The 56,746-nt window shown below is 69.7% G+C and carries 49 protein-coding genes (1 of these 49 running past the window's edge); 28 read left to right on the top strand and 21 right to left on the bottom strand.

From position 1 onward, the window contains the following. Positions 1-682: 682 nt before the first annotated feature. Positions 683-1,003, bottom strand: coding sequence for an NIPSNAP family protein (locus AB0I32_RS00480; protein ID WP_357501728.1), 321 nt, complete (start codon positions 1,001-1,003; stop codon positions 683-685). A gap of 10 nt (positions 1,004-1,013) precedes the next feature. Next, positions 1,014-1,979: an NADP-dependent oxidoreductase gene (locus AB0I32_RS00475; RefSeq protein WP_357501726.1), complete on the bottom strand. Its 966-nt coding sequence runs from the start codon at positions 1,977-1,979 to the stop codon at positions 1,014-1,016. A gap of 70 nt (positions 1,980-2,049) precedes the next feature. On the opposite strand from AB0I32_RS00475, the gene AB0I32_RS00470 reads away from it, so the two are divergent. Continuing rightward, the gene (locus AB0I32_RS00470; RefSeq protein ID WP_357501724.1) at positions 2,050-3,021 is read left to right on the top strand and encodes a helix-turn-helix domain-containing protein; all 972 of its coding nucleotides are present in this window, start codon (positions 2,050-2,052) and stop codon (positions 3,019-3,021) included. Here AB0I32_RS00470 and AB0I32_RS00465 read toward each other — a convergent pair. The 3 genes from AB0I32_RS00465 to AB0I32_RS00455 form a co-directional block, all read right to left on the bottom strand. Further along, complete coding sequence (locus AB0I32_RS00465) at positions 2,985-4,169, bottom strand: acyl-CoA dehydrogenase family protein (RefSeq protein WP_357501722.1); 1,185 nt, start codon at positions 4,167-4,169, stop codon at positions 2,985-2,987. The two genes, AB0I32_RS00470 and AB0I32_RS00465, sit on opposite strands and share 37 nt — an antisense overlap. A 174-nt stretch (positions 4,170-4,343) precedes the next feature. Next, complete coding sequence (locus tag AB0I32_RS00460) at positions 4,344-5,411, bottom strand: aldo/keto reductase (protein WP_357501720.1); 1,068 nt, start codon at positions 5,409-5,411, stop codon at positions 4,344-4,346. A gap of 64 nt (positions 5,412-5,475) precedes the next feature. Further along, on the bottom strand, positions 5,476-6,201 hold the full coding sequence (locus AB0I32_RS00455) for an SDR family oxidoreductase (protein ID WP_357501718.1): 726 nt from the start codon (positions 6,199-6,201) through the stop codon (positions 5,476-5,478). Between the two features lie 132 nt (positions 6,202-6,333). On the opposite strand from AB0I32_RS00455, the gene AB0I32_RS00450 reads away from it, so the two are divergent. Beyond that, positions 6,334-6,897: a helix-turn-helix domain-containing protein gene (locus tag AB0I32_RS00450; protein ID WP_357501716.1), complete on the top strand. Its 564-nt coding sequence runs from the start codon at positions 6,334-6,336 to the stop codon at positions 6,895-6,897. A gap of 105 nt (positions 6,898-7,002) precedes the next feature. Here AB0I32_RS00450 and AB0I32_RS00445 read toward each other — a convergent pair whose 3' ends face one another. The 4 genes from AB0I32_RS00445 to AB0I32_RS00430 all read right to left on the bottom strand — a co-directional run bounded on the left by AB0I32_RS00445 (position 7,003) and on the right by AB0I32_RS00430 (position 10,997). Next, positions 7,003-7,653: a maleylpyruvate isomerase family mycothiol-dependent enzyme gene (locus AB0I32_RS00445; RefSeq protein ID WP_357502157.1), complete on the bottom strand. Its 651-nt coding sequence runs from the start codon at positions 7,651-7,653 to the stop codon at positions 7,003-7,005. Between the two features lie 80 nt (positions 7,654-7,733). Next, positions 7,734-8,585 (bottom strand): fumarylacetoacetate hydrolase family protein, encoded by an 852-nt coding sequence (locus tag AB0I32_RS00440; RefSeq protein WP_357501713.1) that lies wholly within the window; start codon positions 8,583-8,585, stop codon positions 7,734-7,736. Then, a complete protein-coding gene (locus AB0I32_RS00435; RefSeq protein ID WP_357502155.1) occupies positions 8,582-9,649 on the bottom strand; it encodes a cupin domain-containing protein in 1,068 nt (355 codons plus the stop codon). The genes AB0I32_RS00440 and AB0I32_RS00435 overlap by 4 nt, the downstream gene beginning before the upstream one ends. A 76-nt stretch (positions 9,650-9,725) precedes the next feature. Beyond that, a complete protein-coding gene (locus tag AB0I32_RS00430; RefSeq protein WP_357501711.1) occupies positions 9,726-10,997 on the bottom strand; it encodes an FAD-dependent monooxygenase in 1,272 nt (423 codons plus the stop codon). Between the two features lie 109 nt (positions 10,998-11,106). On the opposite strand from AB0I32_RS00430, the gene AB0I32_RS00425 reads away from it, so the two are divergent. Then, positions 11,107-11,862 carry an IclR family transcriptional regulator gene (locus AB0I32_RS00425; RefSeq protein ID WP_357501709.1) on the top strand — a complete coding sequence of 252 codons (756 nt, stop codon included), beginning with the start codon at positions 11,107-11,109 and terminating at the stop codon, positions 11,860-11,862. A 36-nt stretch (positions 11,863-11,898) separates the two neighbouring features. Here AB0I32_RS00425 and AB0I32_RS00420 read toward each other — a convergent pair whose 3' ends face one another. Both AB0I32_RS00420 and AB0I32_RS00415 read right to left on the bottom strand, forming a co-directional pair. After that, positions 11,899-12,702, bottom strand: coding sequence for an IclR family transcriptional regulator (locus tag AB0I32_RS00420; protein WP_357501706.1), 804 nt, complete (start codon positions 12,700-12,702; stop codon positions 11,899-11,901). A gap of 113 nt (positions 12,703-12,815) precedes the next feature. Further along, entirely contained in the window at positions 12,816-14,138 is a 1,323-nt protein-coding gene (locus tag AB0I32_RS00415; RefSeq protein WP_357501704.1) for an MFS transporter, read from the bottom strand. A gap of 266 nt (positions 14,139-14,404) precedes the next feature. Here AB0I32_RS00415 and AB0I32_RS00410 point away from each other — a divergent pair, with 266 nt between their 5' ends. From AB0I32_RS00410 to AB0I32_RS00400, 3 genes are all read left to right on the top strand, one after another. Then, positions 14,405-15,757, top strand: coding sequence for an FAD-dependent oxidoreductase (locus tag AB0I32_RS00410; protein WP_357501702.1), 1,353 nt, complete (start codon positions 14,405-14,407; stop codon positions 15,755-15,757). Positions 15,758-15,765: 8 nt separating this feature from the next. Further along, positions 15,766-16,347 carry an EthD domain-containing protein gene (locus AB0I32_RS00405; protein WP_357501700.1) on the top strand — a complete coding sequence of 194 codons (582 nt, stop codon included), beginning with the start codon at positions 15,766-15,768 and terminating at the stop codon, positions 16,345-16,347. A 1,611-nt stretch (positions 16,348-17,958) separates the two neighbouring features. Continuing rightward, the gene (locus tag AB0I32_RS00400; RefSeq protein ID WP_357501698.1) at positions 17,959-18,519 is read left to right on the top strand and encodes a hypothetical protein; all 561 of its coding nucleotides are present in this window, start codon (positions 17,959-17,961) and stop codon (positions 18,517-18,519) included. 414 nt (positions 18,520-18,933) lie between these two features. Here the strand turns inward: AB0I32_RS00400 and AB0I32_RS00395 are convergent, their stop codons facing one another. Then, positions 18,934-20,814, bottom strand: a complete 1,881-nt coding sequence (locus AB0I32_RS00395; RefSeq protein WP_357501696.1) for a DUF4365 domain-containing protein — start codon at positions 20,812-20,814, stop codon at positions 18,934-18,936. 292 nt (positions 20,815-21,106) lie between these two features. Here AB0I32_RS00395 and AB0I32_RS00390 point away from each other — a divergent pair, with 292 nt between their 5' ends. The 3 genes from AB0I32_RS00390 (at position 21,107) to AB0I32_RS00380 (ending at position 25,895) form a co-directional block, all read left to right on the top strand. After that, the gene (locus tag AB0I32_RS00390) at positions 21,107-21,904 is read left to right on the top strand and encodes a hypothetical protein (RefSeq protein ID WP_357501694.1); all 798 of its coding nucleotides are present in this window, start codon (positions 21,107-21,109) and stop codon (positions 21,902-21,904) included. Between the two features lie 98 nt (positions 21,905-22,002). Continuing rightward, the gene (locus tag AB0I32_RS00385; protein WP_357501692.1) at positions 22,003-23,988 is read left to right on the top strand and encodes an AAA family ATPase; all 1,986 of its coding nucleotides are present in this window, start codon (positions 22,003-22,005) and stop codon (positions 23,986-23,988) included. Beyond that, a complete protein-coding gene (locus AB0I32_RS00380) occupies positions 23,985-25,895 on the top strand; it encodes an ATP-dependent helicase (protein WP_357501690.1) in 1,911 nt (636 codons plus the stop codon). Before AB0I32_RS00385 ends, AB0I32_RS00380 begins: the two co-directional genes overlap by 4 nt. Before the next feature lie 41 nt (positions 25,896-25,936). Here the strand turns inward: AB0I32_RS00380 and AB0I32_RS00375 are convergent, their stop codons facing one another. Then, positions 25,937-27,928, bottom strand: coding sequence for a hypothetical protein (locus tag AB0I32_RS00375; RefSeq protein WP_357501688.1), 1,992 nt, complete (start codon positions 27,926-27,928; stop codon positions 25,937-25,939). Positions 27,929-28,987: 1,059 nt separating this feature from the next. Between AB0I32_RS00375 and AB0I32_RS00370 the strand changes: the two genes are divergently transcribed. The 4 genes from AB0I32_RS00370 to AB0I32_RS00355 all read left to right on the top strand — a co-directional run bounded on the left by AB0I32_RS00370 (position 28,988) and on the right by AB0I32_RS00355 (position 31,334). Continuing rightward, the gene (locus AB0I32_RS00370) at positions 28,988-29,605 is read left to right on the top strand and encodes a stage II sporulation protein M (protein WP_357501686.1); all 618 of its coding nucleotides are present in this window, start codon (positions 28,988-28,990) and stop codon (positions 29,603-29,605) included. Between the two features lie 136 nt (positions 29,606-29,741). Continuing rightward, the gene (locus AB0I32_RS00365; RefSeq protein ID WP_357501684.1) at positions 29,742-29,936 is read left to right on the top strand and encodes a DUF4177 domain-containing protein; all 195 of its coding nucleotides are present in this window, start codon (positions 29,742-29,744) and stop codon (positions 29,934-29,936) included. 5 nt (positions 29,937-29,941) lie between these two features. Further along, positions 29,942-30,592 (top strand): hypothetical protein, encoded by a 651-nt coding sequence (locus tag AB0I32_RS00360; protein WP_357501681.1) that lies wholly within the window; start codon positions 29,942-29,944, stop codon positions 30,590-30,592. Between the two features lie 265 nt (positions 30,593-30,857). Continuing rightward, positions 30,858-31,334 carry a DUF1801 domain-containing protein gene (locus AB0I32_RS00355; RefSeq protein ID WP_357501679.1) on the top strand — a complete coding sequence of 159 codons (477 nt, stop codon included), beginning with the start codon at positions 30,858-30,860 and terminating at the stop codon, positions 31,332-31,334. A gap of 25 nt (positions 31,335-31,359) precedes the next feature. Here AB0I32_RS00355 and AB0I32_RS00350 read toward each other — a convergent pair whose 3' ends face one another. Next, the gene (locus tag AB0I32_RS00350; protein ID WP_357501677.1) at positions 31,360-31,767 is read right to left on the bottom strand and encodes a VOC family protein; all 408 of its coding nucleotides are present in this window, start codon (positions 31,765-31,767) and stop codon (positions 31,360-31,362) included. 73 nt (positions 31,768-31,840) lie between these two features. On the opposite strand from AB0I32_RS00350, the gene AB0I32_RS00345 reads away from it, so the two are divergent. The 3 genes from AB0I32_RS00345 to AB0I32_RS00335 all read left to right on the top strand — a co-directional run bounded on the left by AB0I32_RS00345 (position 31,841) and on the right by AB0I32_RS00335 (position 34,523). Continuing rightward, the gene (locus tag AB0I32_RS00345) at positions 31,841-32,419 is read left to right on the top strand and encodes a TetR family transcriptional regulator (protein ID WP_357501675.1); all 579 of its coding nucleotides are present in this window, start codon (positions 31,841-31,843) and stop codon (positions 32,417-32,419) included. A 149-nt stretch (positions 32,420-32,568) separates the two neighbouring features. Continuing rightward, positions 32,569-34,020, top strand: coding sequence for a gluconate:H+ symporter (locus tag AB0I32_RS00340; RefSeq protein WP_357501673.1), 1,452 nt, complete (start codon positions 32,569-32,571; stop codon positions 34,018-34,020). Then, positions 34,017-34,523 carry a gluconokinase gene (locus tag AB0I32_RS00335; RefSeq protein WP_357501671.1) on the top strand — a complete coding sequence of 169 codons (507 nt, stop codon included), beginning with the start codon at positions 34,017-34,019 and terminating at the stop codon, positions 34,521-34,523. The genes AB0I32_RS00340 and AB0I32_RS00335 overlap by 4 nt, the downstream gene beginning before the upstream one ends. A gap of 21 nt (positions 34,524-34,544) precedes the next feature. Here the strand turns inward: AB0I32_RS00335 and AB0I32_RS00330 are convergent, their stop codons facing one another. Beyond that, on the bottom strand, positions 34,545-35,834 hold the full coding sequence (locus AB0I32_RS00330) for a cytochrome P450 (protein ID WP_357501669.1): 1,290 nt from the start codon (positions 35,832-35,834) through the stop codon (positions 34,545-34,547). Between the two features lie 171 nt (positions 35,835-36,005). On the opposite strand from AB0I32_RS00330, the gene AB0I32_RS00325 reads away from it, so the two are divergent. Then, positions 36,006-37,205, top strand: a complete 1,200-nt coding sequence (locus tag AB0I32_RS00325) for a sulfotransferase (RefSeq protein WP_357501667.1) — start codon at positions 36,006-36,008, stop codon at positions 37,203-37,205. A gap of 93 nt (positions 37,206-37,298) precedes the next feature. Here the strand turns inward: AB0I32_RS00325 and serA are convergent, their stop codons facing one another. Beyond that, on the bottom strand, positions 37,299-38,537 hold the full coding sequence (gene serA / locus AB0I32_RS00320; RefSeq protein WP_357501665.1) for a phosphoglycerate dehydrogenase: 1,239 nt from the start codon (positions 38,535-38,537) through the stop codon (positions 37,299-37,301). 155 nt (positions 38,538-38,692) lie between these two features. Next, entirely contained in the window at positions 38,693-40,948 is a 2,256-nt protein-coding gene (locus AB0I32_RS00315; RefSeq protein ID WP_357501663.1) for an AAA family ATPase, read from the bottom strand. 121 nt (positions 40,949-41,069) lie between these two features. Here AB0I32_RS00315 and AB0I32_RS00310 point away from each other — a divergent pair, with 121 nt between their 5' ends. From AB0I32_RS00310 to AB0I32_RS00290, 5 genes are all read left to right on the top strand, one after another. Then, positions 41,070-42,452: a fused response regulator/phosphatase gene (locus tag AB0I32_RS00310; RefSeq protein ID WP_357501661.1), complete on the top strand. Its 1,383-nt coding sequence runs from the start codon at positions 41,070-41,072 to the stop codon at positions 42,450-42,452. Then, positions 42,449-44,098 (top strand): ATP-binding protein, encoded by a 1,650-nt coding sequence (locus tag AB0I32_RS00305; RefSeq protein ID WP_357501659.1) that lies wholly within the window; start codon positions 42,449-42,451, stop codon positions 44,096-44,098. The genes AB0I32_RS00310 and AB0I32_RS00305 overlap by 4 nt, the downstream gene beginning before the upstream one ends. Before the next feature lie 94 nt (positions 44,099-44,192). Beyond that, on the top strand, positions 44,193-44,612 hold the full coding sequence (locus AB0I32_RS00300; RefSeq protein ID WP_129783750.1) for a response regulator: 420 nt from the start codon (positions 44,193-44,195) through the stop codon (positions 44,610-44,612). A gap of 125 nt (positions 44,613-44,737) precedes the next feature. After that, entirely contained in the window at positions 44,738-45,667 is a 930-nt protein-coding gene (locus AB0I32_RS00295) for a PAC2 family protein (RefSeq protein ID WP_357501657.1), read from the top strand. Positions 45,668-46,000: 333 nt separating this feature from the next. Next, positions 46,001-46,204 (top strand): cold-shock protein, encoded by a 204-nt coding sequence (locus AB0I32_RS00290; RefSeq protein ID WP_116674592.1) that lies wholly within the window; start codon positions 46,001-46,003, stop codon positions 46,202-46,204. Positions 46,205-46,303: 99 nt separating this feature from the next. On the opposite strand, the gene AB0I32_RS00285 is transcribed toward AB0I32_RS00290, so the two are convergent. Further along, entirely contained in the window at positions 46,304-47,311 is a 1,008-nt protein-coding gene (locus tag AB0I32_RS00285; RefSeq protein ID WP_357501655.1) for a fused MFS/spermidine synthase, read from the bottom strand. A gap of 100 nt (positions 47,312-47,411) precedes the next feature. On the opposite strand from AB0I32_RS00285, the gene AB0I32_RS00280 reads away from it, so the two are divergent. The 3 genes from AB0I32_RS00280 (at position 47,412) to AB0I32_RS00270 (ending at position 49,753) form a co-directional block, all read left to right on the top strand. Beyond that, complete coding sequence (locus AB0I32_RS00280) at positions 47,412-47,873, top strand: SAV_6107 family HEPN domain-containing protein (RefSeq protein WP_357501653.1); 462 nt, start codon at positions 47,412-47,414, stop codon at positions 47,871-47,873. 106 nt (positions 47,874-47,979) lie between these two features. Beyond that, positions 47,980-49,221 carry a DNA polymerase IV gene (locus AB0I32_RS00275; RefSeq protein WP_357501651.1) on the top strand — a complete coding sequence of 414 codons (1,242 nt, stop codon included), beginning with the start codon at positions 47,980-47,982 and terminating at the stop codon, positions 49,219-49,221. A gap of 106 nt (positions 49,222-49,327) precedes the next feature. Then, a complete protein-coding gene (locus AB0I32_RS00270) occupies positions 49,328-49,753 on the top strand; it encodes a DUF3040 domain-containing protein (RefSeq protein WP_357501649.1) in 426 nt (141 codons plus the stop codon). Between the two features lie 141 nt (positions 49,754-49,894). On the opposite strand, the gene AB0I32_RS00265 is transcribed toward AB0I32_RS00270, so the two are convergent. From AB0I32_RS00265 to AB0I32_RS00255, 3 genes are read right to left on the bottom strand one after another with little or no spacing between them, the layout of a single operon-like run. Continuing rightward, positions 49,895-52,186 (bottom strand): transglutaminase domain-containing protein, encoded by a 2,292-nt coding sequence (locus AB0I32_RS00265; RefSeq protein WP_357501647.1) that lies wholly within the window; start codon positions 52,184-52,186, stop codon positions 49,895-49,897. Continuing rightward, entirely contained in the window at positions 52,183-53,496 is a 1,314-nt protein-coding gene (locus tag AB0I32_RS00260) for a DUF58 domain-containing protein (protein WP_357501645.1), read from the bottom strand. Before AB0I32_RS00260 ends, AB0I32_RS00265 begins: the two co-directional genes overlap by 4 nt. 20 nt (positions 53,497-53,516) lie before the next feature. After that, positions 53,517-54,566: a MoxR family ATPase gene (locus AB0I32_RS00255; protein WP_357501643.1), complete on the bottom strand. Its 1,050-nt coding sequence runs from the start codon at positions 54,564-54,566 to the stop codon at positions 53,517-53,519. Positions 54,567-54,968: 402 nt separating this feature from the next. On the opposite strand from AB0I32_RS00255, the gene mraZ reads away from it, so the two are divergent. The 3 genes from mraZ to AB0I32_RS00240 form a co-directional block, all read left to right on the top strand. Next, complete coding sequence (gene mraZ / locus AB0I32_RS00250; protein ID WP_116674600.1) at positions 54,969-55,439, top strand: division/cell wall cluster transcriptional repressor MraZ; 471 nt, start codon at positions 54,969-54,971, stop codon at positions 55,437-55,439. Positions 55,440-55,606: 167 nt separating this feature from the next. Next, positions 55,607-56,650, top strand: a complete 1,044-nt coding sequence (rsmH, locus tag AB0I32_RS00245) for a 16S rRNA (cytosine(1402)-N(4))-methyltransferase RsmH (protein ID WP_357501641.1) — start codon at positions 55,607-55,609, stop codon at positions 56,648-56,650. Beyond that, on the top strand, positions 56,647-56,746 hold the start of the coding sequence (locus AB0I32_RS00240) for a hypothetical protein (RefSeq protein ID WP_357501639.1). Its footprint extends 332 nt past the window's final position; 100 of the gene's 432 nt are visible here — the first part of the coding sequence; it begins with the start codon at positions 56,647-56,649; its stop codon lies beyond the right edge, outside the window. Before rsmH ends, AB0I32_RS00240 begins: the two co-directional genes overlap by 4 nt.

The raw sequence follows: 56,746 nt of genomic DNA, 5'->3' as shown, positions 1-56,746 counted from the left end.
CACTGAACCTGGCGGCCGCGCCGTACACCCGCAGACATCTGAAGATGCTGTAGCCGTACATCAGGCGCTCGACGATGCCGACGTTCGGCGCGAACGTCTCGGCCACGGCCTCGTCCATCACGATCAACGGGGCGCCCGGTGCCAGCGACCGGCGTCGTGCACCTCGACCGGCCGCGGCATGTCGTGGACGCACTCGAAGGCGAAGGCCGCGTTGTACCGGCTCTCCGGGAGGTCGGCTGGGTTCGCTGTGGAAGTAACGGACCCGGCCGGCGACGGTGGCTGTACGTGCGTTTTCGGCGGCCATCGCCACCGACAGCACGAGTCGGTGTCGAAGCCGTCGCGCGCCGGGGTACGGCCGGCCGGGCGCGCGGGAGCTCTTGCCCCGTCCCACCGGGCGCAGCTCGGCCCGCACGTAGTCCGGCGTGAAGACCGGGGAGCGTACGAGTACTCCCACACCAGTAGCGGCGCCGCGGCGTCGGCCACCGCCACACCCTCGCTGCAGGCGCGGATCTGGGTCTGGCCGCGCTGGACCGTTCCCTGCTGGATCACGAACGGGTCCTGCACGATCTCGGGCGCTGCGTCACCGCTCGCCGTCGGCTGTGCCGGCCGGCACGCGAGGCGTACCGGCCGACACATCTCCCAGCCACCAACCCGAGGGTGGTTGTTCCGCCTGCGCCGACGCCTACTGCAGACCTGATGCGGCCGTCGGCCGCACCCGGGTCACGACCGAGTGGTCGGCGAGCAGCAGCTCGTCCACGGCCGGGCCGATGCGGTCGCGCCATTCGGGGTCCTCGTACACGGCGGCGTAGCGGGTCACGCGGTCCTTCTCGTCGTCGAACCGGCGCACCCAGACGTAGCCGTCCTCGTCCTCCTCGTCGACGAACGAGCCGATCACGGTCATCCCCTTGGCCTGCTGGAACGGGAGGACGACATCCTCCATGTAGCGGACCCAGTCGTCCCGGCGTCCGGGCCGGGTCTGGTACCGGCGGATCTCGTAGAACACGGCGGTCTCCTCAGGCATCAAGGGTCAGGACGATCTTCCCGCGGGTGCGGTTCGTCTCGCCGAGATCGTGCGCACGGCCGGCCTCCTCGAGGGGGAAGGTCCGCGCCACCTCGACTCGCACCTCGCCGGAATCGATCAGCTCGGCGATGCGCGCGAGAGCGGCGGCGTCCGGCTCGACGAGGAACGCGGCCGCGTGACCGTCGGCGTCCGCGACCGCTGCGGCGAGCTCCTCGGACACCCCGCCGGGCACGGCGGCGATGGTGCCGCCCGGGCGGAGGGCACTGACGAGCCGCGGGCTCTCGCTGCCGCCGACCAGCTCGACGATCGCGTCGAGGTCCTTGATCCGGGTCTCGTACCCGGCGTCGTGGTAGTCCACGACCTCGTGCGCGCCGAGCGCACGCAACCACTCGTGGTTCGACTCGCTCGCGGTCGCCACCACGTGTGCGCCGAGGTGGCGGGCGAACTGGACCGCGAAGTGGCCCACCCCGCCGGCGCCGGCCGTGATCAGGACCCGCTGTCCTGGCTGCACGTGCAGGGTGTCGACGAGCACCTGCCAGGCCGTCAGGGCCGCCAGGGGCACGGCCGCGGCCTGCGTGTGGCTCAGCGAGGTAGGCGCGAGGGCGAACTGCCGTGCCGGTGCGGTGACGTACTCGGCGTACGCGCCCGCAGCGCGCGGGAACCACGGCATGCCGTAGACCCGGTCGCCGACGGCCAGGGTCGTGACCCCGAACCCGACCTCCTCGACGACCCCGGCCACATCCCAGCCGATCACGAAGGGCGGCTCGCCGAGGACGCCGGCCATGCCGTGGCCCTCCCGGGTCTTCCAGTCGACGGGGTTCACCCCTGCCGCGTGGACGCGGACGAGAACCTCGGTGGGCAGCGGCACGGGTCGCGGGACCGTCTCGACCGCGAGGACCTCGCTGCCACCGAGACGATGCTGGACGACTGCTTGCATGGTGCTGATCTGTGTAGGCATGGGTCCAGCATCGTGCGGCTCGGGAACGCGGAGTAGTAGCCAGAAGGACATCGGGCGTAACATTCGGGCCATGACTCACCAGGTGGTCGTTCTCGCCCTCGACGGGGTGATCCCGTTCGACCTGGGGATCCCGGCCCGGGTGTTCCGAGAGGCTCGCGACGCGGACGGCAAGAACCTCTACCGTGTTTCCACGTGCTCGCTCGGCGGGCGCCCGGTGCGCACCAGCCAGGACTTCGCCATCACCGTGGAGCACGACGAGCAGCTGCTCGCGCAGGCGGACACGGTGGTGATCGCGACGCAGGAGCCGACGCCGGAGCTCCTGGCCACTGGCACCCTGCCCGACGAAGTCCTCGCCGCGCTCCGGCTCGTCCGGCCCTCCGCACGGATCGTCAGCCTGTGCACGTCGGCGTTCGTGCTCGCGGCGGCCGGCCTGCTCGACGGCCGGACCGCCACGACCCACTGGAAGCTCAGCCGGGCGTTCACCGAGCTCTTCCCGCACGTGTCGGTCGATCCCGACGTGCTGTTCGTCGACAACGGCCAGGTACTGACCTCGGCCGGCGGTGCCGCCGGGATCGATCTCTGCCTGCACCTGGTCCGGCGCGACCACGGCGCCGAGGTCGCCAACGGCGTGGCGCGGCGCTGCGTCGTCGCCCCCTGGCGGGACGGCGGCCAGGCCCAGTTCATCGAGCACCCGCTGCCGGCCGACCCCGACTCGTCGACCGCGGGGGCCCGCGCCTGGGCGCTGGCCCACCTCGACGAACCGATCGGCCTGCTCGAGCTGGCCCGGCACGCGAACATGAGCGTGCGGACCTTCTCGCGCCGGTTCCGCGCCGAGGTGGGCGAGAGCCCGGCGCAGTGGCTGATCCAGCGCCGGGTGGACCAGGCGCGACGCCTGCTCGAGACGTCGGACCTGACCGTCGACCACGTCGCCACCGCCGCCGGGTTCGGCAGCGGCACGCTGCTCCGCAAGCACTTCCACGCCACGCTCGGCGTGGCGCCCGGCTCCTACCGCCGCACCTTCGCCGCGCCGGTCGGAGCCTGAGCCGGCATCGCCAGCTGGTCGCCATGGCGCTCCACCGCGAGGTACGCGGTGAACTGGGCGTGCCGGCTGCCGACGTGCAGGTCGCGCCAGAAGCGCTGCAGCGCGTTGTCGAGCGCGAAGCCCGAGGTCCCGTTGAGGTCCAACAGCAGGTTCACGCCCTCCTGGCACCGCCGGACCACCGAGGTCAGGCGCATGCGCAGGTCGGTCGTGGTCCGGTCGGCGAGCGTGGGCTCGGCGACGAGCTGCTCGATCTCCGCGGCGAGCAGCACCAGGTCGCGCTGCGCGCCCTCGATCAGATGGGTGGCCTCGGCAAACCACTGGCGGGCGCCGGGTGAGGCCGCCAGGCTGCTGTGCTGCGACATCGGCGGCCTGCGCTCGTGGAACACCGCGCCGACGGCGTCCAGCGCCCCGCGCGCGGCTCCGACCAGCGACGCGAGCAGCGTGACGCCTCCGCCGAGGGGTCGCGCGGACCGCCCGGCGAACAGGTCCGGCGCGCCGCTCGGGCCGGTGGGCACGGAGAGCACGCGTACCTGGGGAACGAACACCTCGTCGGCCACCAGGGTGTGGCTGGCGGTGCCGCGCATGCCGGCCGTCCGCCAGGTACGGTCCACCTCCAGGTCCGACGTCGGCACGAGGACCATGGCGAGCTCGGGGCGCCCGTCCCCGTCGCCCACCAGCACCGGGGTGATGGCCCACTGCGCGTCCTCGCTGCCAGAGGCGTAGGGCCACCGGCCGGAGACGCGTACGCCTTCGGCGACGCGCCGTCCGCGGCCGGGTGGGTTCCCCGCACCGCACAACCGGACGTCGAGGTCCGCGTAGAACTCGGTCAGCAGCTCCTCGGACATCAGCGGGGTGAACGCCGCCTGCGCCTCGGCGTTCACCGCGGCCAGCCACGCCGACGACGGGCAGCCGCGGGCCAGCTCGGAGAGCACACGCACGGTGGTCGGCAGGTCGGCCTCCGGGCCGCCGAACCGGGCCGGCGTGGCCAGTGCGAACGCGCCCGCGTCCCGCAGCGCTGAGGTGCTCTCGGCGGGTAGCCGCCCGTCGTGGTCGGCCCGCGCCGCATGGGCGGCGAGCACCGGTACCGCGGACCGGGCTGCGGCCAGCAGCTCCTCGACGTCTGCCGAACGGGTGTCTGTCGTGGTCATCAGGGCATCTCCTTACGGGTGATCGGCACGTGCCGGAATCCCTGGTGGTAGACGAACGGGTACGTCTACCACCAAGGATTATCTTGGCACGGAATCACGCTGCCGGTGCACGCCGCCGGCGCGCGGCGGCGGCAGTGGAGTGCGTACCGCACCTCGGCGGGCGCGGCGCGGTGGTCAGCGGCGGGCCTGGATCTTCAGGTCGCCACGGGTCTGCGCCCGGATGTGGTCGCTCGCGAGCATGGCGTGGGGGAACCCGGGCTCGATCGCGCTGACCTCGTCCAGGCGTGCCAGATGGGACGCATCGAGGTCGACTTCCAGGGCGCCGAGGTTCTCCTGCAGCTGCCCGGACGTCCGGGCCCCGATGATCGGCGCCGTCACGACCGGCTGCCGCAGCGCCCAGGCGAGCCCGATCTGGGCGGGTGTGCGGCCCAGCTCGCTCGCGATCTCCTTGACCGTGTCGACGATCGTGAGGCTGCGCTCGGTGACCCCGCCGAGCGCGACGTTGAAGTCCTTGCGCACGCTCTCGCCGGTGCCGGACGGCGCGCCGGCGGTCAGGTCCTGGCGGCTGTACTTGCCGGTGAGAATGCCTCCGGCGAGCGGCGACCACAGGACCGTGCCCAGCCCCAGCTCCTGAGCCATGGGGATGAGGTCGCGCTCCCCGGTGCGCTCCACGAGGTTGTACTCCAGCTGCAGCGCGACCAGCGGCGACCAGCCGCGCAGGTCGGCGACCGTCTGCATGCGGGCGATCTGCCAGGCAGGGGCGTTGGAGATGGCCACATAGAGGACCTTGCCCTGCTGCACCAGGTCGTCGAGGCCGCGCAGGATCTCCTCGACGGGGGTGGTCGGGTCCCACACGTGCAGGTAGAGCAGGTCGATGTAGTCGGTGCCGAGCTGCCGCAGGCTGGTCTCGACCGCGCCGAAGAGGCTCTTGCGGCTGGCGCCGCCGGAGTTCGGGTCGTGCGGGGTGCGCAGCGTGCTGTACTTCGTGGCCAGGACCAGGCTGTCTCGCCGGCCCCGCGCGAACTCTCCGAGCATGCGCTCGGACGTGCCGTCGGTGTAGGTGACCGCGGTGTCGATGAAGTTGCCGCCGCGCTCGACGTAGAGGTCGAACAGCCTCCGCGCCTCGTCCTGTTCCGCGCCCCAGCCCCAGTCGTTCCCGAAGGTGGCCGTACCGAGCGCAAGCGGCGAGACGCGCAGGCCGGAGCGGCCCAGCTGCCGGTAGGTGTCGAGCGTGAGTGTCATCGTGTTCTCCTGCGATGGTGGTGCTGATGGTGGATGTGGCCCTGCGGCCGGTGTGCGCCCGGCCTCAGGCGCGGAGCCCGTAGCCGCCCGCCACGGCGAGGTCCTGGCCGGTGATGTAGCTCGCGGCGTCCGAGGCGAGGAAGGCGACGGCCTCTGCGACTTCCTGGCTGGATCCGAAGCGCTCGAACGGGATGCTCGCGCGCATGGCGTCCTTCCCGGCCTGGGGGACCCCCAGCTTGTCGAACAGCGGGGTGTCGGTTGCTCCGGGGCTCACGGCGTTGACGCGGATCCTGCGCGGAGCGAGCTCGAGTGCGAGCGAGGGCAGCATCGTGAGCAGCGCACCGCGCGTCGCCGCTCCCAGGGTGGCGCCGAGGCCGCCACGACGGGATCCGACCCCCACGGTGAGGATTATCGACCCACCGTCGTTCATGAGTGGAAGGGCCTTCTTGAGGGTGAAGTACTGGCCCTTGAAGTTGACGTCGACGTGCGCGTCGAATGATTCCTCGGTCACGTCGGCGACGGGTGCGAGCTGAAAGATCCCGGCGTTGAGGAACAGCACGTCGATGGCTCCGAACCGCTCGGCCACCGTGGCCACGAGCGCGTCGGTGTCAGCAAGGGCGCGTGCGTCGGACCTGACGACGAGTACGTCGTCGGGAAGCTCGCGGCTCGCTTGCGCGAGCGTGTCAGGGTTCTGCCCGGTGACTGCCACCTGGTAGCCGCGGGCGTGGAGCAGCTCGGCGGTCGCTCGGCCGATTCCGGTGGTGCCGCCGGTGATGAGTGCAACGGGCATGGTGAGCCTTTCGTCGAACGATTCGGGGTGCGGTCGCAAACGGGGAACTCCCCGCTTACTGCACTGTACACTCAAGTGGGGAGGTCCCCGTTTCGTTCCTTGCTCGATCCGACACCCCAGAACGTGAGGGTCATGACATCCCAAGGAACCGCTCTGCGGGCCGACGCCCAGCGCAACCGCGAGCGGCTGATCGCCACGGCCGCCGAGGCCTTCGCCTCAGGACAGGCGGTCTCGCTGGACGCGATCGCCCGGCGTGCGGGTGTGGGGAGCGGCACCCTCTACCGACACTTCCCGACGCGGGAGGACCTGGTCGAGGAGGTCTACCGCGACCAGGTCCGCACCCTGCGCGACGACGCGCTGGTCCTTCTGGCCGAGGAGCGGCCCGTGCGGGCACTCCATGCGTGGATGCTCCGCTTCGCCGAGTGGGCGGGTGAGCGGCGCGGGATCTGCGAGGCGCTGGTCGCCATGAGCGCTACCGGCCGCTTCGGCACCGGCCCGGTCTGCGACGAGGTCCAGGCAGTCCTGGGCATGATCCTCGAGGCCGGCACCGTGGCGGGGGAGCTTCGCGCCGACGTCGACCCCGTCGACGTCGGCGGCATCCTCGCCGGAGTTCTCTCGGTGGCCGGTGCGCCCGAGCAGAGCGCCCAGCTCGACCGCATGCTCGGTGTCGTCGTCGACGGGCTGAGGGCGCGCTGACGGGCAAGGCCTGACCCCGCTGAGCACCCTGCCCCGCTCCCCGGCGGCCGGCCTGTCGGGGAGCGGGACTCCTCCGGGAGGCCTGAGCCGTGCAGGGAGGGCGGGTCAGAGCCAGCGCGGCAGGTCGGGCAGGGGACCGCCGTCTGCCGCCGTCAGCCGGGAGGGGCCGCGGCCGGTCAGCCAGCGCACCAGGTCGGGCAGCGCGCCGCGGACGCCCGAGACGTCGACCGGTTCGCCCCGCTCGGCCCACGTGCCGAGGATGTCGTCCCGCAGGCGCTCGAGCACCCCTGTCGGTACGTCCGCGAACGACGGGGCGACGCCGCGGGAGACATCGGCGAGGTCGACCGCGTGCACCCAGACCTCGCGGGTACGCATCCAGGCCGTCTCGGACACCGGGACGGTGCGGCCCTGGGCCGTCACCACCGGGGCGGCCCACGCCGCGGCGGGCAGGTCGCGCCACTCCACGTCCAGGTGGACCGCCGCGTGCGTCGCGAGGTGCCGCAGCGCCTGCGCGGGCAGCGTGGAGCCCCGCTCGATCTCGGCGTCGCGCTGCGTGGCGGACGCGTACATGGGCGTCACCGCGCCGGTACGCGCCCACTCGACGAGGCGCACCAGCGCCCGCGCGTTGTAGCCGACGTGCGCCACCACGTGCGCCCGGGTCCAGCCGGGCAGCGCCGAGGCCTCGTACAGCGCGGCGTCGGGCAGGTCGTTCAGCACGCGGGCGAGGTACGCGGTGCCGAGCCGTGCCCAGGCCAGCGTCTCGGCGGGGGCACCGGACGCGTCGTACCGCGCGCCGGCACCCTGCCGGAGCCGGAGCGCCTCCCGGGCGGCGCTGGTCACGACACCCGCTCCGCGACGGTCCGGTTGGTCAGCTCGCCGATCCCGTCGATGCGGACCGTCACGGTCTGGCCGGGTCGCAGGTACTCCTGCGGCGAGCGCGCGTGCCCGACGCCGCCCGGCGTGCCCGTGATGATGACGTCGCCGGGATTCAGTGGCAGGATCGTGGAGACGTACCGGACCAGGTGCACCGGGTCGTGCACCAGGTCGTGGATGTCGCCCCGCTGCTTCTCCACGCCGTCCACCAGGGTCGTGACCTGCGCGTCGGCAGGGATCTCGTCGGGGGTGGCCAGCACAGGGCCCAGCGGTGTGGAGTCCGCCCAGATCTTGCCCTGGAGCCACTCCTTCGTGCGGAACTGCCAGTCGCGCATCGACACGTCGTTGCAGACGGAGTAGCCGGCGACGGCCGCCCGCGCCTCGTCCGTCGACGCCCGACGTACCCGCGAGCCCACGACGACCGCCAGCTCGCCCTCCCAGTCGACCGTGCCGGACTCCGGCGGCAGCAGGATGTCGTCGCCCGCACCGAGCAGGCAGTCCGCGAACTTGGCGAACAAGGTCGGGTGCTCCGGCAGGTCGCGCCCCATCTCCTGGATGTGCGCCGTGTAGTTCAGGCCGACGCACACGATCTTGCCCGGGCTGGTCACCACGGGCGCCATGTCCGCCGAGGCCAGCGGCAACCGCTCGGCGTCGTGCGGCCCGGCCTGCCCGACGACGCCGAGCGCACCGGCCCGCAGCACGGCCCCCACGTCGGCGTACCTAGGCAGCGTGACGAGCGAGTCGCCCTCGACGCGGGCCGCGACCGTCGTCGCCGTTCCGTCTGCGGCGGTGGTGCGGAGGGTGGCGAGCTTCATCGGTGGGTCTCCTCGACATGGGTGCGGGCGAGATGGAGACGCTCCATGATCGGAGCGTCGGAGAAACGGAACAGGTCGAACTGCGAGTCGGCGGTCAGCGACCACTGGACCCAGGACGGGACGACGAACAGGTCCCCCTTGACGAGCCGCTGCTCGGTACCACCAAGCGTGACGACTCCCTCGCCGTCGAACACCTGGAAGACGCTCGAGCCGACCTCGCGACGGCCCGGCGTGACCGTGCCCGCGCGCAGGCGGTGGAACTCGCAGCGGATCGTGGGCATGACGTCGCCCCCCGTGGTCGGGTTCGAGTACCGGACCGCCGCGTGACCCTGCTCCACCGTGGCCGGCTGGCCCTCCTCCTCGAGCAGGAGCTGCTCGGTCAGGGCGGCGTCCGTGTGCTCCCAGCGGTAGGCCATCAGCGGCGACGACACCGCCTCCCGCAGCCCGCTGAGCGGCCGCAGGCCCGGGTGCGCCCAGAGGCGCTCGCCACGCGAGTAGTTCGGCGTCGCGTAGTCGGTGACACGCTCCGAGCCGAACTCGAAGAACCCGACGTCGTTGTGGTGCGAGAACGGGATGTCGAGCCCGTCGATCCACGCCATCGGGCCGTCCGTGTCGTTGTGGTGGCCGTGGAAGTGCCAGCCCGGGGTGAGCAGCAGGTCACCGCGGCTCATCCGTACCGGGTCGCCGTTCACCACCGTCCACACGCCCTCGCCCTCGACCACGAACCGGAAGGCGTTCTGGGCGTGCCGGTGCTCCGGCGCCGTCTCGCGCGGGCCGAGGTACTGGATCGCCGCCCACAACGTCGGGGAGACGTACGCGCGGCCGCCCAGACCCGGGTTTGCCAGGCCGAGCGCGCGGCGCTCGCCGCCGCGGCCGACGGGCACCAGGTCGCCCGACCGTCTGGCCAGGTCGTAGAGCCGGTCCCACTTCCACACGTGCGGCACGGCCTGCGGCTTGGGGTGGGTCGGCATGAGGTCGCCGAGCTGGGTCCACAGCGGGACGATGTGCTCCTGCTCGAAGCCCTGGTAGAGCGCGCGCAGCTCCGGGGTCTGCTCCGGCTGCATCGCGTTCTCCACGTCGTCGTGACCGGGAGCGTCGTCGGGGTAGACGTCGTCATGGGTGATCGCGTCGGTCATAGGTTCACTTCCTCGTGCGGTAGGTGTCGGCAGGGCGCGGGCCGTCCCCGACGGCGTCCGCGTGGTCGCCCGGGTCGAGGACCGGTCCGTAGAGCCAGTCGACGAGGTGGTAGTCGTAGGTGTCCCTGCGGCGGAACGCCTCGTCGCGCAGCAGGACCTGGACCGGCTCGTCCACGTGCCAGATGTCGCCCCAGATCCGGCCCGTGGACTGGACGGTCGCCGCGGCGGCGACGCGGTCGGCCTCGTAGCGGTGCAGGGCGGCCTTCACGTCGCCCGCGGACCAGCGGCCTCCGTCGGACCCGTCCGCGAGCGGCGCGAGGGCGTCCGCGAGCGCCGCGCCGTCGAGGAGGGACTGCCCGGCGCCCTGGGCGAGGTACTGGAGCATGGCGTGGGCCGCGTCGCCGAGCAGGGTGACGTTGCCGTTGGTCCAGGTGGAGATGGGCTCGCGGTCGTACATGGGCCACCGGTTCTCGCGCTGGATCGAGGCCAGCCCGGCGACGACGGGGGTGGCCAGGTCCGCGTAGGCGGCGTCGAGCTCCGCGGGGGAGCCCCAGTCCTCCTTGCCGTCCAGGTACTCCTGCGACCGGAAGACCGCCACCTGGTTGTAGAGCTTGCCGCCGCGCACGGGGTACTGGACGAAGTGGCAGCCGGGGCCCATCCAGACGACGACGTCGTCGGTGTCGGAGAGGCGGTCGACCGTCTCGATGGGGACGACGCCGCGGTAGGCGACGTAGCCGGAGCAGACCGGCTCGTCGTCGACCACGTGCCTGCGCACCACCGAACGGAGGCCGTCCGCGCCGATCAGGATGCGGCCGGTGATCTCCTGACCGCCCGCGCAGGTGACGGTGACGCCGTCGCCGTGGTCGGTGATGCGTTCGACGTGGTGGTCGGTGAGGAGCGTGACCGCCGGCTCGGCTCGCGCGGCGCGGAGCAGGGTGTCCAGGAGGTCGCTGCGGTGCAGCACGAGGTACGGGCCGCCGTAGCGGGTGGCGGCGTCCTCGAGGTCGAGGCGGCTGAGTTCCTCGCCGGTCGCCGCGTTCGCGAGGACGAGGCGCCGGGGGCGCACGGCGTGGGGCAGGAGGTCGGCCAGGACGCCGACCTCGTCGAGCATCCGCGTGATGTTCGGCGCGAGTTGTAGGCCGGCGCCGACCTCCTTGAACTCGGCGGCCCGTTCGAGAACCGTCACGGGGACGCCCCGCCGGGCGAGCATCAGTGCCGCCCCCAGTCCGCCGATACCGCCGCCCGCGATGATCACGCGGTCTCTTCCCTGGGCCATGGCTTCCTCCTCGAAGTCGCGCCGAGCCGTTGCTCGTCCGGCGTCTCTGCCTGACGTCGACGGTACGGCTGGAGTTCTGTTGCTCGCAAACATCGGCTACGATTTTTCTGTGGAGCAGAATTCGTACCGTATCGAGGCGGTCGACCGAGCGATGGTCCTGCTGATGCTTCTGTCCGAGCGGGGGGCGCTGAGCGTCACCGAGGCGGCGACGTCGCTGGGGGTGGCTCCGTCGACGGCGCACCGCCTCCTGACGACCATGGCGGGCCGTGGGTTCGTGGAGCAGGGGGAGCGCAAGCTCTATCGCCCGGGTCCACAGCTGCGCGGCCTGCGAGCGCAGCAGCGGAGCATCCCCGCGCTCGTGGCCCGCATGCGTCCGGTGCTCCAGACGCTGCACGACGAGGTGCGCGAGACCGTCCACCTCGTCGTCCTGGCGGGGCCCGACGTGCAGTTCGTGTACGGGATCGAGGGACAGCAGGCGTTGCGGATCGGCCTGCGCATCGGCTCCCGGATTCCTGCCTACTGCACGTCCGGCGGCAAGGCGATCTTCGCGGCGCTGTCGGACGACGCCGTCGACGAGCTGCACCCTGACGGCCTGCAGCCCTGGCCGGGCGGGAACGCCGGGTCCCTGGCAGACCTGCACGCGGAGCTCGACAGGGTGCGGCGGCGTGGATACGGCGTGAACACCGAGGAGAGCGAGCGCGGCGTGGCGGCGCTGGGCGTCGCCGTCGGCGCGGACGCCGCCCAGCCGGTGGGAGCCATCAGCATCTCGTTGCCCACGGCCCGGTATGCCCCGGACGACGAGCCGCGACTGCTCGTACCGCTCCGGGCGGCCCAGGCCGAGGCGGTCCGGGTGCTCGCCGGCTGAGGGCCTGCCCCCGGCTCACCCGAGCCGGACCACGTCCTAGGCCTTGAGGCCGAAGTTGGCGGCTCGGATCTCGTCGTCCATGTCGTCTCGGGCCGCCCGCATGAGTGCGAGCGTGCGCTCCTCCTCGAGCACGGGACCGCGCGCGGCGGGTACGAGCACGGAGAACCCGGCCAGAACTGTTCCTGCCGCGCTGTGGAGCGGCATCCCGAGCGCGTGGAGGCCGAGCTCGGTCTCGTCGCGATTGACCGCATACCCGCGGCGACGGACCTCATCGAGCGCCGTCAGGAGCTTCTCGAACTCGCTCTCGGTCATGAAGTTCCCGGCGAGCTGGGCGGACTGGCTCCGATAGAGCCTCTCGAGGAGCGAACGGTCGTGCTCGGCAATGATCACCTTGCCGCCGGACGTGCGCCGGGCATCCTGCACGAGACCTATGCGGTCGCCCACGCGCAGCGGCTGGGTACCTTCGACCGACATGATGACGCGCGTGCGCGTGCCGGTTCTGAACATGAGGCTGACGGTCTCGTCGAGCCGCTCTGCGAGCAGCTCGATGTGAGGAGCCACGAGCGACTTGAGCGTCTTGGTCCAGGGAGAGCTCGACGGTCCGATCCCCATCGAGGGGCCGGGGACGTAGGCACGAGTCTCGTCCTGGGCGGCGAAATCGCGGTAGACGAGCATCGCCAGCAGCCGATGGGCCGCAGACGGCGATATCTGCAGCTCACGGGCTACGTCGGAGAGGCGCGCGCCACCCGTGTCCCGTAACAGCTGGATGATGCGCAGCACGTGATCGACGGAGCTCAGCGCGTAGCGGGGGCGCTGAAACGCGGCCTTGTGATCAGTCATCGGGCAGCATCCGGTTCGTTGTGCGGGTGGCTTACGACCATAACGTGATCTGCGCCGGCTACCGGCTTGCCGGTGCGTCGTCACGCACCGGGGCACTGGGGCAGGCGTGATCCTCAGCGGATGTCGTTGAGCTCCGCGCGGTGGTTGTCCTTGAGCCAGCGCACGAACAGCAGCGACATCAGCAGGATCGCCACGTTGACCACGGCGATCACCCAGAAGTCGCCATGTGCCGCGAGGGACGCCGCGACGATCGGGGCGGGCGCCGAGAACAGCACCTGCGAGAACGAGAGTGACAGTGCCGATCCCGAGAACCGCATGTTCGTGGGGAACTGCTCGGCGTAGAGCGCAGGCTGTGATCCGAACTCGAACTGCACCCCGCTGATCGCGCCGGCGACCGTGAGGACGACGAGGAACATGTCGCCGGTACCGGCCGCCGGGAAGAATGCTGCCACGGCGACGATCTGCACGGCGATGGCGATGACGAGCACCTTCCTGCGGCCGATCCGGTCGCTGAGCCAGCCGCCGAAGAGGCCCGCGCACGCGGAGATGCCGTTGGCGACGAGGACGATCACGAACGCGTCACCCTGGGTGAAACCCGCGCTCGTCGTGAGGTAGTTGAGCCCGTAGACGGCCATCGTGTAGAAGGTCACGTTCGAGCCCGCGCGCACGAAGATGAGCTTGAGGATCGTCCAGGGATGCGCTTTCAGGACCTGGAGGCTGTTGACCGACGTGCTCGCCGCGGTCTTGTACTCGACGAAGACGGGAGTCTCCTCGAGCTTGAAGCGGATGTAGAGGCCCACGACGACGAGCAGGGCACTGAGCATGAACGGGATACGCCAGCCCCAGTCCTGGAAGGCCGCCTCGCTCAAGGTGGCCGTGAGGATCACGAGGGTCACATTGGCGAGCACCTGGCTGAGGGGCGAGCCGATGTTGATGAACGCACCGAAGATGCCGCGCTGGTCCGCCTTCGCGTGCTCGAGTGTCATGAGCTGTGCGCCGGTCGCCTCACCGCCGAGCGAGAAGCCCTGCAGGAACCTGAGCCCGACGAGGACCAAGGCGATGCCGAGGCCCTGGTTCGCCGGCAGCAGCCCGATAGCGACCGAGCTGAGGCCCATGAGGATAAAGGTCCCGAGCAGCACGGGCCGCCTTCCGTACCGGTCGCCGTAGTAGCCACAGATGATGGCACCGAGCGGGCGGGCAAGAAACCCGACACCGAACGTCGCGAACGAAGCGATGAGCGAGCCGGCCTCACCCAGGTCCGAGAAGAACAGGGCCGGGAAGATCGTCGCCGAGAGAGCCCCGTACAGCGCGAAGTCGAACCACTCGAGCGCCGAGCCGAGGGTTCCGCTGGCGAGTGCTCTCCTGCGCTGTACCGGGTTGCCCGCCGGGGCGGCGCCTGCCGCCGGCGGCGTCGAGCCCAAGACTTCGCTGGTCATAGTGCGGCCTTTCGTCCGTGGGCAACGCTGCCCGTCTCCGCCTCGTCCGTTGAGGTGCAGGCTCTCAAAGTAGCCGCGCGTGGTCGCAGCAACCAAGCAACTTTCTGCTATGGAGAAAGTGACACACGGAAGTCGCAAGAATGGCCGATATCTCACGGCGCACCGGTCGCAGGCTTTCTGCTATCTGGAAAGAATCTGGAGCGTCCGCACGCTCTGTGGCTATCGTCGCCGTGATTCTGGTGACGAGACCGAACAGGGGCGCAACGATGCATACCGAGTCAGGGTCGACCGACGTCGTCGTGCTGGGCGGTGGCCTCGCGGGGCTTCGTGCAGCATCGGTCGCGGCGGACGCGGGGGCCCGCGTGACCCTCCTGGAGAAGCAGCGGTCACTGGGCGGGTCGGCGGCGCTCTCGGCAGGCATGTTTTGGACCGCACCCACCATGGAGTCGTACGAGACACGGGTTCCCGCGGGCGATCGTGCCCTCGCCGAGCGCATCATCGACGACTACGAGCGCGATCTGGAGTCGATCCGAGCGAGCGGCGTCTTCGTGGCGGATGCGGCGACGGACGACGTCATGGGTTTCGGCCGAGGGTTCAGCTTCGACGTCAAGGCCTATCTCGGGCATCTCGAGGCACGGCTCCTCGAGGCCGGTGGCGAGATCCGCACCGGGGTCAGGGTGCGCACGGCCGATCGGTCGTCGACCCACCGATTCCGGCTCCTGCTGGACGCGGAAGCGGGCGAGGCCGAGCTGCACGCCGACGCGATAGTTCTCGCGACCGGGGGATTCCAGGCCTCGCCTGCCGACAGGGCTGCGTGGATGCCCGACGTCGGCGAAGAGATCCTTCTCAGATCGAACCCCGGCAGCGCAGGGGACGGGCTGCGCCTGGCGACGAGCCTCGGGACCGCCACGGCAGGCGACCTCGGCACCTTCTACGGACACCTGATCTCGCATCCGGTGACCGGATTCACGCCGGAACGCTTCATGCTGTTCTCGCAGTACTACTCCGATCACGGCATTCTCGTGGCTGCCGACGGTCGCAGGTTCGCCGACGAGTCGCGGGGCGACGAGCTGCTCAATCAGGACCTCGCACAGCTCGACGGCATGCGGGCGTTCCTGATCTTCGACCAGCAGACGCGGTCGACCCACGGCGTCTCCGAGCCGTTCGCGAGCTTCGGGCTGATCGATCGTCTCGAGCTCGCGGTCGAGCACGGCGCCAGGCACGCCGTCGCCGACACGCTCGACGGGCTCGTCGCGGCCCTCGGACGCCTCGGCGTGGAGGAGGCGCAGCTGCGTCGTACGCTGGCCGGCGACGTCGGGATCTCTGGTCTGGCGACCCGGCTCTCCCGCTCCGCGCCGCCGACCTCGGCCCAGCTCGCGCTGCTGAGGACCGCACCCTTCTATGCGCTCGAGGTGCAGCCCGCGATCACCTTCACGCTCGGCGGCATCGCGATCGACCCCAGGAGCCGGGTGATCGACGTCGCGGGATCGCCTGTCGTCGGGCTGTTCGCAGCGGGCGCCGACATCGGGGGGCTCTCCAGCTACGGATATGTCGGCGGGCTGGCCCCCGCGCACATCCTGGGCTCGATCGCGGGCCGAGAGGCGGCAGCAGCGTGCTGAGGAAGCGGGTGGCCCTTCTCGAGGGGCGTCGCGACATGTCGTTCGAGGAGTTCGACGGTCACTGGGCGACGGGTCACGCCGCGATCATCGCCGAGCTCCCGGGCCTTCACGAGTACGTGCAGAACTCGGTGCTCGACCGGTGGGCGTCGGGTGCCGTGACACGGGTCGACGGGATCGTCGAGGTGTGGTTCGACGACGACGCCGTGTCCTCGCCCGAGCAGCACACCTCGACAGCGCAGCAGGACGACGAGGTCGCGTTCATCCGCACCCTGACGGCCGTCACCGTGACCGATCGCCGTTCCTACGCTTCGGAGCACAAGGTGTGGGTGCTCTCGCCGACCCCGCTCGACGGGATCCCTGGCCTGTCGTCGCCTGACGGGGCTATCAGCTGCGGTCCTGATCAGGATGCCGTGCTCATGGATCGCCCGCGCCTGAGGCGGGAGAGCGCGCCCCCTCGGACGCTGATCATCCTCCCGACGACGCCCGCCGGATCCCGCGGGCTGTACGACGCCGTCGTGTCGGCCTTCGCCGAGCACGGCGCCCCGGAGGGGCTGCGGGTGCTGCGCACGCGCACACGTCGCATTCGCTGAGCGCGGTCTGCAAGAGCCTGTCGACGCAGGCCGGGAACGTTGTTCCCCGAGCGTTTCGGGTTAGCGGCAAGAATGTGTGCACGTTGACGGGGTCTTGAGGCTGGTCAGATGCCGTAAATCGGGGTTCGTTATGCCCTTGGGGGCATCGCTGCACAGGGTGCTAAGCCTCGACGCGGTTGTCGGGTACCCATCACCCAGCGGGACGCCATCCGAAGTTTCAGCATGGTGCCGCCGACACATCAAGTGTCGCCGGCAGTTCCGATAAGAGTGTCTACCGACAGCTTCTGTCCTTCATTGAGCGTGTGGCGCCACGCCAGACCTTGCGTTCGTACGCGTTCGTGGCTGGCAGCGAGCGTCTCTTTCTTCACCGTCGCCCAGATCCCCATGCTGATGGTGCGTGCTGCTTCGCGGTTCGCGAACTCGCGTACAGACGCGATGACGCCGAGCTCGGTGGGGCCTCCGTGGGCGCCTGCGTTGCGGCACCGGGCTAGCCGATCGACGCCGTGCTCGAACTGTGTGACGAGCTCGTCGACCCAGGTGGTTGCGGCCGAGGTGCTGGTGAGCCGCTTGGCCAGAATGCGCAGTCGTCGGGCTCCGGGCGCATAATCTGCACGGCGGAGACGAGGCCGGCCAGTCGCTCGACTGCTAGGTCGAACCAGATGTGAACACGGGGAGTGCGGCTGTCGTGGACCGGTTCGTAGAGGTCTCCGATGGCCGCCACCTCCGGTATGACGCTCAAGTCGTAGACGCCGGTCGGTGTGGTGTGCGCGTTGATGATTTCGTTCGCCAAGGTCTGCTTTGCCCACGTGAGAGCGAACGTGTTCTTGGTGTGCGGCTGTGTGATGTCCAGGGAGGTTGTTCCTGGACCTGCGAGGCACCCGCCCCGCGAACCGATGACGCAGCCCACCTCGCTGTCGACATCTTCCTGCTGCTGCTCTTGACAGTGACGCCTACCGATCGACGAAACCCAACCAGTGGCCAATCTGGCGTGTTCAGTGCTATCAAGCCGCCTCTGGAGTAGGAGACGGCCTCTCGTGGGCGGCAACCCGGAGATCGTTCGGCGCGGTTGCGCCTACCACCCGGCGCCAACGATAGGCGGTCGTGCGTCATCGCCAATCCATGCCGCGCCACGCGAGGCGCCGCCGACGGTGCTGACGGTGTTGTTGCCTCGCCCCAAGCGCGACGAACTGGTCGGAACGAAACTGTCGCGTGTTCCCGGCGTAGTGAAGTCCCAGGTCAACACCCAATTCGTGCCACGCCTTCGAGTATCCGTGCTGGTCGGAGCGTCGAACCGTGCCACGCTCTCGGCATCGAGACCTAAGCGCGTGAGCGCGGCACGTTTATGGCACGTTTTGGTACGCTCAAGGACGTCCAGCGACGTCTGGATACGGGAGCCTTGGCGATCGGCCCGGGGCTCTGACCAGACAGAATGGGTTTGACCTGGTCGGACGGCCAACACCCCGGAAGTCACACAGAGAAGTACTTGGCGTCCGGGTGGTGGAACACAAATGCGTCGTCTCGCCGCACGGATCCTCCTCGCGCGTCCGTGGCGGGGCATGATGCCGCAGTGGCGTCGCGAGATCTGCCCTTGGATGTCAGTACCCTTCGAGGATGGATGCCGGCGTTGCCGCGATTTTGTCCGCCCTCATCGTGGTCGTAGGCACAGTCAGCGTCGCCCTGCTGGGCTGGCTGCGTGCGCGATCCGATCGTGAGGAACGCAATACAGAGCTTGAAGCGGCTCGCGTCAACCAGCGAAGCACGCGGTGGCTGGACACACGCCGCGTGGCATATACGCAGTTTATGGCGACGTTGAGGCGCGTCATCGACACGAACTACGCGCGGCTGGACCTGCTGAGGAAGGGCAGGGCGCCGGCCCTTCCCGGGTCGGCCGAGGACGAAGACCCGATGCCAACGATCCTGACCGAGCTCCAGGACCGCCTGTGCGCGATTGAACTCGTCGGCCCGACACCGATCGGCGAGCTGGCGCGCAGTTGCTTCGACTTCGCCTATGACACCGAGATGTCCGTTCGGCGGCATGCTGCCACGCTGGTTGCGTCGTCGGACTCGCCCGACCGCGAGGAACTCCTCGACTTCCTCGGCGAGAAGTGTGATCCCACGCTCGATCTCTACTTCGAGATCCTCGACCTCATGAAGACGGACCTGCGGCAATAGGCGCTGTGTGCCCAGGCCAGCCGTCCGGGACCGCACGATCACGGCGATCGATGCGACACCAACGACTGGCGCGGCATACGGAGCGACAATCGGTAGCCCGCCACCCCCAAGTTCCGCCGGCTGACCACACTCTGCTGCTCAGGAAAGGGTCTTTGGTCGTTGGGCTCGGTGCTCCGGCACCGGCTAGGTTGGTGAGCGGCGAGCATGACACCTAAGACCGGCGCGACGTGGGCAGAGAGTTATTTCCCGCGTGACTGGCAGGCGCGCTGCCGTCCGCCGACCTAGCGTTGAGCCATGATGCGCTCATCCATCGCGATCCTGTTGGTGTGGTGGATCGTGGCGAACCTGGTTTCGATCGCAGTGTGAGCGGCTCGCTCGAATGGTGGCTTCGGTCTCGATGTTGAACTCAGCAGGTCACCGCTCGATGACTGAGTAAGCTGCCGAACCGAACGAGGTGGCTCGGATGATTGTCGGCGGCTCCTCGAAGGGCGGCAGTGTTGCGAACGCGGACTCCAAGGCTCGGCCCAGGTCAGGGTGGATCTCCCAGACTCGGTCCAGAACGTCGGCACTGGCGAATTGACGCGCGCAGAGAAGGATGTCGTTCATGATGTCGTGATGTTCTGGCAGGACTTCGCCGGCGCCAAGAAGGTGGACCCACGCCTCATCGCTTGCTGGTTCGGAGAACGTCGCGGCCAGCAGGTGCTGGACTGCAAGCTCTTTCTGGTCGGAGTCCAGTAAGGCCTGACCGAGTACCCAGAGTGCTTGGGGGCATAGCAGGTCGTGCTCCAGGGCTTGTTTCGCGGTTGCGGCGTCTAGCGCATCGGTCTCACAAATGCGCTCCGCGACGAACTGATCGCGGGTCTGCGCGGTGATCGTGTACTCGGCGATCAAAGGTTCAAGGAACCACGCCTTGAGCCGAAACTCAGCATGTCGCACCATGTCACCTGCGTTACGTAGCAGTTCCAGCGACTGCGCGTACTGCCCGGCGTGCAGGAGAGCGTCCCCGAGCCGAACTCCGGAGTCCTCGTCACCAAGTTCGACCGCTCGTTGGTAGTGCGTCACTGCGGTCTGGAAGTCGCCGGACAGGAACGCCGCCCCGCCGACCTCGCGGTTCCAGTAGTCGCGATCGCGGTACGAAGGGTCCAGCTCTGCTGCCTGGATCAGTAGTCCCACTGCCAGGTCCGGCCGCTTGGACAGTGTTCGGCGGGCAACGTTGTACGCGATAGGCGCGGCCGACTTCAGGTCGCCAGCGGCGAGATCTTCTTGGACCCACTCGCGCAGGACCCCGGCGATAACCTCATCCTCACCTGTGGGGTCATCGACGAGCGAGGCAACGAGCACCGCGTGGTCCGCTCCCACCCTACGAGCCACGTCGAGGAGCCGGGCAGCCGCGCGGCGCTCTCCGCCGAGCGCCAGTACGGTGACCGCTGCCTGCAGTCCATCATCGTGTGCGACAGAGCGTTCGTCGACAATCGAAAGCAGGAGTTGAGCGGCTTCACGGGTACACCCGATCCCGTGCAGCTGGATGGCGATCGCGAAGAGGGCGTCGCGCGCGAGCATCTGGATGCGGTCGAGTTCGTCGGCGGCCGAGCCGGGCTCGGAGAACTGCTTGTACTCAAGAATCTTCGGGGATGTCCCGCGCATGCCCAGCAGGATCTGGTGCTGTTCCACGCGAAGGTCGATGACGACGTCGTGCGGGCCATCGATCCTGGTGGTGACGATGGCTGGGTATTGCCTCAGCGCTCTTCGCACCTCGCGGACGACGCTCCCGGCCGAGACCCCGATCGTGGTTCCAGAGCCGGTACACGTGAAGGGAAGGGGGAGGCGGACGCTTCGACGCCGGATCGCTCGCGCAGCACGGACCTCACGTTCGATCGTCCCGTGGGTGGCCTCGTCCCAGACGTCCGTATCAGAGAACTTCACACGGACAGTCGCCTGAGAGGACGACCGCGGCGGTTCGATGTGGTGCGCCCACATGATCCAGGCCCGGTCGAGCGCCTTGCTCCAGCGGAAGACCATGACCGGGGTGTCTTGCTCGAGCCAGTAGTTCAGCGATGCAACCTTCACCGGTACGGCCGATTCCTGCCCTTCGGTGGCCTTGAGCTGGACACCGAACCGCATACCCGTCGCGTCGTCACCAGAGAACAACTCCACGACGAGGTCGATCCCGTAGTCATGCTCTGACTGCCTGGAAACCGACCAGCTTTCGGGCGCGAGTGCCAAGAACGCGTTGATCGAAGCCTCTTCGAGGCGGTGCTGCTGGGGTCGCTTCGGCATCGACCGTTCCGTCACCATTATTCCAGTCTGCACGACGCCACCCACAGGGGAGCATTACGGCGATCTGCTCGACTTGCACTGACTGACACGTGTCGTCGCCAGCCGCCGCCTGGGTCAGTGGGTCGGTGCGATTAGGGGCAACCTGCACCTTGGGTGTGCTCTCCGTTGGGCGCTGAGGTGCGTGAGATCACAACTGCATCTGCTGGCTCTGCAGCGATCGGCCAACCAGCGCCCGCCGCTTGGGACAGGGCCTGGGTGAGTCGTAATGGCGGGGCCGTCATCTGACGTCACTATTGCTACGGTGCTGGACATGGCGCTGACCGATACAGAGCGCGCGGCCCTAGCCCAGATGTTGGAGACGGCGCCCGACCTAGATCGCTGGCGGCTCAGAGCGCAGCGTGTGGAGAAGCCTGAGCGAGGCAGTGACCTAGCGATCGACGACGAAATCTTCCCGCACATGGCAGTAAGCCAGCTTGCGCGGACGTCACTCGTCCTTGCTGGCGAACACCTCCGCCTCGCGCTCGACGTCATCAAGGCCGGGCAGATCTATCCTTCTTCGCACTTCACTGTGCTGCGGGGAGCGCTCGTCGGCGCATCCCAAGCGGTGTGGGTACTGGCACCCGAAGACCGCGGTCAGCGTTGTGAGCGAGCGCTCACTGTCCTCGCGGAGATGTACGCCCAGATGGATAAGTACTACGGACTCCTCGCCACCACCCAACTCGACGCCACCGATCGCGCGAGTCTCGATGATCAGCGGTCTTGGTTGAGTGAGCGCCAGGCTGGCGTCGCCGCGATACGAACTGGCAGGGCGAGCCTCATCCTCACCGATCTCATCGGCGCCGCGTCCGATCACGCCTTTGCGAACCGGGCGAGTCGTGAAGCCGTCCGACGACTGTGGCGCGAGATGAGCGCCGATGCACATGTTCTGGGCTGGTCACTCTTTCAACGGTCTTCCTTCGGGCCTCCTGACCGGCGCACCGGCATCGGCGAGGGGCACGCGTCAGGAAGTCTTGAGCATGTCGCGGAGCCTTTCCTGGCCTCGTACCGGCTGCTCAGGTGTGGGTGGTCGTTATTCGACCGCCGCTGCGAGGCGCCGACCACGTCATGACCATCGGTGGCCGCACCCGGCACTGTCGCCAGCGACCCCAACGGGCCGGTTCCAGTAGGGTTGCCAGACGAAGCGGTTAGAGCAGAGGGTTGAAGTGGATGTACCTCGAACGGGTCACGCTTACCAACTTCCAGTGCTTCGGGCCTAGCCCGCACACGATCACCTTCGACGAGCACCTGACTGCCCTTTTGGGTGTGAACGCTTCTGGCAAGACGGCGGCACTCCAAGCGGTGCTCAGGCTGTTCAGCGTAGTTGCCGACCAGCGAGAGATCCGCGTCGAGGACTTCCACGTCCCGCACGACGAGACTGAAGCGGCGACAGCCCGAACCCTTCGGATAGACGCGGTCTTTGCGTTCCCGGAGCTCGACGCCGATACGACGGTCGATGCAGGCGGCGACAGTGTTGGAGTAGATCAAGCCGATGCCGCTGCGACCGTGCCGGAGTTTTTTGCGCAGATGGCGGCTGATTCTGAGGGGCAACTCAAGCTGAGGATCGTCCTAGACGCGACCTGGGACGCTGATGGGTCGGCCAGTGGTCTCATTGAGGAGCAGCGTCGGATCGTCTACACCTTCGATGATGACTTCGAGGACCAGTGTGTTGACCTGAGGGCATCGGACCGCAACCGCATTCAGGCTGTGTACGTGCCGGCGACAAGAGACGGCGGTCGGCAGGTCAACTCGTTCCTCCGAGGGCGCCTGTGGCGGGCGAGCGTGTGGTCGGAAGGTTTTCGCGACCACATCACCGATGCGGCTGATGAGCTGTCCGTCAACTTCAAGACCGAGGCCGTCGTAGCCACTGTTACCGAGGCGATCGCGTCGCGCTGGCAGGAGCTCCACCATCTGTCTACGGAGCAGAACCCGACCTTCGAGCCGATCACCCGGGACATGACTGTCCTGGTTAGCAATGCGGAGATGCTCTTCGAGCCGACAGCTATCGGCCGAACGCGTCCAGCCCAGGAGCTCAGCGACGGTCAACAGTCACTCCTGCACATCGCTTTGACCGCGGCCACGCTCGACCTGGAGTCGGAGATCGCCTCAGGTAAGCACGACGATAAGTTCGACATGACGGCCACGACCCTGCCAACACTGACGCTCCTGGCGATTGAAGAGCCGGAGAACAACCTGTCTCCGTACTTCCTGTCCAGAGTCGTCGAGCAGCTCGTCGACGTCACCGGCTCGGGGCGGGCTCAGGCCCTGATCTCCAGCCACTCGGCCAGCGTGATGTCTCGCATCCCACCTGACCGGATTAGGCACTTCCGTATCGACGAGACTTCGAAGTCGACCGCCGTCAGCCGGATCGTTCTTCCTGACGATGCAACCGAGGCCGGCAAGTACATGCGTGAAGCGGTCCAGGCCCACCCCGAGCTCTATTTCGCGCGCTTTGTTGTCCTTGGTGAGGGTGCGTCCGAGGAACTGGTCATTCCCAAGCTCGCGGCGGCACGGGACCTTCACATCGATCAGTCCTTCGTGGCCGTTGTCCCGCTTGGCGGACGTCACACAAACCACTTCTGGCGCCTTCTCAACCAGCTCAATATCCCGCACGCGACGCTTCTGGACCTCGATTACGGCCGGGACGGTGGCGGTGAAGGCCGCATCCGAGACGTGTGCAACCGGCTCCTCGAGGTCGGCAAGTCGCCGTTCGACGGCAGTAAGGCCATCAGCGACTTTGCCAGTGTCGATGACATCGAAGTGCTCAGTAGGGACCAATTCAAGGCATGGCTCAACCACCTCGAGAAGTGGGACGTCTACTTCTCGACGCCGCTAGACCTAGACCTGCTCCTGCTCTACCGCTACGAAGACGCTTACACCAGCCACCTCGAAGACGGCAAGACCGGGCCACGCAGCACGGGCGACCCACGTGACTCGGTCCTTGGTGACCCCCAGGACCGACCCGAAGTCGACTTCTACGACAATGCCGCCTGGACCAAATTTCTCCGCTGGTACCGCTATTTGTTCTTGTCTAACTCCAAACCGGGCACACATCTTCGAGCGATGTCATACGTGTCGAAAGAGGAACTTGCCAAACTGCCACCGCGACTCAGCCGCCTCATGGACCGCATCGAGAAGGCGGTGGCTCCGTCTTGATCCCGTCCCCTCAGGAGTGGCGCCCGCACGGCATTCAGGACCTTGAACCAGCCGCGTGGGCTGCCCTGCGGGCCGGAACTGCTTCCGTGACAGCAGGCCCCGGCTCCGGGAAATCGGAGTTCTTGGCGCAGCGAGCCGGATACCTCCTCGAGACGGGCATCTGCCGCCCACCACAGCAGATCCTGGCCATCTCCTTTAAGCGCGCCGCCGCAACGAACCTGCGAGACCGGGTCAAACGCCGCCTTCCCGAACACGCGCATCGGTTCACCTCGATGACTTTCGACGCCTTCACCAAGTCGATCGTAGACCGGTTCCGCGGACTGTTGCCGAGCGAATGGGCACTGGGCGCCGACTACAAGATCGCCTTCTCCACTAAGAGAGAGGTCGAGGCCTTCTTTGCCGATGTCGCCGGTGGACTGGACCAGCGTTCGGCGCAAGCCGTGTACGCACTCTCGGCGGACACGTTTCTCCCCCATGTCCTGGGTGCAACTGAACTCTCGGCCGTCCCGTCCGAACAGCCAGCTCCGACCTCAGCGAGCGAGTTCGCCGTCCGGGAGTGGTGGAACCGCAGCTATCTGCAGGCTCAAGATCCGGTAGTCGACTTCGTCATGTTGAACCGGCTCGCCGACCTGATCATTCGGACCAGCCCTCAGCTACAACGCGCTCTGCGCGCCACCTATCCCTTCGTCTTCGTCGATGAGTTCCAGGACACCACCTACGCCCAATACTCGTTTCTCAGGGCCGTCTTCGCTCACGAGGGAACGACCGTCACCGCCGTCGGCGACCGCAAACAACGGATCATGGGCTGGGCCGGGGCGCTGGGCGACGCGTTCGCTCAGTTCGAGGCCGATTTCGCAGCCGAACCGTTCACCTTCACCTCCAATTTCCGCTCCACCCAACAGCTCGTCGACCTCCAGCAGCGCTTCGCGGTCCGGCTCGACCCAGACTCCCCACCGCAACGCTCACGAGTTGAGCCACCGGTCGGCGAGACTCCTGTTGCGGTCTGGTCGTTCCCAACTACCGAGCGCGAAGCTGATGCCATCGCGGCATGGATCGCCACCGACATAGAAGGGTCAGGTCGGCGCCCCTCCGATTACGCGCTGATCGCTAGGCAGCAGGTCGTCAAGCTGGAACCTGACCTGGCCCGGGCCCTGTCCGCTGCCGGCTTGCGGCTGCGCAACGATGACGCGCAGGTCGGCGAGATCAGACTGCAGGACCTGCTTACCGACGACCTCGTGCGGCTTCTGCTGGGCATCCTCGCTCTCGCGGCCAACAAGGGCGGGCAGCCTCAGATCTGGCGTGAGGTCACCTCAATCTTGTCGGGCGTGTCCCCGGGAGCGAGCGGTAGGGAAGTGGGAACACAGGTCGAGGACGATCTCACCGACTACCTCCAGAACCTTCGCAGGTGGCTGGCCGCGACGCCCCTCGACGACGACTCGGGTATCGACCTCAGCGAGGAGACTGCGGTATCGCTGACCAACCAATTGACGGACTTCGTTCGTGTAGAGGCGGCCGGACACAAACGCCTGTTCGGGAGCAGACCCGAGGACCTCACGGTTACCCTTGAGGCGTTCCGGACTCGGCTTACCCAGACGCTTTTACGCGTTGATTCGTGGAGTGCGGTGGCCGATGCGTTCTTCGATGAGGACGCGGTTCCTCTCTTGACCGTCCACCGGAGCAAGGGGCTGGAGTACCACACGGTGTTCTTCATCGGGCTCGACAGCGACCAATGGTGGGCACACGCACGGAACACCATCGAGTCGACGATGACATTCTTCGTCGGAGTCTCTCGAGCAGCTGAACGCTTGATCTTCACCCAGTGCGACCAGCGAGGCGCGCCGGCGCCGCTCGGAGAGCTTTATCAAGATCTACGGGACGCAGGAGTACCGCTAGTCCGTTTCGACTAGCCCTCCTATGTTGCGCCAGGCTGGGTGCGTGGAGTGGCCCGTTATTCCCGGTGGCGTCGGGATTCGGCGAGCATATGCCCGCGCAGCAGGAGACCTGACGTCACGGCAAGCGCTCGATCGCCGATTCCTCGAAGTCGTGGACGCGGGGCAGCGGGCTGAGCCGCGAGTGTGAGTGATTTCTGGTCGCCTACCACGCTGCCGCTCGCCGTGATGAGAAGAGCTGCAGCCCGGAGCAGCAGGGTCGCGTGGACCGGGTTCATTGTGGTGATGAATCCGTGGGCGATGTCGTTACGAATGTTGGTGCCCTCCGGGCCGAGTAGGAGCCAGGTCAGGAAGTAGTGCCAGGACGTATCGAGGCTGATCCTGCGCAGCTCATCGAGGAGGGTGCCGAGCGCGGGGTACTTGCCGGGGTTGTTGCCGACCTGAACCTGGTACGCGCCTTCGTCCATCTCGCGGAGGAGCCGTCGCGCGGCGGCTTCGACCGCTGGGGTCGCCACGTACGCGGCCTCCAGATAGTCCCCTGCCCAGAAGTGGCAGAAAGCCTTGGCGAGGACGCGTGCACCGTCGGGGTCGCATGCGTAGACGTCAAGGAGCCAGATCGTGAGCTCGTCCTCCGTGGGGGTGCCGTACTTCTCGCCGAGTCGGTACAGACCCGATGCGTGAATGTGACCCATGTGCTGGGCGGCTATCGCGACGTGCTGGGCTACGTCGTGTTCGAATTTTTCTTCCTGGGTGTCGAGGGTCTTTCGGGGGAGCCCGTCCGCGCCGAGCAGGACAGTGTTGAACAGATGCCGGATGCTGAAGGGGCGTCCGCGAACGGATGTCCGGATCTGGTCGATATCGCCGCACGGGACTGGTGACTCGAGGAAGTAGCGCAGGCCTCGGTGCCAGGTGTGAGCGCGGGTGAACGCGTGAAGCTCACTTTCAGGGATCCAGTTGGGGATGTTGGCGCTTGTGGAGATCTTCTCGAGGCCGAGGTCCCCGGCGGAGACGACCTCGAGCTCGCGTTGGATCTCCTTGAGATCAGTGCGCAGATTGTGGTGCGTCGCGAATCGGGCGGCGGTCTCAAGGTGGGCCTGTTTCACCAAGGGCTGGCTGGCCGCGGCAGCGATCCGCCGGAGCGCGGCCATCTCGTCGGCGCGTGTCGCGGTTCGCAGGGCATCGGCCTGTGGGCCGGGGGTGATCATCCTCCGGCGCAGGTCACTGGCCTCGGTGATCAGATGGTGCATGACTTCCGTCGCGACGATGTCAGTCAGCACGTTTTCTGCGGTGGCGTGCAGGGTGACCTGCCGAGCGGTGTTGGACGGCTTCTGCACCATAACTTCCAACAACGGCATGACATGGCCAATAGGCCGCCGGGTCCCCGAAAGGCCGACTCGCATCTCGATCGCGTCGAGGATGTCGTCCTCGACGTCGGTGAGCCTGAAGAGTCGCGAGATGGTCCATGCGCGCGTCAAGTACATGGCGGTGGTCAAGCTGTCATGGACTCCGGCGACGGCCGTCAGGTAGCTGGTGGCGGCATGGCGGGCGCGGTGGACGAGGTTCCCGTCACGGCGAACGATGAGAAGTTCCTCGAGCCGGGCAGCTGCTGCGGGGTGTGTAACCGAGTCCAGCACCTCACGCCACAGCTCAACGACGTCGGCGGACGCGGTCTTCGGATCGGGCCAGAACCTGTTGGCGACAAACTCCGTACCCACCTTGCCCAGCCCCCCGGCGTTCAGGCTTCGGCCCCCGACGGCGGCCAACTCCCGGGTCAGTGCTTCATCCATGCCGCCTCGGGCCTCGATCGCCTTCTCGACGCGTCCCCATCCGCTTGGGCTGTCGGTGATCTCGGCAAATGCGGCGTCGAGGACCTCCGCCGCGGCGACGACGTGGTCCTGGTCGAAAACGTACGGTGCCGGCTGGGGGAGCGGTGCTAGTGCTTCCTCGTCCGCTGTCACCAACGTGTCAGTGTCGGCGTCCTCATTGGTGAGCGAGCCTGTGTCCCTGGGTGTACCCGCCGATGATTCCTCCGGTGCAGCGCTCGCGCTCATGACTCCATTCTCCCGGTCAACGCAACGCAGTTTTCGACACGTCGTGGACACAGGTAGTAGTGAAGGAGTCGAGTCTTGGGTGTGACCGCTGCACCGATAGGTGACGACTGAGATGCGGCGCCGTAGCACCGCGGGACGGATGTTCATCTCGCCACACGGCGGTAGCGGTGCGGTCCTTCCGGAGCGCATCGGTGCTGGGACCAGCGCGCTTGTAGAGGCGACGGGACGATCGGTGACGACCCACAGCAGGGCGTGCTTTCCATTGGGTGCTGAGTCGAGGAACAAGAAACGCCCGCAGCCCCGGCCAGGTCATACGGCCTGTTCCGACGACCACCTCAGCGCGCTGCGCGAGCCGCCCTCGGAACGTCGCCTGACGTCGTGAGGACGATCGCGCCGAGATAGCATCTCACTGCTCGTCGAACCACTCGGACAAGCCTCCGAGGTCGTCTGCCGGAGGCAGTTGACTGACACGGTTCGTGACACAGTTGCCCGCCTCAGGGCCTGCCTGACACGCGAAATGACACACTTGCAGTACCCACTGACGCCCACGGTTGCCCACTGTCGGGTCGGCGTGGCACTCTGGGCTGTGTAGTCCGGGAACGGCAGTATCAAGCCGTTCTTACCGTCCAACACGGCCGGACGGCACGGATTCGAAACGCGCCTCGCGAGCGGCAACGGCGGCTTCCTGCGGAACAGAAGATGTTCCGCCGCAAGTCCGGCTGATCCTCGGTGGTGGAGGCCGCTGACCTGGTGAAACGACCAGGTCGGCGGCCTTTGTCGTACCTCGGATCAGGCCAGGGTGATGACCTTGACCCGGCGCGGTCGAGATGGGCCCGGATGTCGTGCGGTGACGGTCCGAAGGGCGACGCTGGTACTGCATGGCTTTGCCGTGGTCCTGGCGTGACACATGTCATGGGTGGGGACGACGAACCTCCTGGGTGCCGCTGACGGCTCGTCACTGGGCTGCGCGCCGGGCTCCGCGAAGACTGGTTGGACCGACCCCGGGTGCTGGTCGCTCGGTGTCCGGCGGTCCCGTCCATCACCTCATGGAGCATGAACATGCGACTCTTCCGACGCGCCCTCCAGACGATCCAGGCGAATCGCCGCGCGTATCTCGCTCTGAACGCGATCCTGTACGGCTCGGTCCTCGTCGGCTTCGGGGCGGGCCTGCTCTTCCCCGGCCTGGCCGCCGCGCAGAGGGAGTCCTTCGAGGATGGCGGTCAGGCCGACCTGGTGCGGTCACTGCTCGACAGTCCCTGGCTGTTCGCCCTCGCGATCCTGGCCAACAACGCACTGCGAGCCGGCCTGCTCAACATCGTTCTGCCGTCGATGCTCGTGCCGTTCGCGGGAGTCGTCTGGTACGTGTACTCCCTCTTCACGGTCGGCCTGATGCTCGCACCGGTCGACCGGGACGGCTGGCTGGTGCTCATCCCGCACTCGCTCACCGTGGTCATGGAGATCCAGGCCTACGTGCTGCTCGCGCTGGGCGCCTATCTCCTGGGCAGGGCATGGATCTGGCCGCGGACGGTCGACGCCGAGAACCGTCGGCAGGCCTACGCCCGCGGGCTGCGTCAGCTCGGCGTGCTGAGCCTGCCGGCGCTCGCGCTGCTCGTGGTCTTCGCGCTCTACGAGTCGTTCTCGATCGTCTACCTGGTGCCCTTGCTCACGGCGGGCTGAGCGGGTGGCCGCCCCGAAGTGCGAGCAGACGGAACCGCTCATGACTGAGCACGCCTGGCGCAGCAGGGTTGACCAGGCCCTTCACGCGACCTGTCCACCACGACCTGCCCACCACGACACGGAAAGGAGCTCCGGCATGACGACTGCCTGGGAGAACAAGATCCTTACGTACAAGCTCGCCTGGAAGGGATTCGACTACTCGCGGATCGAAGAGGACCTCAACGACTACGGCCGTGATGGCTGGGAGGTGGTGCAGACCATCGTTCCCAGCGTCGGCGCCGGCCAATCACTCGAGATCGCCGTGCTGATCAAGCGGCCCACGGGCGGGTGACGGTGATGTCCAGCTGGAGTGATCGGCGCCTCTCGCGACGAGTGAAACCCGGTGACGGGCGCCCCCTGAAACCTTTCCGCTGGTGGCAGATGCTGCGGCGTTCGGTTCTCTCGATCTCGCTGCCGGCCGGTGGGCGGATGGTCGTTCACAGCGTCGAGGTCATGCATGGCGGCGATCTCAACACGGGCGAGGTGATGGCGCGGCTCTATCGTGACGGCCGCCTCGACGCGGAGTCGCGCGTGCCGGCGCATTTTCCCGTCGAGGGCGGCGTCATCGAGGTCCGGACGAGCGAGGCGGGTATGCGTCGCTGCGCGTTTGTCGCCGATGACGGCAGCGAGCATCAGCTCGTACCCGATCCGGTATCGGCCGAGGGGCGCCGAATGCGCTTTGCGCGCGAGCATCCCGGGCCCAGCCGTCTGATCGGTGCCGTGTCGATCCTCGTGCTGCTCATCGGCGTCGGAGTGAATCTGCTGCAGGTCGCCGAACCGATCTCACAGATCCCGCCGATCGCGGACGCGATCGGCACCTTCGAGTCGCCAGTGGACCTGCCGCTGTGGCTCAACATCTCGCTCGGCCTTGCGGCGGCCGTCGGTGCGACCGAGCGTGCCCTCAGGATGCGCTACCACTGGTTGCTCGACAGCGGTGCAGGCACCTGACCGATGTGAGGGCAGAACCGGCAGCCCCACCTTTCAAGCTGACCCTGCTGGCGCCTTCGCGCCTCTCAGGAGGGCTTGAGTTGGACAGGACCGGAGTGCTGGTGGGAGGTGCTGCCCGGCGCGGCGTCGTGGCGCTGGACCGGGACGCTGACCTGGAACGTCCGCTTCGCCGGGTCGGGGCATCGGTCAGGAATCGAGAAGCCGCTTACCGCGCGCGAACCTAACCTTGGCTGTGTCAGCGACACGCGCACCAGGAGGAATTCCGATGGCCGACACGGCTGCAGCGAAGGCGAAAGAGGACGGTTTCTCTGCCCAGGAACGCGCAGCGATCAAGGCGCGCGCGGCAGAGCTGAAGACCGAGGCGAAGCGTCTGCGCGGGGCCGAGAAGGCCGCCGCCGACGAGGCTGACGTCCTGGCCAAGATCGCCGAGATGCCCGACGGCGACCGCGAGATGGCCGAACGGGTGCACGCGACAGTGACGACGGCGGCACCGGAGCTCGCTCCGAAGCTGTACTACGGGCAGCCCGGCTACGCCCGCGGCGGCAAGGTGGTCTGCTTCTTCCGCAGCGGACAGCTGGACAAGGAGCGCTACTCCACCTTCGGGTTCAGCGCCCAGGCGCAGCTGGACTCGGCGGACGGTCTCTGGCCGACGGCGTACGCGCTGGCGGACCTGTCCGAACCCGCCTGGGAGCGTCTGGGCGAGCTCGTCCGGCAGGCGGCCGAAGGCCCGGGTGCCGGCTGACGCGGACTCCCGGGCCGTCCCGGGCTCACGCCTCGGCGTAGGCGTCCGCGTACTCGGCAGTGGGCGGGATGGGCTGGATGACGTCGAGCAGGACGCCGTCCGGTGCGGCAACGATGAAGTGCCGCTGCCCGAAGTCCTCGTCGCGCAGCGGCAGCAGCGGCGCCGGCCCGGCAAGGCCGGCCAGGCGCGTGTGGACCTCGTCGGCGTCGTCGACCTCGAGGTTGATCAGGACTCCCTGCGGCAGGGCGTGGTAGCCCGCCGGGATCGTGGGGTGGTCGTGGGCGACCAGTGCGAGCTCGAACGTGCCGAGCCGCAGGCTGACGTACCAGTCGGAGTCGTAGGTGATCTCGAAGCCGAGCAGGTCGCGGTAGAAGGCCGAGGCAACGGCGACGTCCCGCGACATGAGGACCGGGTAGAGGCCGGTGACGTTCATGGGAGCTCCTTTTTAAGTACAGTGTGTATGTAAGTCCAAGGTTACATACACCGCGTACGTAAAGGAAGCGCTCTTGCCTCGTGCCTCAGCGGCGGACGCCGCCCAGACCGCCCGGACGATCCTCGCCTCGGCCACCGACCTGCTCGCCGCCCGTGGCTTCGCCGCGGTCTCGCTCGACGACGTCGCCGGCGCGGCCGGTGTCACGCGCGGCGCGGTCTACCACCACTACCGGAGCAAGGCGGGGTTGTTCCGCGCGGTTGCGGCGCGGCTCCAGTCGGAGGTCGCGGAGGCCGTGGTGGCGGCCGCCAAGAGTGCCGGAGCCGACCCCCGGGAGCAGCTGCGCGCCGGCTGTCACGCGTTCCTGGACGCCATCACCGCCGCCCCTGCGGTGCGCGTCCTGCTCATCGACGCCCCTGCCGTCTTCGGCTGGGAGCAGTGGCGACGCCTCGACGCGGAGAACTCGGTGGTGCACCTGCGCGAGGCGCTGTCCGACGTCGGTGTCCCCGCCGCACTGCTCGACGCGACGGCCGCCCAGCTGTCCGGTGCCATGAACGAGGCGGCGCTCTGGATCGCCCAGCAGCCGCAAGGTGGCGAGGCGCGGGACGCCGCGCACCAGGTGCTCGACAGGGTGCTCGCGGCCGCCGTCGACTGACACGCGGAGGGTGGGTTCCCGCTGCTGGGTGTCGGCCGCACGGGCTGATCACCTGGCGAAACGCTCGACGCTCCTCCCCTCTTGCCCTAATTCACCCTGCTAGTGTCGGTTCGATCCTGTGAGCCAGTACGGACCGCAAGGAGGCGGTGATGACCGAGATCGAGCCGGTCTACGGGGCGGGCATCCTGCTCCTGATTGCGGCGGCCGCTGTCGCCTTGCTCCTGTTCCTGATCATCCGGCTCAAGATGCACGCGTTCGTCGCGCTCGTGCTCGTCAGCCTGCTGACGGCGGTCGCCGCCGGGATCCCGATAGCGGACGTCCCCGACGCGCTGCTGAGCGGGTTCAGCGGGACGCTGGGTTCGGTGGCCCTGCTGGTGGGCTTCGGCGTCATGGTCGGCAGGCTGCTGGAGACCACCGGCGGCGCCCAGGTCCTGGCCGACACGCTCATCGCAAGGTTCGGCGAGAAGCACGCGCCGTTCGCGCTCGGCGTCGCCGCGCTCATCTTCGGCTTCCCGATCTTCTTCGACGCCGGCCTCGTGGTGTTCCTGCCGATCATCTTCACCGTCGCGCGCCGGTTCGGGGGCGGCATCCTCCGGTACGGGCTGCCCACGGCCGGGGCCTTTGCCGTCATGCACGCGGTGGTGCCGCCGCATCCCGGGCCGGTCGCCGCCGCCGACCTGATGGAAGGGAACATCGGCCTCACGCTCCTCCTGGGCGTGCCGGTCGCGGTGGCCGCCTGGTTCCTCGGCGTCCACTACGTCGCCCGGTACCTGAGCGCGCGGTACGTCATCGACATCCCGACCGCGGTCTTCGGCCAGCTGAACGGCGGCCGGGACCAGGACGCCGCCGACGGGGGCACCGGGGACGGGGGCACCGGAGCGGGCGGAGCGGCGACTGCCACCGCCACCCAGGCGCCACCGCGGTTCGGCACGGTCCTGTTCATCCTGTTGCTGCCCCTCGTGCTGATCTCGCTCAACACGGTGGTGGACACCCTGGTCAAGGCTGGGGTCGTCGCCGAGGACGCCGACTGGGCGAACGCGCTCATCCTGGTCGGCCAGACGCCCATCGCCCTGCTGATCACCGTCCTGGTCGCGCTCGTGCTGCTGTCCCGCGGGCGGTTCTCCATGGGCCAGGCCACCGGCATCCTGGACGACGCCCTCGGCCCGATCTGCTCGATCATCCTGATCACCGGCGCCGGCGGCATGTTCGGCGGTGTCCTGCGCGCCAGCGGCATCGGCTCGGCGCTCACCGAGTCGCTTTCCGACCTGGGCATGCCGATCCTCCTGCAGGCGTTCGTCATCGCGACGGTGCTGCGCGTCGCCCAGGGCTCCGCGACGGTCGCCCTGACGACGACGGCCGGGCTGCTCGCGGCGCAGGTGACGGCAGAGGGCCTCAGCGACGTGAAGATCGCGCTCCTGGTCTTTGCCGTGGCGGCCGGCGCGACCGTCCTGTCGCACGTCAACGACTCCGGGTTCTGGCTGGTGAGCAGGTTCTTCGGCATGGACGTCCGGACGACGCTCAAGACGTGGACCGTCCTGGAGACGACCCTCGGCCTCGCCATCTTCCTGATCGCCGCGCTGCTCTGGCTGGTGACGGGATGAGCGCGCCGCGCCACATCGTCGTCATGGGCGTCACCGCGACCGGCAAGACGACGGTCGGCCGTGCGCTCGCGGAGGCGCTCGGCGGCGTGTTCGTCGAGGGCGACGCGTTCCACCCGCCCGCGAACATCGAGAAGATGTCGGCGGGGATCCCGCTGGACGACGACGACCGGCGCCCGTGGCTGCGTTCGCTCGCCGACGAGATCGTCCGGCTGGACGCCGCGGGCGAGATCTCGGTGACCGCCTGTTCCGCGCTGCGCCGGGTGTATCGCGACTGGCTGCGCGAGGGGTATCCCGGGCTGTTCTTCGTGCACCTGGACTCGACGTCCGACGTGCTGCTCGACCGGATGAGGCGCCGTACCCACTTCATGCCGCCGTCCCTGCTGCAGTCCCAGCTCGACACCCTGGAGCCGCTGCAGCCGGACGAGGCGGGCGTCGTCATCGACGACACGCAGCCGGCCGACGTCGTGATCGCGACCAGCCTCGCCGCCGTCCGGCCGGAGTGACGCTCCCGGGGACCCGGGTGCCTACAGCGCGAACTCCTCCGGGGGCCAGCCGCCGGGGACGGGCTGCTGGAGCGGCGACGGGAACGTCACGGGCAGCCGGGCGGGGAAACGCATCCACGGGCTGGTCGCCCACTCGACCTTGTCGGGGTCGCCGACGAGAGTGACCTGCAGGCGCTGCAGCAGCTCCGCGACCGCGATCCGCGCGATGACCCGCCCGAGGCGTGGCGCGGGGCACCGGTGCGGACCGGCGCCGAACGACAGGTAGGCCCGGTTGCCCACGGTGTCCCACGGGTCGGCGGTCTGGACCTGCGGGTCGTGGTTGGCCGCGTGCACCCCGACGATCACCGCCGCCCCGCGCTCGATCAGCTTGTCGCCGATCCTCACCTCGCGCGTGGCGAACCGCGGCATGAGGTTGGGGTTCGTCGTCGAGCGCCACAGCACCTCGTCGAGGGCGTCGTCGATGTGCAGCCGGCCCCCGGACACCCGGTGGGAGAAGCGCGGGTCGCTCAGCACCAGTGCCAGCGTCTGCGCGATCCAGGCCAGCAGCGACTCGTTGGCCGCCAGTGTGATGGCGGTCAGGGTCTGTGCCCGTTCCAGGTCGCTCTCGAAGTTGTCGTGCACGGCCAGGATGCCCGCGATGTCGCGGGTGCCGAGCGCCCTGCTGTGGGCGATGTGCCCGGTGACGATCTCCAGCAGCTCGACGGTCCGCTCGCGCGCCGCGGCGCCGGACTCGAAGATCGCGCGGGTGATCTCCTGGAGGCGCTGCGCCTGTCCCGGTTCGAGCCCGTCGAGCTCGGACAGGACGAGGAAGGGGACGACCGCCGCGTACTCGGCGACCAGGTCCGCGCGGCCGCGGTCCTCGAACCGGTCGATGAGCATCCCGCACAGCCGGCGCGTGATAGCGCCCGCCCGGGCCTCGTCGACCTGACCCAGCGCGTCGTCGACGGGCGGCCGCATGCGGGCGTGCTTGGCGCCGTCGGCATCGGCGAGCGTGGGTTTCGGGGAGCGGGGGAGCACCAGATGGAGCGCCGACTGCGGGCCGAGCAGGTTCTCGGCGTGCCCGTGCCAGATCGACGGGTCCTTGATGAAGGTGCGGTCGTCCCGCAGCACGCCCACCGCTTCGTCGTGGCCGAGCACGAGCCAGGCCGGCACGCCCGGCTCCAGGTCCACCGGCGCGACCGTTCCCCACTGCAGCCGCAGCCGCTCGTACACCTCGTTGGCGTCGGCGGCCGCCGTCGTCTCCACGAGGAGCGTGCGGTCACTCACGTCACCCAGCCGTACCAGCGGGCCCGACGGCGGTCGTGCGGTCACGATTCCCCTCTCGACGACAGCCCGGCACGACGGTGTGACGCCGGGCACAGGCACTCGCTTGGGATGCTAGTGGACGGACGCGCCGGACGGGCGAAACAGCTTCGTCACGATCCGGTCGGGCGGGTGCCCGGCGGCTTGTCGCCACCCGTCGGTATGGGCAGGATGTGCGCCATGCCCCAGGCCACACCACTGCTTCGACTCCTCAACCTGCTGCTCGCACCCGGGATGCGCACCCGCAAGGACCCCGACGCCGTCTTCGAGCGGCTGCTCCAGGAGGTCCAGGAAGGGCGTGTCCCGCTCGGCGCCGACGACCTCGCCGCGCTCGACGGGCTGCGGCTGCTCCTCGCCGACCATGCCGCCAACCCCGACCTGAGCGGGATGGGCTGGATGAGCACCCAGCAGCAGATCCGGGAGCGGCTGGACAACCGCGCCGTGGTCCGCGACATCCAGGCGAACCACCCCGAGGTGCGCGACGAGCCGGTGACGGCGCCGGTGTTCGTCGTCGGCCTGCCGCGGACCGGGACCACGCTCACGTACAACCTGATCGCGCGCAGCCCCGGCAACCGCGGCCCCAAGCTGTGGGAGATGACCAACCTCGGCCTGCCGCGTCCGGAGGCGGAGCGCGAGAAGCTGATCGCACAGGCCCGCAAGCGGTTCGCGACGGTGGCGAAGCTCAGCCCCGCGTGGGCACACCTGCACCCGCTGGTCGCCGACAACGAGGAGGAGGACTTCATGCTGCGCGCCCACACGGAGATGTTCGCGACGTGGGGTCCCGCGCCGCGCTACCTGGACTACGTGGCGGACGCCGACCTCACCGCCGACTTCCTGTTCCTCCGCGACGCCCTGCAGGTCATCGCGGCAGGCGAGGCGCCGGACCGCTGGGCCCTCAAGCACCCGATGGACCTGTGGCGGCTGCCGGAGATCCTGCGCGCCTTCCCGGACGCACGGTTCGTCTGGACGCATCGCACGCCCGGGGCCGCCGTCGCCTCCGGCTGCTCGATGGCCGAGGCGACGCACACGATGTACATCAAGCCGGGCCGGATCGACCTGGCCCGGATCGGCCAGGAGTGGCTGGGGATCTCGGCCGGCGGGGTGGAGCGCGCGATCAGGCTGCGCGAGCAGCTCCCCGACGACGCCGTGATCGACGTCCTCTACGACGACCTGCTCGCGGACCCGGAGACGGTGCTGCGCGGGGTCTTCGGCCGGCTGGACCTGACGTGGGGCGAGCAGGACGACACGAACCTCGCCGCGTCGCTCGACCGGACGGGTCACCGCCCCCATGCGTACACGCTGGAACGCTACGGCCTGACGGAGGCCCAGGTGGAGGAGGCGTTCGCGCAGTACAAGCTCCCGGCCTCGATCCTGAACTGACCCAGCCCACCCCACTCGCCGAAGTAGAACCAGGGCGAAGTAGAACCCCAGCGGGATCTGCTCCGCTGGGGTTCTACCTCGGCGAGGGGTGGGTCAGCGGGCGGCCGGGCCCGGCGGGAACTCCGGGCGCTCGAAGGCGTCCCGGATGCGGAGGCGGATGGTGGCGTCGAGCGCCTGGAGCTTCTTCGAGGCGCCGCGCTCGGTCACGTCGGAGATGTCGGTGACCACGTAGCCGATGTCGCCGCGCGTGGCGAGCATCTGGCCCTCGATGTTGGCCCCGTGGTCGGCGAAGATCTGGTTCACGGTGGCCAGCACGCCGGGCACGTTGCGGTGCAGCAGCTTGATCCGGCCGACGCCCGTGTGCTCGAGCTGCAGGTTCGGCAGGTTGACGCTGAGCATCGTCGAGCCGGTGGTCACGTAGTCGCTGAGCTTCTTGGCCACGAACTGGCCGATCGCCTCCTGCGCCTCCTCCGTGGAGCCGCCGACGTGCGGCGTGAGGATCACGTTGGGCAGGTTGCGCAGCACCGACTCGAAGGCGTCGCCCCGCTTCTTGGGCTCCTCCGGGAAGACGTCGACCGCGGCGCCCGACAGGTGCCCGGACGTGATGTGCTCCGCCAGCGAGTCGACGTCGACGACGAACCCGCGGCACAGGTTGAGGAAGATCGCGCCCTGCTTCATGCGGGCGAACTGCTTCTCGCCGAACAGCCCCGCGTTGCCCGAGCGGCCGTCGACGTGCAGCGTCACGATGTCGGCGGTCTCGAGGAGCTCGTCGAGCGTCTCGGCGCGGCGGGCGTTGCCGAGCGCGAGCTTCTCGGCGGTGTCGTAGAAGATCACCGACATGCCGAGGTTCTCGGCGAGCACGGAGAGCTGCGAGCCGATGTTGCCGTAGCCGATGATGCCGAGCGTGCGGCCGCGCACCTCGTGCGACCCCTCGGCGGACTTGTCCCAGACGCCTGCGTGCAGGGCGCGGTCGCGCTCCGTCATCCGGCGGGTCAGGGAGATGATCTCGGCGATGGCGAGCTCCACCACGGACCGGGTGTTGGAGAACGGCGCGTTGAACACCGCGACGCCGCGGTTCGCGGCGGCGGTCAGGTTGATCTGGTTCGTGCCGATGCTGAAGGCACCTACGCCGACGAGGCTCGTCGCCTCGGCCAGGACGCGCGCCGTCACCTCGGTCTTGGACCGGATGCCCAGGAGGTGGACGCCGTCGAGCGCGGCGATCAGCTCGTCCTCGTCGAGGGCTCCCTTGCGGTAGTCGACCTCGTACCCGGCCGATTCCAGGATCGGGACGGAGGTGGGGTGGACGTTCTCGAGGAGAAGGGCTCGCTGCACGCACCCATGGTGCGCCAGGTGAGGCGTAAGCAACAAACGCACGACCCCCGCATCCCGCCCACTGGGACAGCCCTGCCGAAGTAGAGCGCTCGTCCACTTCTGGCGTTCGGTGATCCGTCCGCAGTCTGGGACAAGCGCTCTACTTCGGCGAACCGTCAGAAGCCTTCCGGGAGGTTCCTCGTGTGCACCACGACCAGGCGCTGGGTCGGGCGGGTCATCGCCACGTAGAGGTCGCTCGTCGCGCCGGCACCCTCGGCGATGGCGGCCGGCTCCACCAGCACCACCGCGTCGAACTCCAGGCCCTTGGTCTGCCGCGGCGCGAGCACGACGACCTGTGCGTCCTCCGGGCGCTGCGCCGCGAGCCGGGCTGCCTCGGCGACGCCGACCGCCTCGGGCAGGGCCGCGGCGACCGCCTCGGCCAGCCGCGCGACGCCGGCCGACGGAGCCACGACTGCCACGCGCCCGGCGTCCGGCCCCACGAGCTCCTTGACGAGGGCGAGCGCCTGGGCGACCACCGCGTCGTCGTCCGGCAGGCCGTCGGGGCCTGGCGTGGTACGTACTGCGGTGAGGGAGCCCTCGACGTCACGCGCCGCGCGCAGCTCCGAGACGGGGAGCCCGGCCGCCCGCGCGACGGCCTGGGCCGTGTCCGCGACCGTCGAGGGCGTGCGGTAGGAGACGGTGAGCTCGGCGAGCCGCCAGCCGTCGTGCAGCAGCGGCGTGAGCATGCGGTCCCAGTTGCGCGCGCCCGCCGCGGACGACGTCTGGGCGACGTCGCCGACGATGGTCATTGACCGGGTGGGTACCCGGCGTACGAGGGACCGCCAGGCCATGGGGGAGAGCTCCTGCGCCTCGTCGACGACCACGTGGCCGTAGGTCCAGGCGCGGTCGCCCGCTGCGCGTTCGGCGGTGGTCAGCGACGGGCCGCTCGCGGCGAAGCGGGAGGCGAGCATCTCGGCGTCCACCAGGCCGTCGCCCGCGCCCGTCGAGGACAGCACGGTGCGGGCGTACTCGATCTCCCGAGCCTGCTCGGCCTCGCGGTTGCGGGCCTCGGCGAGCGCTACGGAGTCGTCCTCCCCGAGCAGCTCGTACGCCTCGTCGAGGATCGGTACGTCGGACTCCGTCCACGGCGCTCCGGCCTCCCGGAACAGCAGGCGCCGCTCGCGTGCGGTCAGCTCGGGCGCGGCCTCGGCGAGCCGGTGCGGCTTCGAGTACAGGTCCCTGACCAGCTTCTCGGGGGTGATCGGCAGCCAGGCGATGTTGAGCGCCACGCGGACCGTGCGGTCCGAGCGCAGGTCCTCGAACACCGAGGAGCGGTCCTCGCCCGACAGGAGCCCGCCGGTGAAGTCGCGGTACTGGTCGGTGAGGCGGTCGAGCATGTCGCGGACGAACGCGCCGCGCGCCAGGTTGTGTGGCTTGTGCGTGCGGCGGGCGCGCGCGATCGCGTCGCTGATGTCCTTGGGGCGGATCACGAAGTCGTGTCCCTCCACCCGCACCGGCGTCTCCTGCTCCGGCACGCGCTCCCGCGCCCGCACGGCGCGGCGGATGATCTTGCGCCACAGGAGCAGGCCCTTGAGCCGGGCCACCTGCCCCTCGTCGACGGCGGTCGCCCGGATCCCGGGAATGAGGTCACCCACCGTGGTGGACACGACGCCGGTCTCGCCCAGCGACGGCAGCACCTGGTCGATGTAGCGCAGGAACGCGCTGGACGGGCCGACGACGAGCACGCCCGACCGCTCCAGCAGGCGCCGGTGGGCGTACAGGAGGTAGGCCGCGCGGTGCAGCGCCACCGCCGTCTTGCCGGTGCCCGGGCCGCCCTGGACCACGAGCGCGCCCGACAGGTCGGAGCGGATGATGCGGTCCTGCTCGGCCTGGATGGTCGCCACGATGTCCGACATCCGGCCCGTACGGCCCTGGGCCATCGCCGCGAGCAGCGCGCCCTCGCCGGACAGCGCGTCGGGGTCGATCTCGGCGTCGAGGTCGAGCACCTCGTCCTCCAGGCCGGTCACCGACCTGCCCTTCGTCACCAGGTGCCGACGCCGGTGCACGTCACCCGGGTGCAGCGCCGTGGCGCGGTAGAACGCCTCTGCCGCAGGGGCACGCCAGTCGGTGAGCATCGAGCGGTGCTCGACGTCGGTCAGCCCGATGCGCCCGACGTACCGCGTGGCGCCGTCCGCCAGGTCGAGACGTCCGAAGACCAGCCGGTCCTCCACCGCGTCGAGCTGCGCGGCACGGTCCTCGTAGAGGGTCGCGAAAGCGTCCCGCTCGCTGCGGTTCTGGTGCGTACCGCTGGCGCCCGCCAGGCGGACCCCTCGCAGGCGGTCCGCCGTGGTGCCCCGAAGGGTGTCCAGACGGACGTACATCGTGTCGACGACTGCCTGCTCGTGGGCGAGCTCGCCCGCGATTCCCGTCACGCCATACCTCCGTGGTTCACCAGCGAAAAAACCTCGGTCAGAATCAACCGGCCGACCATTATCGCCCACCTCTCGGCCTGTCCGCTGACACGGCGTCATCTCGCTGGATAGGATCGCCGCCATGGCACTGGGCGGGGCAGGTTCTGCGGGGCCCGGGAGCGGGCGCGGACCCGAGGCGCGCCCGGCCTGGATCGACGGTCCCATCTCGGTCCTGCTCGTCGAGGACGACGACGCGGACGCGTTCCTCGTGAGCGAGCTGCTCGCCGACGCGGACGTCGAGGCGGACCTGCGCGCCGAGCTGCACCGGGCGCGGTCGGTCGACGAGGCGCTCGGGGTCCTGTCGATGGTCGCTGTGGACTGCCTGCTCCTCGACCTGGGCCTGCCCGACGCCGAGGGGCTGGGCGCCCTGCGCCGGGTCATCGACGGCATCGACGTGCTGCCCGTCCAGCCCGCCGTCGTGGTGCTCACCGGAAACACCTCGCACGATCTGGGCGCGGCCGCCGTCGCCAACGGCGCCGACGACTACCTGGTCAAGGGTGAGGTGGACGGTGACGCGCTCGCCCGCTGCCTGCGGTACGCGACGCTGCGGCGCCGCTCCGCCGCCCAGCAGATCGCGCTGTACCGCAGCGAGGTGCGCGCCGCCGAGACCACCCGGCTGGAGCGCGCGCTGCTGCCCAAGGAGCTGGTCACCGACGAGAAGGTCTCGGTCATGGTCGGCTACCTGCCCGGTGGGAACGGGCTGCTCGGGGGCGACTTCTTCGACACGGTGGAGCGTCCCGACGGCACGCTCGTCACGGTCATCGGCGACGTGGCGGGGCACGGCCCGGACGAGGCGGCGCTCGGTGCCGCCATGCGCACCGCGTGGCGCACGCTGGTGCTCGCGGACACCCCCGCCGACAACGTGCTGCCGCTCCTCGAGCGTGTGCTCCTCGCGGAGCGGGGCCGCCCGGAGGTGTTCGTCACGATCTGCCAGGCGGTGATCTCGCCGGACCGCTCGCGCATGGACGTCTACCTCGCCGGCCACCTGCCGCCGCTGCTCGTGGTGCCCCGGACCTCCACCGACTCCGCGGCGCAGGTGACGCACCACTGCGAGGAGCTGCCCTCGGTGCGGCGGGGCCGCGCCCTGGGCATCCCGGTGGACGGCGGCTGGTCGGCGCACACGGTCGAGCTGCCAGAGGTGTGGACCGCCGTGCTCTACACGGACGGGCTCGTCGAGGCCGCGGTCGGGGCCGACCCGAAGGGCACGCCCGTCCTGGCGCCCAGTGCGCACGGCCGTATGCCGCGGCTCGGGGCGCACGGCCTGCGCAGCGTCGTGGAACGCGAGATGGACCAGGGCACCGACGAGGTGGTGACCCGTGTGCTGCGCCGCGTGCGTGAGCTGCACGGCGGCCCCCTCGTCGACGACGCCGCACTGCTCTTCGTCGGCTGGGCCGGTGCCGGGGCGACGGGGCCACCGGAGCGGACGTCGACGCTCGCCGACTCGGTGGAGTGGTCGCGCGCATGACCCTGCTGCCCGACGAGCACCGGTTCACCGGTGTGTCCATGCGTCGCAGGCTCGCCCGGCTCCTGGGTGCGGTCGCGGCCATGCTCATCATCGCGCTCGCGGTGGCGGTGCTCGCCCTGGTCCAGTCGCGCAGCCTCGACGCCAGGGCCGACGGCCCGTACACCCGTGCGCTGGTCGACGGCGAGCGCGCCTCGCTCGCGCTGGGCGACGCCGAGGCCTCTCTGCGCGCCTACCGCGCGACGTGCGACGAGGCGGCGCTCGAACCCTGGACCCGGGCGGTCGGGTCGAGCGGCCGCATCATGCTCCTGGCCGACGTCGAACGGCGCGAGCTCGCGTCCGACGCCGAGGTGGCGCTGGCCCACGAGGAGGCGGTGCGCCGCATCGACGCCTGGTTCGAGGAGTATGCCGAGCCCGTGGTCGCGGCCGTCGAGGCGGCGCCGGCCGGCCAGATGGCGTGCCGGATGGAGCTCCTCGGCACCGCGCCGGCCTCCGCCGAGGGCGACGCGCTCTACGACAGCGCCCGCGTCGCCGTCGTGCAGTACCTGGCCGAGCTGGGCGCGCAGCGCGACGAGATCATGGAGACCCGGGCGGTCTGGGAGCAGCTCCTGCTGGGCGCGGTGGTGGCCCTGGTGCTCGTCGTGGTGCTCATGGGCACGATGATGTGGCTGGCCCTTGAGACCTGGGTCATCCGCCCGCTCACCACGCTCACCGCCGGCGTGCGGGTGGTCAGCAGCGGGGTGCTCGGCCGCGAGATCCGTCCGGTGGGCGCCGGCGAGGTCGCCCTGCTCGCCATGCACGTGGAGACGATGCGCCGCGAGCTCGTGCACCAGGTGGAGGAGATCCGGCTGTCGCACCAGGAGGTCGAGAACGCGCACGGCCTGCTCAGCGAGCAGGCGCGCGAGCTCGAGCGGTCCAACCGCGACCTCGAGCAGTTCGCCTACGTGGCCTCGCACGACCTGCAGGAGCCCTTGCGCAAGGTCGCGAGCTTCACCCAGCTCCTGCAGAAGCGGTACGGCGGCTCGCTCGACGACCGCGCCGACCAGTACATCGAGTTCGCGGTGGACGGCGCCAAGCGCATGCAGCGCCTCATCCAGGACCTGCTGAGCTTCTCGCGGGTGGGCCGGACCGGGGTGCCGCGCGAGGACGTGGAGCTCGAGTTGGTGCTCGCCGGCGCGCTCTCCGAGCTCTCCGAGCGGGTGGTGGAGACGCAGGCCGAGATCGTCCACGACCCGATGCCCGTCGTGCACGGTGAGCGGGCGCTGCTGCAGCAGCTGTTCGTGAACCTGGTGGGCAACTCGCTGAAGTTCCGCGACCCCGAGCGGGCGCCCCAGGTGCGCATCGAGGTGCGCAGCATGCGCGCGCACTGGGAGATCTCCGTCGTGGACAACGGCATAGGCATCGACGCCCAGTACGCGGAGCGGGTCTTCATCATCTTCCAGCGGCTGCACCCGCGTGACGAGTACGCGGGCACCGGCATCGGCCTCTCGCTGGTGAAACGCATCGTCGAGTACCACAAGGGCCGGATCTGGATCGAACCGGCGGCCGGGGGCGGCACCATCGTGCGGTTCACCCTCGCCAGGCGGCAGGGGCAGCCTGGCGGAGGGCGCCTTTCGACCGAACGTGCGCAGTCGACTACGCTCGGATGAGGCGGCCTGACCAGGGCCGACGGCGGGTCGCGACGACGGGTCCCGTTGTTGCCGAATCCAGGGGACAGGTACGGGCGTGAGCGGTCACAAGGTGATGGAGATCCTCCTGGTGGAGGACGACCCGGGCGACGTCCTGATGACCCGGGAGGCGTTCGAGGACCACCGCGTGCCCAACAACGTCTCGGTGGTCGGTGACGGCGTCAGCGCGCTCGAGTTCCTGCGCAAGCAGGGGCAGTACGCCAAGGCTCCGACGCCGGACCTGGTGCTGCTGGACCTCAACCTGCCGAAGATGGACGGCATGGAGGTGCTCGCGGTCGCGAAGGGTGACCCGATGCTGCGGCACATCCCCGTGGTGGTGCTGACCACGTCGGACGCGCAGGAGGACGTCGTCGGCTCGTACTCGCTGCACGCCAACGCGTACGTCACCAAGCCCGTGGACTTCGACCGCTTCATCGACGTGGTCCGCCAGATCGACGATTTCTTCGTCTCCGTGGTGCGGCTGCCCGGTCGGTAAGGTTCCTGCGACGCTGAGGGCGTAACGGGAAGACACGGGGCCGTCGCGGCGTTGGACCTCAGCAGAGCATCCGGACGGTATGTCCGGGTGATCGCCGAACCACTCCGACGAGCGAGGGAGCGCACGTGCTTGACCCCCAGGGCATCTACGACGTCGACGAAGCAGCGGTCGAGCGCACGCTGGGTCGCAGCGTGCCCGGAAGCACCGACGGACCTGTTCTGCTGCACGCGGTCCGCGGGTTCGTGGACGCAGGCAGCGCGGGCGACCTCGCCGTCGAGCACCTCGTCGACGAGTTCCGTGTCGAGCGCCTGGTGACGTTCGACGTCGACCAGCTGCTCGACTACCGCTCCAAGCGGGCCACCATGACCTTCGACTCCGACCGCTGGTCGGACTACCAGGCCCCCTACCTCGCGATCGACCACGTGACCGACGCGGAGGGCACCGGCTTCCTGCTCATGCACGGCGCGGAGCCTGACCTGCAGTGGGAGCGTGTGGTGGCCGGCGTGATCCAGCTGGTCGAGCGTTTCGGGGTCAGCCTCGTCGTCGGTATCCAGGGCATCCCGATGGGCCTGCCCCACACTCGCCCGCTGTCCCTGACCGCGCACGCGACGCGGCCGGCCCTCGTCGAGGACTACACGTCGTGGTTCGGCAGCGTGAAGGTGCCGGGCTCGCTGGCCGCGTTGCTGGAGTACCGGCTCGGCGAGGCGGGGTACGACGCGATGGGCTTCACGGTCCACGTGCCGCACTACCTCTCCCAGGCGCAGTACCCGCCGGCGACCGTGGTGGCGCTGCACCACACGGAGCGGGCCACCGGGCTCGACCTGGCGATCCCCAAGCTGGAAGAGGCAGCCACCGACGCGAAGATCGAGGTGGAGAAGCAGGTCGCCGACTCGGCCGAGATCGCGGCGGTGGTGAAGGCGCTGGAGGAGCAGTACGACGCCTTCGCGCGTTCCGTGGGTCGCCCGAGCCTCCTCGCGGAGACCACGCCGATCCCCAGCGCGGAGGAGCTCGGCGCGGAGTTCGAGCGGTTCCTCGCACAGCAGAACGGCGACTGATCCGGGAATCCCGCGTGGGGTGCGCGCCGAGCAAGAGCTTGCGCGCCCCCCGCGGAACCGCGGGCCTGAGCCGCACAGCGGACGCCTGAGCCGGAGGCAGAGGCGCACACCAGCCTCGTTCGAACGCTGCATACCGAGCCCGGTGTGTCATAGCTGCGGCAGAAATGTGCCTGTTCCGTGGCACATTTGAAGGGTACGTGCCACACTGGCGCACGTTGCAGTGACGTACCAACGCCACGTCCGCCGTGTCGTGAGCAAGCGGGGAAAGCATTGCGGCACGGGGGTGGGCAACGGGCCCGCCGTCGGTTCCCGGACGGAAGGTCGAAGGACAGCATGGCGCAGGGTTCTGTGAAGTGGTTCAACGCGGAAAAGGGCTTCGGGTTCATCGCCCAGGACGGCGGCGGCGCCGACGTCTTCGTCCACTACTCCGCGATCCAGTCCAACGGGTACCGGTCTCTCGAGGAGGCCCAGCGGGTCGAGTTCGAGATCACCCAGGGTCCCAAGGGTCCGCAGGCGGAAGCAGTCGTTCCGCTCTGAGGTATCTGTGAAAGGCCGCCGCCCTCGGGTGGCGGCCTTTTCGCGTCCGGGTCCGGGTCGGGGCCGCGTCCGGGTCCGTGTCCCGGTCGGGCGCCCAGGTCAGGGCGCGGCGGTCTCCAGCGGTGCCGCCGTGCCGGCGAACGCGGTGGCGTCGTCGCCCACGAGCAGGGTGGCCGGCACCGCGAGCGTACGCAGGGTGCGCCCCAGACGGGCCTCACGCAGGTCCGGCCGCACGGCGTCGGCGTCGTGCCCTGCGCGGGCCTCTGCGGCGCCCTGAGGGGCGTTGTGCGGCTCTCCGTCGTGGCGGGCCGGGTCGTGGCCGGTCGGGTCGTGCCGGGCCGCCGGAGGGTCCTTCGGCAGCTCCCGGACGGCGGCGAGGACCAGGTTGCCGTAGCGGCGGCCCTTGAGGATCGCGGGCTCGGCGACGGCGGCGAGCCGGCCGGAGGAGGCGGCGTCCGGCCCGAAGGCCTTGGCGAGGCTCGCGACCTCGCGGCGGGCGGTGGTCAGGGGCGGCTTGTCGGCACAGTTGACCAGCAGGACGCCGCCCGGGCGGAGCACGCGGTGCGCCTCGGCGGCGAACCCGGTGCCCACGAGGTGCGCGGGCGTGCGGTCCCCGGCGAAGACGTCACGGACCACCACGTCGTAGGACGCGTCGCGGGCGGACGCGAGTGCCCGCCCGGCGTCGTCCGCGCGCAGCCGCAGCAGGGGTGAGCGCGGCAGGGCGAACCACTCGCGGACGAGCTCGAGGAGCCGGGCGTCGAGGTCGACGCCGAGCTGGCGGGAGCCCGGCCGTTCGTGCTCCACGTGCCTGGCGAACGCGCTGCCGGCGGCGCCGAGATGCAGCACCTTGAGCGGTCCCGGCGGCAGCAGGGCGACGAAGGCGGCCATCTGCTGCATGTACTCGAAGTCGAGGAATCCCGGGTCCGACAGGTCGAGGCTGGAGCTCGGCACGCCGTTGACGTGCAGCGTCACCCGCTGCGGGAAGTCGGGGTCGCGGACCACCTCTGCGGTGCCGGTGCTGATCGGCACGGGGCCGACGGGCAGCTCGGCGGTGAGTGTCAGTGGTGCGGAGGAGGATGGGCTGCGTCGGGCGGAGCGGCGGGCCATGAGGACAGTCTCTCCCGGGTCAGCGGGTCGCTTGACAGAATAGAACGTATGTTCGATAGTGTCGCACAAGGGGTTCGATCGGAGGTTCGAGATGGGCACCATGCACTCTCAGAGCGCGCGGGACGTCGTGTCCGCGCGGATGCTCGTGCCGGTCCCGCCAGGCGTCAGCGCTCTGCTGCGCAAGGCGGACGCGGAGCTGGCCGAGGCGGCGCGTTCGGCAGACGCGGGCGACCGGTTCGTCCATGCGCACCTCGCGGCGATCCGCTCTGCGGCCGCTGTGGTGGCGCTCCGTGGGCGACCGTCGGCGCGTTCCGGCGCGCGGACGGTGTGGGACATGCTCGCGCACGCCGAGCCGGAGCTGGCGGCCTGGTCCGGCTACTTCGCGGCAGGGGCGCCCCTGCGGGCTGCCGTCGACGCGGGCCGCCCGGAGCAGGTGGAGCCTGCCCGGGCCGACGAGCTGCTCGCGTGCGCAGAGGACTTCCGGGACGAGGTGGCGATGCTCGTCGACCCGCACGCCGGGTTCTCCGCGCAGCGCCTGACCCTGGTGCCCGAGGCGTCGTAGCAGGCCCACGTGCGACCGGGGCGGGCGCGTCCTGCCTGGTCGACACTCGGAGCGATTCTCGGGTCACCGAGCAAGCACTGAGCAACAGCAAGAACGGAGCACGTTCGTGAGCAAGGGGCCGCGGTCAGCGGCAGCGAGACGCAACTGGGGATCGGACGAGTCCGGCTGCTCGGTGCTGCACCTGGACATGGACGCGTTCTTCGCGTCGTGCGAGCTGGCTCGCCGGCCGGAGCTGCGCGGGCGGCCGGTGATCGTCGGAGGGCAGGACCGCGGTGTCGTGCTGGCGGCGACCTACGAGGCCCGCGCGTACGGTGTGCGGTCCGCGATGCCGATGACGCGGGCCCGCCTGCTGTGTCCCCAGGCCACCGTGATCAAGCCCGACCACACCCTGTACCACGACGTGTCCCGGTCGGTCATGGGCATGCTCCAGGAGGTCACCCCGCTCGTCGAGCAGATCAGCGTGGACGAGGCGTTCCTCGACGTGAGCGGTGCCCGGCGGCGGCTCGGCCCGCCCACGGTGATCGGGGCCGCGCTGCGCCGTCGCATCCAGGCCGAGCACGGCCTGACGGCGTCGGTGGGCATCGCGCGGAACAAGTTCGTGGCGAAGCTGGCCTCGACGCACTCCAAGCCCGACGGGCTGATGCTCGTGCCCGCCCAGGCCACGGTGGACTTCCTGCACACGCTGCCGGTCGGCGCCCTCTGGGGTGTCGGCGAGAAGACCGAGAAGGCCCTCGCCGCGTGGGGCATCACCACGGTCGAGGAGCTGGCGCACACGGACCTGGCGAGCCTGCAGACCGCCGTCGGGCGGGTGAGCGGTGCGCACCTGCACGACCTGTCGTGGGGTCGCGACCCCCGTCCCGTCGTGCCGGAGCACCGTGAGCACAGCATCGGGGCCGAGACCACCTTCGGCACCGACCAGGACGACACCGTGGCGGTCGGCCGGCGGGTGCTCGAGCTGTCCGACCGGGTCGCCGCCCGGTTGCGGCACCAGGGCGTCATGGCGCGCACGGTGTCCGTGAAGGTCCGGTCCAGCGACTTCGCCACGTTCACCCGATCGCGGACACTGGAGGGCCCCACCGACGTCGCGCGGGACATCTACCTGGTCGCTCGGGAGCTCGTCGCAGGGGTCGATCTGGGTGGGCTGCCGGTGCGGCTGGTCGGTGTACGGGGTGAAAATCTCCAGCAGAGAGACGGGTCCACCCAGCAGCCGACGCTCGAGGAAGCGGTCGATCCGCGCTCGGGAGCCCAGCGAGAGGCTGAACTTGCACTCGACGCTGTGCGCGAAAAGTTTGGGAAAACAGCGATCGACCTGGGTGTACATCACAAGAACGGCGCGCATCGATACTGATCTGCCCCTATAGTCGCTGGTATGCCCGGGATGTCGACTACCAACGACGGCCGGGTCGTCCTATCCTGGAAGGGACACTGTTCCTTTGCGAGATCCGGGGGTCTCGATGCCTCTGTCCGAGTACGAGCAGCGGGTGCTGGAGCAGATGGAGCGTGCTCTGACGTCAGACGACCCGCGGCTTGCAAATACGCTTCAGTCCACAGGTCGGGGTAACGCGCTGCGCTATGTGCTGTCCGGGGCCGGCGTTGTCGTCGGTCTGCTTCTTCTTGTCGTAGGTGCGGCAACGTCACAGACCTGGCTCGGCGCCATCGGCTTCGTGCTGATGTTCGCGGGTGTGGTCTTCGCGTTCCTCGGACCGCGCAAGAAGCAGCAGGACGGTCCGGTCGGCGTCGTCGCTGACGACGGCACGGTCCAGCCACCGCACGGGGGAGCACGCAAGCCCCGCACGCGGCAGGGTGGTGGCCGCTCAGGCGGTTTCCTGGCCCGGCTTGAAGAGCGCTGGGAGAACCGGCGCAACGAGGGTGGTCGCTAGCCGACCGACAGACGTCGGTGGTCCGTTACCGGACCACCGACCCATGTGCGTGTCAGGCACAGCGCTACGTGCCTGACACGGCCACATGAACAGGAGCCGGGCCCCTCGGGGCCCGGCTCCTGTCATACCCGCTCAACGGGTTCAGGGCTTGCTGGTCAGGGCCTGTGTCAGGTCCGTCGTGATCGCCGTCGTCAGCTCCTCGAGCTCCTCGGCGGAGGGCGGCGTCGAGGAGCGGGCATAACGCTCCTCCTCCGCGGCGTCGGCGAGCGCGGTGAGCCGCTCCGCGACGTCGTCGGGCAGGGGCGTGCCGGTCCGGGCGCGCACCTCGTCCGCGATGAAGGCCGGAGCCCTGCGCAGGGTGACCGACGGGCCGAGCCGCACGTCCTGCTCCGCGAGCAGCGCGAGGACACGCGACCAGGCGCGTTCGGGATCGAGCACCTCCACCTCGTCACGCCGGCGCAGCAGCAGCCATGCGGCACCGCCGAGCACGCCGAGCGCGATGATCACCGCGACCACCCAGGCCCAGCCGGGAAGCGTCTGGTCGGAGACACCGTTGCCGGACGACCCACCCGCCGTGGCTGCCGGGTTCGACTGCTCGGGGTTCTGGGTCGGCCGCTGCGTCGGGACCTCGTTGCCCTGCGGGGACGTGGGGGAGGCGCTGGGGGCGCTGCCGATACCCGGGTTCGCGTACGAGGGCAGCGGGCCCGTCTGGACCTGGGGCGTCGGCTCGAACCGGACCCACCCGACGGACGGGAAGTAGATCTCCGGCCAGGCGTGCGAGTCCTGGCCGGTGACCCGGTAGCTGCCGTTGCCGTCGGGCCGGCCGGGCAGCCAGCCGATGCCGATCCGCGCGGGGATGTCGAGGCTGCGCGCCATCACCATCATGGACAGGGCGTACTGCGTGCAGTACCCCTCCTTGTTCTGCAGGAAGTCCCAGACGGTGTCGGACGAGTCCTGGTAGTCCGCGTCCGGGTTGTACACGAACCCGGAGCCCGACCGCAGGTGGTTCTGCAGCGCGACCGCCGCGTCGAACCGGGTGGGCGCGTCACCGGCGATCCGACGGGCGTACTCGGCGATCTCGGCCTGGTGCGCGGTCTCGGGCACCGAGGTGTAGCCGGACGACCGGGGGTCGCCGGACATCGGCGCGGCGCGTAGTACGTCCGGCGTCAGCTCCCGGTCGATGATCTCGACGCCGTACGTGGCGCCGCGCTCGGTGCCACCCGGGCCGCGTACCTCGTCCCGGTCCACGTCGTAGGCCCACTCGCCGCTGACATCGACGGTGCGGGGCTCGAGCGGCAGCGGAAGCTCGGCGCCGGTGAGCTGACCGATCTGGATGTCCATCCTGCGACGTTCGCCGATGCCGCCCTCGCCCGCGGGCGCCAGGACGGTGGACGAGTCGAACTCGGCGAGCCCGCCGTCGGGCACCGAGCGGTGGGTCTGGACGCCGTCGAAGGCCGTGAGGGTCATGACCCGCAGCGGGCCGGCCGGTTCGTCGCCCGCCAGCGTGTACGTGAGCACGGTGCCCTGGGAGCGAGCGCCCAGGGGCTGGCGCATGTCGAGCGTCGACGACAGCTCCACCGTGTCGGACGGCGTGGAGATGAGCTGGCTCCACGTGCCGGCCAGCGCGGGCAGCGCGGCCATGCCCGTGGCGACGCCGAGCGACGCCGCCGCGACCGCGGCAGCCGTGGCCGCGGTGATCCACGAGCGGAACCGCTGTGCGCGGCGGACCGCCGCGGAGTCGGCCTCGCTGTGCCGGCCGGGCGTCACGCCCACCGGGTCGACCGTGAGCAGCAGGAGCATCGCGGTGACACTGATGACGAAGACCTGCCACGGCACCTCGCCGATCAGCGTGAGGGGCGGGGTCCACAGGAGCAGCAGGGGTACGCCGGCGAAGCCGGGCATGCGGGCGCCGGCGAGCGAGTCCACCACGAGCAGCACCAGCAGCGTGCCACCCACGGCGACCATGCTGATGGCCTCGCCGGGGCCGACAGGGGCTACCTGCGTGCTCATGGTCTCGGTGGCCTGCCGGAACCGCTCGATGACCTGGTCCAGGGAGTCCGGTCCGACGAACGGCTCGAAGCGCTGGCCGGGGCCGCCGTAGCGGGCCAGCACGAACCAGCAGGCGACCAGCACGCCTGCCGCCGTCGCGACGAACGAGGCGTTGCCCGACGCGCGGTCGGCGGCCCGGTCGGCACTCAGGCCCTGGCCCGCGGCACGGCGAGCCGCTGCCCGGTCGACGGCGGCCCGGAGCAGCAGGTAACGCACCAGACAGCTGGTCGCGGACACGAGGACGACGCCGGTGGTGCCGGCCGTGAGCCACGGCCCGGGGTCGATGACAAGGGTGAGCGCGTGCATCGACGTGATGACGGCGATGGCGACCAGGACGCCCGAGGCGACCGTGCGGACGAGCGGTCCGCGGTGTGCGGGGATCACCGTGCACGCTCCGCGAGCAGGGCCCAGGCGCGTTCCGGGTCGGTCCGGGCCTCTGACGTGCTGACCTGCCAGCTGGAAGCGCTCAGCTCGGCCGCGGTCTCGTCCATCTCGTGCTGGAACCCGGCTCCCCGTGGGGTGACCAGGATCGCCCAGCACGTGCCTTCGGCGCCCAGGGCGGCGAGGTTGTGGCGGGCGTCGGGATCGTGCGGGCCGAGCACCGCGATGACGATCTCGCCGGGCGTCCTGGCGAGCCGGAGCGCACGCGCGGTGGTGCTGGTCGCGTGATTGCCCTCGGCCGACCCGCGGTGCCCGCGGATGTCCACGCAGGCGTCGAGCAGCGCCGATCTGCTCGCCCGGGTCGTCGCGAACCGCTCGCCCTCGAGGCTCGGGGCGACGGCGGTGGTCAGCAGGCGGGTCGGGTGCCCGGCGTCGAGGAACGACGTGGCGATCGAGGCGGCGAGCTCCACGGCCCACTCGCCGTCGTCCACCGCCGCGGGACGGCGCGGGCTCCCTGCCTCCTGCCAGTGCGGCAGCAGCGAGCGGTCGAGCAGGACGGTCACGGGGCGCACGCCGGCGCTCTCGTCGGCGCGGACCATGAGCTGGCCGCGCCGTGCGGCGCTCGCCCAGTGGACCCGGCGCGGGTCGTCGCCCGCCACGTACTCGCGCAGCACCGAGTCGTCGGAGGACTGGAGGCGGGCACCGGTGGCAGAGTGGTCGACGTCGCCGACGGATCGGGTGCGGACGGCGAGCTCCACGGTGCGCGGCCACACGGGCACGTGCGTCGCGGCGCCCAGCGGCTGGGTGGCGCGGACCAGGCCGAACACGTCGGTCCGGGTGGTCAGCAGCGGGCCGAGCGACCAGCGCCCGCGCCGCGTCGGCGTCAGCGAGTAGTGCACGGCGATCCGGTCGGCGCGGGCCGACACCCGGGCGCGGATGCCCTGGTGGCCGGCGAGCTCGTGCGCCGCCTGCTCGGACAGCCGGAGCCGGGACAGCCGTTCGTACGCCGCACCGCTGGCGTGGTGCGCGGCGACCAGCAGGCTCACCTCGGCGGTCCGGTCGCGGACCACCGGGTTCGGGGTCACCGCACGGGTCACGTGCAGGGCACCGCGCCCGGACTCGAGCCGCTGGGTCCCGATGGCCACCCAGGCCACCGCGACGGCGAGCAGCGCGGCCGCGCCCAGTCCGACGAGGTCGGGCAGGGTGAGCACCAGGCCGAGCGGCACCAGCGCACCACCCAGGCAAGCCGCTCCGATGCCCCGCGGGGTCAGCCTGACCCTGCTGATCCGGACGAGCGTGTCACGCCACCTCATGCGCTTGTCGCCCTGGCCGCTCAGAACTTGCGCCGGTCGGCGGGCCCGAGGGCAGGCACCGGTGTGCGCTGCACCAGCTCGTCCACGAGCGTCTCGGGAGTCACACCGCTGAGGCGGGCCTCGGTGGTGAGGATGAGGCGGTGTGCCAGGACCGGCCGGGCGAGCCGCTGGACGTCGTCGGGCAGCACGTGGTCACGGCCCGCCATGGCGGCGATCGCCTTGGCGGCGCGCAGCAGCTGGAGCGACGCGCGCGGCGACGCGCCGAGGCGCAGCCCCGGGTGCTCACGCGTGGCCCCGACCAGGCCCACCACGTACCGCTTGACCGACGGCGACGCGTACAGGGACCGCGCGAGCTGGGAGAACCGCAGCATCGAGCGCCCGTCCGTCACCGGCTGGAGGTGGGCCAGCGGGGTGGTGCTCTCCTGCCTGTCCAGCATGAGGATCTCGGCGTCGACGTCGGGGTAGCCGACGGTGATGCGTGCCATGAAGCGGTCCCGCTGCGCCTCGGGCAGCGGGTAGGTGCCCTCCATCTCCACGGGGTTCTGCGTGGCGACGACGAGGAACGGCCGCGGCAGCTGGTGGGTGGTGCCGTCGACGGTGGTCTGGCCCTCCTCCATGCACTCCAGCAGCGCGGACTGCGTCTTGGGGGAGGCGCGGTTGATCTCGTCGCCGATCACGATGTTGCTGAACACCGGCCCGGGCCGGAACTCGAACTCGTGGCTGCCGGTGCGGAAGATGTTGACGCCGGTGAGGTCGCTCGGCAGCAGGTCGGGCGTGAACTGGATACGGCCGACGTGGCAGTCGATGCTGCGGGCGATCGCCTTGGCGAGCGTCGTTTTGCCGACGCCTGGCACGTCCTCGACCAGCAGGTGGCCCTCGGCCAGCAGGACGGCGAGGGTGATGTCGGCCAGCCCTGGCCGGCCGGTCACGACGGACTCGACGGCTCCGCGGACGCGAGCCATGGTTTCCACGAGCTCGTCGAGCGCACCCGGTGCCGGTGCCGCCTGCGGGGCGGCCCCGCCGCTGTAGTGAGTTTCCGCGAGGCCGGGCGCGGCGGGTTCCGTGTGCACAGGTGGAGACCTCCATCAGGGCCGAGCTACTGGCCGGGGTTCTCGGCGCGTGACCGCGCCGATTCGGAGCCGGGGCGGCTGGCGCTGCCCGGCTGGTCCAGCGTAGTAGAGATGTAAAGCACTCAGTTGTCTGCATCACGCAGTCTTCACAGGTCCCAGAAGGTGATTTGCCCGGCGGGATCGGCCCCCTGCCAGGGCTGCGGACTGGCGCGGGAGCACGGCCCGGGGCCAACTACTCCGACATTCCACGCCGCGCCGGACACGAATTCACTCCACCTGCTCTTTACCTCTTTGACCTGCGCATTGAGGGTCTGTGGGTAGTTCTCCCCATCGTTTTTCCGAGTGGGGTGGTGGAAAGTGGAGTAGCGTGGAGTGTGCGGGAGCGAGAGGAGGTGCTGGCCCATGGCTGCGATGGCAGAAAATTTCGCGGGTCTGGGTCTGCTCCTCGGTACGTACACCCCGAAGCTGGACGAGAAGGGCCGGTTGATCCTTCCCGCCAAGTTCCGGGGGCGTCTGTCCAGCGGTCTGGTCATGACCAAAGGGCAGGAGCGGTGCCTCTTCCTTCTCCCGATGGACGAGTTTCAGCAGATCTACACCCAGATCCGGCAGGCGCCGGTGACGAGCAAGGCTGCACGGGACTACACGCGAAACTTCCTCGCGGGAGCTAGCGACGAAGTACCGGACAAGCAGGGCCGGGTCTCCATCCCGTCACACCTGCGCGAGTACGCCGGCCTGGATCGCGAAGTGGTCGTGATCGGGGTCGGGAGCCGCGTGGAGGTGTGGGACGCGCAGGCCTGGTCGACATATCAGGAGCAGACCGAACCCGACTACATCGATCAGGCCGAGGAGATCTTCCCCGGTCTGAGCTTCTAGACAGGCTTATAGGGCGAGACAGGTGGCCGTACGGCCAGGCCTCCTCCCGCTGGATCCGGCGCACTTCCCCGCCGCCGGAACCGTGCGGAGGGAGACCTGACCGGACGGCCTGCTCCGGCAGGTTCAGCAGCAGGACAGCAGGGCACCACGCAGGAAAGGAGCCACCGATGAACGCGACCGACAACCGTCCAGGTACCAACAGCGACGCCGCCGACCGCCACCTCCCGGTGCTGCTCCAGCGGTGCGTCGACCTCTTGGCGCCGGCGCTCGCCGCGCCCGGCTCCGTGCTCGTGGACTGCACGCTCGGCATGGGCGGCCACACCGAGGCGGTCCTCGACCAGATCCCGACGGCCCGCGTGATCGGCATCGACCGGGACCCTCAGGCGCTCGCCCTCGCGGGTGTGCGGCTGGCTCGTTTCGGCGACCGGTTCACGCCGGTGCACGCGGTCTACGACGAGATCGGCGAGGTCGTCGCCGAGCACGCCGGCGGCTCGGTGCAGGGTGTGCTCATGGACCTCGGGGTGTCCTCGCTGCAGCTCGACGAGGCCGACCGGGGCTTCGCGTACGCGCAGGACGCGCCGCTCGACATGCGCATGGACTCCACCCAGGAGCTGACGGCGGCCGACGTGCTCAACACGTACGACGAGCGCGACCTCGCGCGGATCCTGCGGGAGTACGGCGAGGAGCGGTTCGCGAGCCGGATCGCGAAGGGCATCGTCCGGCTCCGGGCGGAGCGGCCGTGGGACCGCAGCGGTGAGCTCGTCGACCTGCTGCGGGCCAGCATCCCCGCCGCGACGCGCAAGACCGGTGGACACCCGGCCAAGCGCACGTTCCAGGCACTTCGGATCGAGGTGAACGGTGAGCTCGAGGTGCTCGAGCGTGCCGTGCCCGCCGCGATCGAGGCGCTCGCCGTGGACGGCCGGATCGTCGTGGAGTCGTACCAGTCCCTGGAGGACCGGATCGTCAAGCGTGCCATCGCGCAGGGCACCACGTCGTCCGCCCCGTCAGGGCTGCCCGTGGAGCCGGAGACGCACCGGCCCTACCTCGAGGCGCTCACCCGGGGCGCGGAGGAAGCCGACGCCGAGGAGCTGGAGCGCAACCCGCGTTCCGCCTCGGTCCGGCTCCGCGCCGCCCGGCGTCTGCGCCCCACGCCTGACCACCTGCTGAACCGCACCACCAAGCACCACACCGCGAAGGAGGACCGCCGATGAGTGCCACGACCGCTGCTGCGACGGCCCGCGCCGCTCGTCCCGCCGAGCTGCCCCGTACCCGCAGAGCGCCCCTGACCGCGATCTCTGGAGGTGCCG

This window comes from Promicromonospora sp. NPDC050249 (assembly GCF_040656015.1).
Classification (GTDB): Bacteria; Actinomycetota; Actinomycetes; order Actinomycetales; family Cellulomonadaceae; genus Promicromonospora.
The sequence above is the reverse complement of the archived record's forward strand: the minus strand, read 5'-3'. Positions and strand labels throughout refer to the sequence as shown.

Excerpts from the sequence above, each read along its gene's own strand:
- AB0I32_RS00475 (WP_357501726.1), bottom strand. The coding sequence starts at position 1,979 with ATGCCTACACAGATCAGCACCATGCAAGCAGTCGTCCAGCATCGTCTC.
- AB0I32_RS00470 (WP_357501724.1), top strand. The coding sequence starts at position 2,050 with ATGACTCACCAGGTGGTCGTTCTCGCCCTCGACGGGGTGATCCCGTTC.
- AB0I32_RS00465 (WP_357501722.1), bottom strand. The coding sequence starts at position 4,169 with ATGACCACGACAGACACCCGTTCGGCAGACGTCGAGGAGCTGCTGGCC.
- AB0I32_RS00460 (WP_357501720.1), bottom strand. The coding sequence starts at position 5,411 with ATGACACTCACGCTCGACACCTACCGGCAGCTGGGCCGCTCCGGCCTG.
- AB0I32_RS00455 (WP_357501718.1), bottom strand. The coding sequence starts at position 6,201 with ATGCCCGTTGCACTCATCACCGGCGGCACCACCGGAATCGGCCGAGCG.
- AB0I32_RS00450 (WP_357501716.1), top strand. The coding sequence starts at position 6,334 with ATGACATCCCAAGGAACCGCTCTGCGGGCCGACGCCCAGCGCAACCGC.
- AB0I32_RS00440 (WP_357501713.1), bottom strand. The coding sequence starts at position 8,585 with ATGAAGCTCGCCACCCTCCGCACCACCGCCGCAGACGGAACGGCGACG.
- AB0I32_RS00435 (WP_357502155.1), bottom strand. The coding sequence starts at position 9,649 with ATGCAGCCGGAGCAGACCCCGGAGCTGCGCGCGCTCTACCAGGGCTTC.
- AB0I32_RS00430 (WP_357501711.1), bottom strand. The coding sequence starts at position 10,997 with ATGGCCCAGGGAAGAGACCGCGTGATCATCGCGGGCGGCGGTATCGGC.
- AB0I32_RS00420 (WP_357501706.1), bottom strand. The coding sequence starts at position 12,702 with ATGACTGATCACAAGGCCGCGTTTCAGCGCCCCCGCTACGCGCTGAGC.
- AB0I32_RS00415 (WP_357501704.1), bottom strand. The coding sequence starts at position 14,138 with ATGACCAGCGAAGTCTTGGGCTCGACGCCGCCGGCGGCAGGCGCCGCC.
- AB0I32_RS00410 (WP_357501702.1), top strand. The coding sequence starts at position 14,405 with ATGCATACCGAGTCAGGGTCGACCGACGTCGTCGTGCTGGGCGGTGGC.
- AB0I32_RS00400 (WP_357501698.1), top strand. The coding sequence starts at position 17,959 with ATGGATGCCGGCGTTGCCGCGATTTTGTCCGCCCTCATCGTGGTCGTA.
- AB0I32_RS00395 (WP_357501696.1), bottom strand. The coding sequence starts at position 20,814 with ATGGTGACGGAACGGTCGATGCCGAAGCGACCCCAGCAGCACCGCCTC.
- AB0I32_RS00390 (WP_357501694.1), top strand. The coding sequence starts at position 21,107 with ATGGCGCTGACCGATACAGAGCGCGCGGCCCTAGCCCAGATGTTGGAG.
- AB0I32_RS00385 (WP_357501692.1), top strand. The coding sequence starts at position 22,003 with ATGTACCTCGAACGGGTCACGCTTACCAACTTCCAGTGCTTCGGGCCT.
- AB0I32_RS00375 (WP_357501688.1), bottom strand. The coding sequence starts at position 27,928 with ATGAGCGCGAGCGCTGCACCGGAGGAATCATCGGCGGGTACACCCAGG.
- AB0I32_RS00370 (WP_357501686.1), top strand. The coding sequence starts at position 28,988 with ATGCGACTCTTCCGACGCGCCCTCCAGACGATCCAGGCGAATCGCCGC.
- AB0I32_RS00365 (WP_357501684.1), top strand. The coding sequence starts at position 29,742 with ATGACGACTGCCTGGGAGAACAAGATCCTTACGTACAAGCTCGCCTGG.
- AB0I32_RS00360 (WP_357501681.1), top strand. The coding sequence starts at position 29,942 with ATGTCCAGCTGGAGTGATCGGCGCCTCTCGCGACGAGTGAAACCCGGT.
- AB0I32_RS00355 (WP_357501679.1), top strand. The coding sequence starts at position 30,858 with ATGGCCGACACGGCTGCAGCGAAGGCGAAAGAGGACGGTTTCTCTGCC.
- AB0I32_RS00350 (WP_357501677.1), bottom strand. The coding sequence starts at position 31,767 with ATGAACGTCACCGGCCTCTACCCGGTCCTCATGTCGCGGGACGTCGCC.
- AB0I32_RS00340 (WP_357501673.1), top strand. The coding sequence starts at position 32,569 with ATGACCGAGATCGAGCCGGTCTACGGGGCGGGCATCCTGCTCCTGATT.
- AB0I32_RS00335 (WP_357501671.1), top strand. The coding sequence starts at position 34,017 with ATGAGCGCGCCGCGCCACATCGTCGTCATGGGCGTCACCGCGACCGGC.
- AB0I32_RS00325 (WP_357501667.1), top strand. The coding sequence starts at position 36,006 with ATGCCCCAGGCCACACCACTGCTTCGACTCCTCAACCTGCTGCTCGCA.
- AB0I32_RS00310 (WP_357501661.1), top strand. The coding sequence starts at position 41,070 with ATGGCACTGGGCGGGGCAGGTTCTGCGGGGCCCGGGAGCGGGCGCGGA.
- AB0I32_RS00305 (WP_357501659.1), top strand. The coding sequence starts at position 42,449 with ATGACCCTGCTGCCCGACGAGCACCGGTTCACCGGTGTGTCCATGCGT.
- AB0I32_RS00300 (WP_129783750.1), top strand. The coding sequence starts at position 44,193 with ATGGAGATCCTCCTGGTGGAGGACGACCCGGGCGACGTCCTGATGACC.
- AB0I32_RS00290 (WP_116674592.1), top strand. The coding sequence starts at position 46,001 with ATGGCGCAGGGTTCTGTGAAGTGGTTCAACGCGGAAAAGGGCTTCGGG.
- AB0I32_RS00285 (WP_357501655.1), bottom strand. The coding sequence starts at position 47,311 with ATGGCCCGCCGCTCCGCCCGACGCAGCCCATCCTCCTCCGCACCACTG.
- AB0I32_RS00280 (WP_357501653.1), top strand. The coding sequence starts at position 47,412 with ATGCACTCTCAGAGCGCGCGGGACGTCGTGTCCGCGCGGATGCTCGTG.
- AB0I32_RS00270 (WP_357501649.1), top strand. The coding sequence starts at position 49,328 with ATGCCTCTGTCCGAGTACGAGCAGCGGGTGCTGGAGCAGATGGAGCGT.
- AB0I32_RS00260 (WP_357501645.1), bottom strand. The coding sequence starts at position 53,496 with ATGAGGTGGCGTGACACGCTCGTCCGGATCAGCAGGGTCAGGCTGACC.
- mraZ (WP_116674600.1), top strand. The coding sequence starts at position 54,969 with ATGGCTGCGATGGCAGAAAATTTCGCGGGTCTGGGTCTGCTCCTCGGT.
- rsmH (WP_357501641.1), top strand. The coding sequence starts at position 55,607 with ATGAACGCGACCGACAACCGTCCAGGTACCAACAGCGACGCCGCCGAC.